Annotated in this window: 50 protein-coding genes and 4 tRNA genes (1 of these 54 running past the window's edge); 18 read left to right on the top strand and 36 right to left on the bottom strand. The window is 33.9% G+C overall.

Annotation, left to right across the window (positions count from 1 at the left end; all coding sequences use genetic code 11):
• From ABIN61_04890 to ABIN61_04900, 3 genes are all read left to right on the top strand, one after another.
• Window positions 1-657, top strand: a 657-nt coding sequence (locus tag ABIN61_04890; protein ID MEO0293544.1) for a hypothetical protein, incomplete at its 5' end; no start/stop codon positions are given.
• Between the two features lie 12 nt (window positions 658-669).
• A complete protein-coding gene (locus ABIN61_04895; protein ID MEO0293545.1) occupies window positions 670-1071 on the top strand; it encodes a transposase in 402 nt (133 codons plus the stop codon).
• Window positions 1072-1190: 119 nt separating this feature from the next.
• Window positions 1191-2327, top strand: coding sequence for a pyridoxal phosphate-dependent aminotransferase (locus tag ABIN61_04900; GenBank protein ID MEO0293546.1), 1137 nt, complete (start codon window positions 1191-1193; stop codon window positions 2325-2327).
• Here the strand turns inward: ABIN61_04900 and ABIN61_04905 are convergent.
• The 9 genes from ABIN61_04905 to ABIN61_04945 form a co-directional block, all read right to left on the bottom strand.
• Complete coding sequence (locus ABIN61_04905; protein ID MEO0293547.1) at window positions 2320-3366, bottom strand: alcohol dehydrogenase catalytic domain-containing protein; 1047 nt, start codon at window positions 3364-3366, stop codon at window positions 2320-2322. The genes ABIN61_04900 and ABIN61_04905 overlap by 8 nt on opposite strands.
• A 310-nt stretch (window positions 3367-3676) precedes the next feature.
• Window positions 3677-4777 carry a hypothetical protein gene (locus ABIN61_04910; GenBank protein MEO0293548.1) on the bottom strand — a complete coding sequence of 367 codons (1101 nt, stop codon included), beginning with the start codon at window positions 4775-4777 and terminating at the stop codon, window positions 3677-3679.
• A 4-nt stretch (window positions 4778-4781) separates the two neighbouring features.
• Entirely contained in the window at window positions 4782-4913 is a 132-nt protein-coding gene (locus ABIN61_04915; GenBank protein MEO0293549.1) for a hypothetical protein, read from the bottom strand.
• Window positions 4914-4973: 60 nt separating this feature from the next.
• The gene (locus ABIN61_04920) at window positions 4974-7211 is read right to left on the bottom strand and encodes a BNR-4 repeat-containing protein (protein ID MEO0293550.1); all 2238 of its coding nucleotides are present in this window, start codon (window positions 7209-7211) and stop codon (window positions 4974-4976) included.
• A 99-nt stretch (window positions 7212-7310) separates the two neighbouring features.
• Window positions 7311-7880, bottom strand: a complete 570-nt coding sequence (locus tag ABIN61_04925; protein MEO0293551.1) for a class I SAM-dependent methyltransferase — start codon at window positions 7878-7880, stop codon at window positions 7311-7313.
• Complete coding sequence (locus ABIN61_04930; protein ID MEO0293552.1) at window positions 7877-8665, bottom strand: metal ABC transporter permease; 789 nt, start codon at window positions 8663-8665, stop codon at window positions 7877-7879. Before ABIN61_04930 ends, ABIN61_04925 begins: the two co-directional genes overlap by 4 nt.
• Window positions 8655-9410, bottom strand: coding sequence for an ATP-binding cassette domain-containing protein (locus ABIN61_04935; protein MEO0293553.1), 756 nt, complete (start codon window positions 9408-9410; stop codon window positions 8655-8657). Before ABIN61_04935 ends, ABIN61_04930 begins: the two co-directional genes overlap by 11 nt.
• Window positions 9407-10156: a metal ABC transporter substrate-binding protein gene (locus ABIN61_04940; protein MEO0293554.1), complete on the bottom strand. Its 750-nt coding sequence runs from the start codon at window positions 10154-10156 to the stop codon at window positions 9407-9409. The genes ABIN61_04935 and ABIN61_04940 overlap by 4 nt, the downstream gene beginning before the upstream one ends.
• A complete protein-coding gene (locus tag ABIN61_04945) occupies window positions 10153-11937 on the bottom strand; it encodes a TonB-dependent receptor (protein MEO0293555.1) in 1785 nt (594 codons plus the stop codon). Before ABIN61_04945 ends, ABIN61_04940 begins: the two co-directional genes overlap by 4 nt.
• A gap of 233 nt (window positions 11938-12170) precedes the next feature.
• Between ABIN61_04945 and ABIN61_04950 the strand changes: the two genes are divergently transcribed.
• Together ABIN61_04950 and ABIN61_04955 are read left to right on the top strand one after the other, a co-directional pair.
• Window positions 12171-14426, top strand: coding sequence for a PAS domain S-box protein (locus tag ABIN61_04950; protein ID MEO0293556.1), 2256 nt, complete (start codon window positions 12171-12173; stop codon window positions 14424-14426).
• A 12-nt stretch (window positions 14427-14438) separates the two neighbouring features.
• On the top strand, window positions 14439-15086 hold the full coding sequence (locus ABIN61_04955; GenBank protein ID MEO0293557.1) for a response regulator transcription factor: 648 nt from the start codon (window positions 14439-14441) through the stop codon (window positions 15084-15086).
• A 38-nt stretch (window positions 15087-15124) separates the two neighbouring features.
• Here the strand turns inward: ABIN61_04955 and ABIN61_04960 are convergent.
• The 10 genes from ABIN61_04960 to ABIN61_05005 form a co-directional block, all read right to left on the bottom strand.
• A tRNA-Lys gene (locus tag ABIN61_04960) sits at window positions 15125-15197 on the bottom strand.
• Window positions 15198-15203: 6 nt separating this feature from the next.
• Window positions 15204-15280 (bottom strand) — tRNA-His (locus ABIN61_04965).
• Between the two features lie 10 nt (window positions 15281-15290).
• Window positions 15291-15364, bottom strand: a tRNA-Arg gene (locus ABIN61_04970).
• 13 nt (window positions 15365-15377) lie between these two features.
• A tRNA-Pro gene (locus ABIN61_04975) sits at window positions 15378-15453 on the bottom strand.
• A 3-nt stretch (window positions 15454-15456) separates the two neighbouring features.
• The gene (rdgB, locus tag ABIN61_04980; protein ID MEO0293558.1) at window positions 15457-16056 is read right to left on the bottom strand and encodes an RdgB/HAM1 family non-canonical purine NTP pyrophosphatase; all 600 of its coding nucleotides are present in this window, start codon (window positions 16054-16056) and stop codon (window positions 15457-15459) included.
• Complete coding sequence (locus ABIN61_04985) at window positions 16053-16535, bottom strand: SPOR domain-containing protein (protein ID MEO0293559.1); 483 nt, start codon at window positions 16533-16535, stop codon at window positions 16053-16055. Before ABIN61_04985 ends, rdgB begins: the two co-directional genes overlap by 4 nt.
• Window positions 16536-16550: 15 nt before the next feature.
• Entirely contained in the window at window positions 16551-17579 is a 1029-nt protein-coding gene (locus ABIN61_04990; protein MEO0293560.1) for a mannose-1-phosphate guanylyltransferase, read from the bottom strand.
• Window positions 17576-18262 (bottom strand): DUF3108 domain-containing protein, encoded by a 687-nt coding sequence (locus ABIN61_04995; protein ID MEO0293561.1) that lies wholly within the window; start codon window positions 18260-18262, stop codon window positions 17576-17578. Before ABIN61_04995 ends, ABIN61_04990 begins: the two co-directional genes overlap by 4 nt.
• A gap of 2 nt (window positions 18263-18264) precedes the next feature.
• On the bottom strand, window positions 18265-18927 hold the full coding sequence (locus tag ABIN61_05000; GenBank protein MEO0293562.1) for a PhoU domain-containing protein: 663 nt from the start codon (window positions 18925-18927) through the stop codon (window positions 18265-18267).
• 1 nt (window position 18928) lies between these two features.
• Window positions 18929-20026: a Na/Pi symporter gene (locus tag ABIN61_05005; GenBank protein ID MEO0293563.1), complete on the bottom strand. Its 1098-nt coding sequence runs from the start codon at window positions 20024-20026 to the stop codon at window positions 18929-18931.
• A gap of 167 nt (window positions 20027-20193) precedes the next feature.
• Between ABIN61_05005 and mgtE the strand changes: the two genes are divergently transcribed.
• Window positions 20194-21582: a magnesium transporter gene (gene mgtE / locus ABIN61_05010; protein MEO0293564.1), complete on the top strand. Its 1389-nt coding sequence runs from the start codon at window positions 20194-20196 to the stop codon at window positions 21580-21582.
• Here mgtE and ABIN61_05015 read toward each other — a convergent pair.
• Both ABIN61_05015 and ABIN61_05020 read right to left on the bottom strand, forming a co-directional pair.
• Entirely contained in the window at window positions 21574-22707 is a 1134-nt protein-coding gene (locus tag ABIN61_05015) for a glycosyltransferase (GenBank protein MEO0293565.1), read from the bottom strand. The two genes, mgtE and ABIN61_05015, sit on opposite strands and share 9 nt — an antisense overlap.
• Window positions 22704-23300 (bottom strand): glycerol-3-phosphate acyltransferase, encoded by a 597-nt coding sequence (locus ABIN61_05020; protein ID MEO0293566.1) that lies wholly within the window; start codon window positions 23298-23300, stop codon window positions 22704-22706. The genes ABIN61_05015 and ABIN61_05020 overlap by 4 nt, the downstream gene beginning before the upstream one ends.
• A gap of 131 nt (window positions 23301-23431) precedes the next feature.
• Here ABIN61_05020 and ABIN61_05025 point away from each other — a divergent pair, with 131 nt between their 5' ends.
• The 3 genes from ABIN61_05025 (at window position 23432) to ABIN61_05035 (ending at window position 26737) form a co-directional block, all read left to right on the top strand.
• On the top strand, window positions 23432-25360 hold the full coding sequence (locus ABIN61_05025) for a transketolase (GenBank protein ID MEO0293567.1): 1929 nt from the start codon (window positions 23432-23434) through the stop codon (window positions 25358-25360).
• A 58-nt stretch (window positions 25361-25418) separates the two neighbouring features.
• Complete coding sequence (locus ABIN61_05030) at window positions 25419-26003, top strand: hypothetical protein (protein MEO0293568.1); 585 nt, start codon at window positions 25419-25421, stop codon at window positions 26001-26003.
• 122 nt (window positions 26004-26125) lie between these two features.
• Complete coding sequence (locus ABIN61_05035) at window positions 26126-26737, top strand: transglycosylase SLT domain-containing protein (GenBank protein ID MEO0293569.1); 612 nt, start codon at window positions 26126-26128, stop codon at window positions 26735-26737.
• Here the strand turns inward: ABIN61_05035 and ABIN61_05040 are convergent.
• Window positions 26732-27316: a diacylglycerol/polyprenol kinase family protein gene (locus ABIN61_05040; protein MEO0293570.1), complete on the bottom strand. Its 585-nt coding sequence runs from the start codon at window positions 27314-27316 to the stop codon at window positions 26732-26734. The genes ABIN61_05035 and ABIN61_05040 overlap by 6 nt on opposite strands.
• 193 nt (window positions 27317-27509) lie before the next feature.
• Between ABIN61_05040 and ABIN61_05045 the strand changes: the two genes are divergently transcribed.
• Window positions 27510-29060 (top strand): T9SS type A sorting domain-containing protein, encoded by a 1551-nt coding sequence (locus ABIN61_05045; protein ID MEO0293571.1) that lies wholly within the window; start codon window positions 27510-27512, stop codon window positions 29058-29060.
• 312 nt (window positions 29061-29372) lie between these two features.
• On the opposite strand, the gene ABIN61_05050 is transcribed toward ABIN61_05045, so the two are convergent.
• The 3 genes from ABIN61_05050 to ABIN61_05060 form a co-directional block, all read right to left on the bottom strand.
• Window positions 29373-29561: a hypothetical protein gene (locus ABIN61_05050; protein MEO0293572.1), complete on the bottom strand. Its 189-nt coding sequence runs from the start codon at window positions 29559-29561 to the stop codon at window positions 29373-29375.
• Between the two features lie 225 nt (window positions 29562-29786).
• On the bottom strand, window positions 29787-29948 hold the full coding sequence (locus tag ABIN61_05055) for a hypothetical protein (GenBank protein ID MEO0293573.1): 162 nt from the start codon (window positions 29946-29948) through the stop codon (window positions 29787-29789).
• A 65-nt stretch (window positions 29949-30013) separates the two neighbouring features.
• The gene (locus ABIN61_05060) at window positions 30014-30145 is read right to left on the bottom strand and encodes a hypothetical protein (protein ID MEO0293574.1); all 132 of its coding nucleotides are present in this window, start codon (window positions 30143-30145) and stop codon (window positions 30014-30016) included.
• A gap of 91 nt (window positions 30146-30236) precedes the next feature.
• On the opposite strand from ABIN61_05060, the gene ABIN61_05065 reads away from it, so the two are divergent.
• Genes ABIN61_05065 through ABIN61_05085 form a run of 5 tightly spaced genes read left to right on the top strand, consistent with a single transcriptional unit; the run spans window position 30237 to window position 41066 of the window.
• Window positions 30237-34058 carry a hypothetical protein gene (locus ABIN61_05065; protein MEO0293575.1) on the top strand — a complete coding sequence of 1274 codons (3822 nt, stop codon included), beginning with the start codon at window positions 30237-30239 and terminating at the stop codon, window positions 34056-34058.
• A 10-nt stretch (window positions 34059-34068) separates the two neighbouring features.
• Entirely contained in the window at window positions 34069-37068 is a 3000-nt protein-coding gene (locus ABIN61_05070) for a FecR domain-containing protein (protein ID MEO0293576.1), read from the top strand.
• 11 nt (window positions 37069-37079) lie between these two features.
• The gene (locus ABIN61_05075) at window positions 37080-38663 is read left to right on the top strand and encodes a hypothetical protein (protein MEO0293577.1); all 1584 of its coding nucleotides are present in this window, start codon (window positions 37080-37082) and stop codon (window positions 38661-38663) included.
• A 5-nt stretch (window positions 38664-38668) separates the two neighbouring features.
• On the top strand, window positions 38669-40309 hold the full coding sequence (locus tag ABIN61_05080; GenBank protein ID MEO0293578.1) for a hypothetical protein: 1641 nt from the start codon (window positions 38669-38671) through the stop codon (window positions 40307-40309).
• The gene (locus tag ABIN61_05085; GenBank protein ID MEO0293579.1) at window positions 40290-41066 is read left to right on the top strand and encodes a response regulator; all 777 of its coding nucleotides are present in this window, start codon (window positions 40290-40292) and stop codon (window positions 41064-41066) included. The genes ABIN61_05080 and ABIN61_05085 overlap by 20 nt, the downstream gene beginning before the upstream one ends.
• On the opposite strand, the gene ABIN61_05090 is transcribed toward ABIN61_05085, so the two are convergent.
• From ABIN61_05090 to ABIN61_05120, 7 genes are read right to left on the bottom strand one after another with little or no spacing between them, the layout of a single operon-like run.
• On the bottom strand, window positions 41059-41862 hold the full coding sequence (locus ABIN61_05090) for a DUF72 domain-containing protein (GenBank protein MEO0293580.1): 804 nt from the start codon (window positions 41860-41862) through the stop codon (window positions 41059-41061). The two genes, ABIN61_05085 and ABIN61_05090, sit on opposite strands and share 8 nt — an antisense overlap.
• A complete protein-coding gene (locus tag ABIN61_05095) occupies window positions 41859-42395 on the bottom strand; it encodes a DUF4416 family protein (GenBank protein MEO0293581.1) in 537 nt (178 codons plus the stop codon). The genes ABIN61_05090 and ABIN61_05095 overlap by 4 nt, the downstream gene beginning before the upstream one ends.
• A complete protein-coding gene (locus ABIN61_05100) occupies window positions 42365-43123 on the bottom strand; it encodes a prepilin peptidase (protein ID MEO0293582.1) in 759 nt (252 codons plus the stop codon). The genes ABIN61_05095 and ABIN61_05100 overlap by 31 nt, the downstream gene beginning before the upstream one ends.
• Window positions 43120-44961 carry a tRNA uridine-5-carboxymethylaminomethyl(34) synthesis enzyme MnmG gene (gene mnmG / locus ABIN61_05105; protein MEO0293583.1) on the bottom strand — a complete coding sequence of 614 codons (1842 nt, stop codon included), beginning with the start codon at window positions 44959-44961 and terminating at the stop codon, window positions 43120-43122. The genes ABIN61_05100 and mnmG overlap by 4 nt, the downstream gene beginning before the upstream one ends.
• A 43-nt stretch (window positions 44962-45004) precedes the next feature.
• Entirely contained in the window at window positions 45005-46885 is a 1881-nt protein-coding gene (locus ABIN61_05110; GenBank protein MEO0293584.1) for a tetratricopeptide repeat protein, read from the bottom strand.
• Window positions 46886-46887: 2 nt separating this feature from the next.
• Window positions 46888-47709, bottom strand: a complete 822-nt coding sequence (locus ABIN61_05115) for an AAA family ATPase (GenBank protein ID MEO0293585.1) — start codon at window positions 47707-47709, stop codon at window positions 46888-46890.
• Between the two features lie 13 nt (window positions 47710-47722).
• Window positions 47723-48685: a hypothetical protein gene (locus ABIN61_05120; protein MEO0293586.1), complete on the bottom strand. Its 963-nt coding sequence runs from the start codon at window positions 48683-48685 to the stop codon at window positions 47723-47725.
• Window positions 48686-48801: 116 nt separating this feature from the next.
• Between ABIN61_05120 and ABIN61_05125 the strand changes: the two genes are divergently transcribed.
• From ABIN61_05125 to trpS, 3 genes are all read left to right on the top strand, one after another.
• Complete coding sequence (locus ABIN61_05125) at window positions 48802-49671, top strand: isoaspartyl peptidase/L-asparaginase (GenBank protein MEO0293587.1); 870 nt, start codon at window positions 48802-48804, stop codon at window positions 49669-49671.
• Window positions 49671-50897 (top strand): hypothetical protein, encoded by a 1227-nt coding sequence (locus tag ABIN61_05130; GenBank protein ID MEO0293588.1) that lies wholly within the window; start codon window positions 49671-49673, stop codon window positions 50895-50897. Before ABIN61_05125 ends, ABIN61_05130 begins: the two co-directional genes overlap by 1 nt.
• Window positions 50898-51019: 122 nt before the next feature.
• Complete coding sequence (trpS, locus tag ABIN61_05135) at window positions 51020-51997, top strand: tryptophan--tRNA ligase (protein ID MEO0293589.1); 978 nt, start codon at window positions 51020-51022, stop codon at window positions 51995-51997.
• Here trpS and fusA read toward each other — a convergent pair.
• The 4 genes in view from fusA to rpoC are tightly spaced (at most 29 nt apart) and all read right to left on the bottom strand, a layout consistent with a single transcriptional unit that may run on beyond the window.
• Window positions 51994-54066: an elongation factor G gene (gene fusA / locus ABIN61_05140; protein MEO0293590.1), complete on the bottom strand. Its 2073-nt coding sequence runs from the start codon at window positions 54064-54066 to the stop codon at window positions 51994-51996. The two genes, trpS and fusA, sit on opposite strands and share 4 nt — an antisense overlap.
• Window positions 54067-54095: 29 nt before the next feature.
• On the bottom strand, window positions 54096-54563 hold the full coding sequence (gene rpsG, locus ABIN61_05145; protein MEO0293591.1) for a 30S ribosomal protein S7: 468 nt from the start codon (window positions 54561-54563) through the stop codon (window positions 54096-54098).
• Window positions 54560-54970 (bottom strand): 30S ribosomal protein S12, encoded by a 411-nt coding sequence (rpsL, locus tag ABIN61_05150; GenBank protein ID MEO0293592.1) that lies wholly within the window; start codon window positions 54968-54970, stop codon window positions 54560-54562. Before rpsL ends, rpsG begins: the two co-directional genes overlap by 4 nt.
• 11 nt (window positions 54971-54981) lie before the next feature.
• Window positions 54982-57671, bottom strand: partial view of a DNA-directed RNA polymerase subunit beta' gene (rpoC, locus tag ABIN61_05155; GenBank protein ID MEO0293593.1) — the 3' portion only. It continues 1351 nt past the right edge of the window; only the last 2690 of its 4041 coding nucleotides appear in the window; its start codon lies beyond the right edge, outside the window; the stop codon is at window positions 54982-54984.

Here is a 57671-nt window from a genome sequence, read left to right on the forward strand (position 1 = left end):
TCCTATTTAGAAATAAACAGAAAGATTATAGAGGGTATGAGGTATATTGTAATTGATGATACTGATATTCAAAAGAAATACGCGAAGAAAATGGAAGGTCTTTGTCAAGTAAGAGATGGCGATAGAAAAGAAGAGAAAAGAAAAATTGGGAACGGATATCCTTTGTTAAATATTCTTGGGGTAGATAAAGACAGAGAAGATATGATAAGCATCTATAGTGAGTTATTCAGTTTTAAGAAATTCAATATGGAGAGTATCCATACCAAGGTATTTGAGGCATTAGAGAGAGTTTTCTCAGTTGTCAAGAATTCCACTCATATTCTTGTTTTTGACAGAGCCTTTGATGCGATTAGAGTAATTGAATGGTTGATAGGCAAGGGTTTTTACTTTGTCCTCCGTTTAAGGGAGCAGAGGCATTTATATATTGATGGAGAAAAAGTGGGATATGAAGGATGGCGGAGAATTCCTTTATTGAAGGAAGTTATCGTTGATAAAATCACGAGGGAAAATAGGATAAAGAAGGAACATTATTTAGCTGGAATAAAAGAAGTTTACCTTCCATATTCGGAACATCGAGAAGAGAAATTATGGTTGCTGGTAATGAAGAAAAAGCGAGTGGAAGGGGAAGAGAATGGATTCAGTTATTTTCTTGGTTGAGTTCCGGAAGAGATGACACCAGAAGAAGTATTCAGAGAAATGTTGAGAGCGTATGGAGCGAGATGGAAAATAGAGGAATTTCACCGTCAAATGAAGCAAGATTTCAGAATAGAAAATGTTCAAATGAAGAGATACGAAGCCTTAAGGAATATGATGACGATAGTATGGACAATAGCCAGTTATTTTGTTCTGCAAGGGTTTAAGAGACTAATGATAGAAATAATTAGGGAACGGATGAGCAACAAGAAACAAAGGCAATATCTCAAAAAGGAATGGAGGTATATTTATTATCGCATCTTTGAGGAGTTGAACTATTGGTTCACTCAAATCCAGTTCAGACGAGGAGTACGGTTGGAATCCAATGAGAAAACAAAATTTATAAGCCTCTTTCCCGAAATGGAGGTGTCTCTATGAAAAAATGGGGGGTTGTCAGTTACTATTTAACTCTGAAGTAGAGTTACATTAATTTTTATATTAAGTTAACAACAATTAAACAATTGACTTATTTTGTATTCTAATTATAATAATAAACTATGAATTCAATTTTAGAAAAAATAGAAGAATCTATAATAGCTAAGGTTGTTAAATCTATAGAAGAAAGTAAAGCCATTAACTTTGCCGAAAATTCCATGGAACTTTTCACTCCAGAGTCTATTATAGAAAGTGCTAAAGAAGCAGTAGAAGGAGGGTTCAACGGTTATATTACCGGTGAGGGAAGAAAACCCCTAAGAGAATTAATTTCCAAAATGATCTCCGAAGAAACTGGAGTGGTTTTTGATCCCGAAACCGAAATCACAATAACTTCAGGATCGAGCGAAGCTCTTATTTCCTCAATGCTGAGCCTTGTAGAGGGGGAAAACGGCGTTGTAATTCCTGAACCTTTCTATGAAAATTACTTACCTCTCACTCTCCTAAGTCGAGGTAAGCCAATTTTCATCTCACTTTTTGACCCTGATTATTCGTTTCATATTAGTGACTTTAAAAAATTACCCACTTTTAAGGTATTCATCTTAAATAATCCACACAATCCCACAGGCAAAGTTTTTAATGAAGAAGAGATAAAACTTATAGAAGACATTGTCCTTCAAAAGGAGGCATATTTAATTATAGATGAAACCTATAAGCACCTCCTTTATGATACTGAATACATTTCCCCTTTAAGAAATAAGGAACTTATTGATAGGACAATTCTAGTGGGCAGCATTTCTACATTTCTTTCCGTAAAAGGATGGAGAGTTGGCTATGTAGTTGCAAAAGCTCCTATTATGGAAGGAATTAGAAAAGTCCATCACTACATTTCCCTTTCAGCTCCCACTCCCTTTCAATGGGCGTGTGAAAATTTTGAAATAACACCAAATTTTATCCAAAATCTTAGAGAAAGATACAAAGAAAAAAGGGATTTTCTGTGTAAAGCTTTGGAAAAAACAGGATTTACTTTCTACAAACCCAAAGGAGGTTACTACATATTTACAAACTTTGAAAATGTATGGGATGGAAATGATTGGGGGTTTTATAAATATTTACTAAAAAGTAAGAATATAGGAGTTGTTCCTGGATCAGCCTTTTATTACAACAAAAATAAGGGAAAGAAAAAAGTTAGATTCACCTTTTCTCAATCCGAGGCTAATTTAAAAGAACTCAATTCTATCTTATCAGCAGGCATTACTTAAAGTCAAGAAGACTAATTATTGCTTTTATAACGCCGTTTTGGTATTTCTCTACAATCTCAAAGGCCATTGGAGCATCTTCAAACTTAAAATTATGAGTAACTATAAGGTCTATATTTATTCTTTTTCTAAGAAGAAAATTAATAGCTTTCTCCACACAATTATTCTGTCTCCTTACATTAAAAATGGTAAGCTCTTTTCTTCTTAGTTTATTAATATCAAAACTTATTATCTCTACCTCTGGAATACCTATAATTATTAACTTTCCTCCAGGTTTTAATAACTCTACACCTTCTTTAATAGCTTCTATCTCACCACAACATTCAAAAACTGCATCCAAGCCTCCACTTTCTATCTTCCCTACTTCCTCTATTATATCTATCTCATCAGGATTCCCAGTCCAATCCGCTCCTAAATTTCTTGCTACAAAAAGTCTTTCATCTATCTTATCAGTCATAAAAATTCTCTCAATACCAATTTCTTTCGCTCTCAATAAAACACACAAACCAATTGGCCCTGAACCAAGAATTCCAATTATCTTCTCTTTCTTAGGGTTTAAAAATTGAGTAGCATAAATACCAATTGATAAAGGCTCCACTAATACTCCCTCTATAAAATTTAAAGTAAAAGGAAGTTTATAACAGTTTTCCTCTGGGATAACAATAAATTCAGACAAACAACCTTCAAGCTCTCCAGGGCAACCAAGAAATTTCAAATTTCTACAAGTATTGTATCTCCCATCTCTGCATTGATCACATTTACCGCAAGATATAGCTGGATCAATAGCAACCCAATCCCCAGGACTAACCTTTGTTACAGATTTTCCCACTTTTTCTACAATCCCAGAACACTCATGACCAATAGTAAAGGGAAACTCTATAACTTGATCTCCTATCCGTCCTCTTGTATAATAATGAATATCAGAACCACAAATTCCAACTTTGGCCACTCTAACTAAGACATCTTTTTCTCCTTTTATCTCTGGAGGTGACTTTTCCAAAAATTCAAATTTTCTAATTCCAGCTAACACAAGAGACTTCACTTAAACTTCCTTCTTAAAGATAAAACAAACTTTCTAATTAAGCAAGCTCTAAAAAATAAAATTTAATTATAAGAATGGCTACCCTTTTGGGGCAGCCATTTCCCCTAACCAATAAATCCATATTCTTTATTAGTGATGAGACGCCTTTTATCTATAAAAAGAACAAATTTGTTCTTTTTATAATATCTCCTTACATATCCGATCTCACAGAAAAGAACAATTAGACGTTTTTGATATTAAATAAAAAACCTAAATAAAAAATCAATTTCTCTTTATCCTTAAATTTTAATAATCCAATGGATTATAATAATTAATTTCTTACAACTGTTCCTATGTAAAGAGAAAAAGAGGGATTAACTCTACCAAAAGCATCAACATTCTTAAAGTTATAAGAAAGAGAAACCTTGTTTCCTAAAATAAAAGAGGAAGTCGTTTTTGATATATATTCTATTCCAAACTCACTTACAATCTGAGGAGTAAAATAAACTTCCTTAGGAAACAACCTTTCAATCTTCCGATCTCCATACTCTCCTTTCCATGTATATCTAATAGCTGTAAACTCTTCTCTTGAAAGATGTACATATCCTAAACCGAGGTTAACAAATGGACGTACTCCAACTTCTTCTCTAAATAAGAATTTTAAATAAGATTTGATGATTCTTTCTGTGGTTTTAAAACTATAAAACCAAGGATTAAGATCTATAGATTCTCCAGAGTAAGTAGTATACCAAAAACTTAAATCAAAACCAAGAAGATATTTTTTGTATAAAGAAATAGCACCAAGAAATGAACATCCAAAATTACCCATTCTTAAACCAGGAGTAATCAATAAGATCTCACGCTCTAAGGGATATTTAAAACCCAAATTCCCACCCATATTGAAATTAAGAAAATATCCTGCTTTTTCTTTTCTTCTCCATAATAATTGATCCATTTCAAATTTTTCTTTGGTCTCTAATAATTTATTTCTAAATGAGTTAACTTTATCATTCAAAGACTTCAATTTTAAATTAGCACTCGGCATAACCTTTATACTGTCAAGGGTGTTGAGAGCCTCTATAATCTTCCCCTTTTCATAAAATTCCTTTGCTCTTTCAAATTTTGCTTCAGCTTGATATATTTGATCCTCTACATATTTCTCCTTAAAAAAAGAAGCTAAAATGTAAAATCTTATCGCCTCTATAAAATTAAAACTTTCTACGAGACTTGAAAACTTAGAATATGAAACATTTGCTTTTTCTCCTGCGCATTCTTTTCTAAAATTTTCTTCATCTTTCTTATATTTTTCTATTAACTCTTTTATATATCTGGAATCTTCAGCAACAGTCTCTAATTCTTCTATGTTTTTAAAAAAATTTAAATAATTTTCCCTAAGCTCATAAGGGAGAAAAACTTGCCTTGAATTTAACAAATCTTTAACTACCTGAAATTCTCCAAGAATTAAAAGTGAATCTATTTTCTTCTCTTTTTCGCGGAAATCTTCTATCAGGTTTTGAGCATTTAGTGAAAAAACTATTATTAAAAAGATAGAAAAAAAATTTCTTCATATTCTCCTCCTCTCTATTTTTTATTATATATCAAAAATTTTTTACAATACCGGTCATTAGCTATTTCAACAAAGTCATTTTCTTAACCTTAGAAACATTTCCAATTGTCATTTTATAGAAATAAATTCCTGAAGGTAAATTTTTAGAATCCCAACTAACTTTATAGGAACCAGCTTTTACATCCTCATTAATCAATGTCGCTATCTCTTCCCCAAGCAAATTAAAAACTTTCAAAATAACATAGCTATCACGATAAAGAGAGTAACTAATCGTTGTAATTTCGTTAAACGGATTTGGGTAATTCTGATCGAGTTTAAAGTCACAATTAACATCATCATTTTTTACAACATCAAGAATTCCACTAAGATCCTCTACAAAATAACTCACTCCATCATACCATGTTCTACATACATCCCCAACCCTCGGTCCAGTTGTTCCAGTTTGAATTGCCTCATCATCAACAAAAACTTCTATGGTATCTCCAGAAAGAAGTTCAATTTTTCCAAGATAAGCTTGATATAAAAAAGTATTTCCACTCCCCTCAAGCTGAATCTGGGTTGTATGTGCACCTTCATCTACTTTCTTAGATGCCATATGTCGGTAGATTTGCATATTCTGGTTACTAAGTCCTGCTTTAATTCTCCAATCTGCATTAGGATTTGCCCAAAAATTAACCCAAATATGATAAATTCCATCCATAGGAGCAATTATTTGTGTCTTTATAAGAGGAGCATCTTCTCCTCCTGCCTCAGCCGATGTCAAAACCATCTCACCATTTCCATAACCTGTCCTCCAATGCCAATTGTTGTCTACTGGTCCTTGATTGGCATCCGGACCAGTTGCCCCAAGAGTAGATCCATCAGCACGAAAAGTATTTCCTTCTGTGGCATCCACATAGTTCATTAATCCTATAGAATCTTCTCCTTCAATAATTCCAACAATAGCAGCGTCATAATTTTGAGCTGAGAGATAAGTCCCTCTAAACCATAATAAAGCTGTCTTACCATTCTTCCAGGAAGGAATTATTGGACGAAAGTTATCCATTGTAGAATTCTCAGTTATTGGAGTCCAAGTCCAACTCAAACCATTATCGGTGGTCACACCTTTAAAGATTTCACGACGATTTAAATTCTCATTATTTCGAGGATCTATATGGGTAGAAATGTATATTATATTTGGATCATTAGGATGAAGAGCTCCTAAACCTGTATAATCAGCCTCAGAAGAGTACATTTTCTTTCCGGCTTGTCCCAGGTAAGTATAAGACCAACTAACTCCATTAAATCTACAGTAAATAAATGCATGATCTGGATCAATACTTTCATCATTACCATTTACAGCGTTATTTATCCTACAGGTCAAAATTGCAGCAATTGTTCCATCTTTGTACCTAACCAAATCAGCGTCCCAAATTTTTCTCATATAATCATCTCCAATTTTTGTATTATCTGGGAAAACAACTGTAAAACTGTTTTCTATTACCGGAATATTAGAGCTATTATAGATGTCACTATCCACCTCATTTCCATAAGAGTCATAAGTTTTACCACCCTTGACATATCCATGATAAATGCTTGTATTGTAATTCCTTGGATGAGTTTCTGTGCATATAAAATCAATCCTATCAATTCCATTTCCCCAATATTTGAAATATCCTCTGCTATATCCACTAATATTACTTCTTGCTAACTGTCCCCCATAATCCCAGTTAGTTCCTCCGTCAGTAGAGTACATAAAATTTGGGCTACCATTGTCATGCCCACGAGCAAAATTGAACATCCTTCCTTCACTTGAAAGATAAAATAAATTAGAATAAGTAGTGTTATAGTTTACTCCACCAGGCCTCTCTGTATTCCAATTAAATACCTCTTGAGAGCCCCAATTTTCACCATCAAAAATTCTATAATATGACAATTTTTCTGAATTGTGTAATGCATAGAAAGTAATATACCTCCCATCTGGACAAATAAGAAATGCAGGAGCATTATGGTCATCACAATAGTTATCCATTAATGTGTATTTCTTCAAAGACATATTTTTAAGATCCATTATAACAGCTTCAATAAGCCCATCGCGGGGGCTTCCTCCAACTCCATTATCGCTTGCCACAGAACCTATTATTAATTTTCCTTCTACAGTGTCAATTATTGCTCGTTCATCTTGATACCAGCACCAAGCTCCATTCTCATTAAATTGAATTAAGTTTCCATGAACAATATCCTTAACCTGAGCTCTTAGAGTAAAGACAAAAAGGAAAGCAAATAAGACTATTCTACCTATCTTAATAAATTTATACATAAAACCTCCATTTTATGATTCAGATTTTGAGATTATCTTTAAATTAAAATAATCAAATTTGGATTTTTTGCAACCTTTATCTTAGTCCAAAAATTTAAATTACTTTTTTCCTATTACATAAAAATAATTAGAAACAAAATATTTTATTTCTTTAAAACCAGCTTTTTTTAGCATTTGAATAAAAATCTTTTTTTCTGGAAGAAAGTGGTTAGCAATCGCTCCTCCTATTTCTCTATGCATTTTATTTATTTCCTCTGGAGGCATTGAATGAGCTATAATTAATTTTCCTTTCCTTTTTAAAACCCTATAAGATTCAGATAAAACTTTCCCCTTATCATCAAAGTGAGGAAAAGAATTAAAAATTATTATAGCATCAAATTTTTCATTAATAAAAGGGATATTTTCTCCTTCACCTCTTATTGCAAACTCATTGGGATAAGCTTCTTTCAATCCCTTTATCATTTTAAAGGCTTTATCTATATAAAATACAGAAGCACGAGGGACATATTTCTTAAAACAGTTCCTCAGCACTCCTTTCCCACAACCTAAATCTAAAATAAACTTTGATTCTCTATCTATTAAATCTCTAACAATAATATCAGCTACAGCTTTTGTTTCATGAGAAACTTTCCAGGCTTCAGCTTGCTTTTCAAAAAACTCAATGCTCATTTTTTTCCTTTTAAACTTAGAAGAATAAGAAATATAAGTGAGGAGAAGATTATTATAGCACTTGAGGCAGGAACCCCTATTAAAAAAGATAAAAAAAGTCCACAAAGGCAAGAAAAAATACAAAATAAAATTGAAAGAAGATACATCTTAGAAAGGCTATGAGTGAGGATCCGCGCTGAGGAGGGAGGATTTATAAGAAGGCTAAAAATTAATATTCCTCCAATTGTATTTAAATTCAAACAAATTACAAAACCTGAAAGAAAAAGAAGACTAAAAAAAATAAATCTCTCAGGGATTCCACAAGAAAAAGCCACTTCTCTATTATAAAATACAGCTTTTATCTCTTTATTAAAAAGAAACAAAAACAAAATAATAAAAGCTGTAATTCCACTATTAATAATAAGATCTCTTTTAGTAAGAGTCAAAATACTACCCCATATGAGATTAAAAGCCTCTGTTTTCGGCCCTTTTATTAGTCCAAGAGAAAAAAAGGCAATCCCTAAAACAAGAGAAAATACAATTCCTATAATTATATTTGCCTCAAGGCCACTTCGCTCAACAAGAGGTCCAATTAAAATTGAAGCAAAAAGAGAAAAAACAATAGCCATTATTATAGGATCTACACCAATAAGCAGTCCAACAACAGAACCTGCAAAGGCAGCGTGAGAGATAGCAACACCTACAAAGGGAATTCTTAAAAGAATAACCCATACACCAACGATCCCAAGTCCCAAACCTGCAAGAATTGACCCAATTAAAGCATTTTGAAAATAACTATACTTCAAAAAATCCCACATATTTCCTTAAATTTTCTTCATCAATATCATAAAGATTAGCCAAATCTTTTGAACTCACCTTAGAAGTTAAAGAATCAAAAAAGATCTTCCCTTTTTTAAGTGCCATAAACCTATTAACCCCTTTTGGTAAATATCTAAGGAGATGAGTCACAAAAACAATTGTCAATTTATACCTTTTATATACCTCAAAAATAAGATTATTTATCTCCATTTGTGAAGCAGGATCTAAATTTGTAAGAAGCTCATCAAGAAGAAGAATCCTAACTTCTCTTGCTAATTCTCTTGCTATTGAAAGTTTCTTTTGTTCCCCACCCGAAAGAAAACCCGCTGGTCTTTTTCTTAAATCTATAATACCAACCTCCTCCATAACCTCCTCAATTTTCCTCAAATCCTCTTTACTAAGTTTTTTAAAAACACCTCTTATACCTATCCTTCCTATAGAAACAACATCCTCTACAGAAAGAGGCACATCTTTTGGAATGAATTCATTCTGAAAGACAAAACCAATATTTTTTTTGAGATAAATACCACTCTTCGCCGGATTAAGTCCAAAAACTTTTACCTCACCAATCTCAGGAGATAAAATCCCATTAATTATTTTAAGAAGTGTTGACTTCCCAGCTCCATTCGGTCCAATTATTGCAACAAATTCACCTTCCTCTACCTCAAAAGAAATATCAGATAAAACTTTCCTCTTACGAAAATACTTACTAACATTTTTTAACTGAATCACTTTAATCCTTCCAATATAATTTTTATATTATCAAGAACTGTTTCCTTATATCCTTTTCTATCTGGAAAATTAGACAGAATTACAAAAGGTTTGCTCAACTCAATAGCAATCATCCTTCCAATTTTCCCCCTAGTTTGTAAATTATCCACTACAATTTCTACATTTTTCTCTTTCCCAATATTTAAAATATTGGAAAGTTCCTTCAGGGTGAGTTTTTCCTCCTTTGGAAAAGTGGAAATAACTTCCATTCCAAGAAAAGAAAGAAACTCCCTTTGGTATTCATTACATATAACCTTTATTCCATTAAGAGAATCCCTTTTTAACATTATCTTTAAAGAAAGGGAGTCTATTTTACTTATTAGTCTTTTATAATTTTCCTCAATCAATTTGCGATTTGAGCTATCTTCCATCTCCATTTTTAGAACTTCACAAATCTCTAAAGCTCCCTTTAAATACACAGAAGGAACCATCCAGCTTTCATCTGTTTTAAGGTCTATCAACTTTACTTTTGAATTTATTTTTCTTATTTTCTTAATCCATGGTTCAAAACCATGATAAATTATCAAATCAGCCCTATTAAGAAAACCTGCTTCCCTTGGAGAAAGGTCAAAATGACCAGGACAACTTCCCTCTGGAACTAAATTTAAAACCTCAGTTTGAAAAGGAGCGATCTCTTTCACCACAGAATAGATGTCACTTGTTGAAGTTATGATACATAAATCCAAAACAAATAGTAGGAAAATCATTTTCTTAAAACAATTCCTATTTTAAAGCTCCTACCCGGCATTTCGTAGATCCCTGATCTAGCAGGTATTTCTACATATCGGAGATAGTCTCTATTAAAGATATTATCAATTCCAAGAGATAGATAAAGATAAGGCTTGGGTTTAATATTCAGGTGAAAATCAAAAACAGAATAAGAAGGAAGCTTCTCTTTATGATCATCTTGTGCATAATAATCCGTTATATACCTTCCGCTTAAACGCGCTTCCAAGAAGTTTTTTTCAAAAGTAAGATTACCACTCCATTTTTGTCCTGGAATACCTTGGGTTTTATTACCTCTATCTATATAAGAATAGAAAAGTTCAAGATATAACCAGTTCATTGGATAAAATCCTAAAGAAGTTTCCATTCCTTTCTCTCTAAGAGAGTCTATATTTTCAAATTTCTTACTTATGGAAGAGAACCTAATAAAATTATCTGTCTCTAAATAATAAAGAGAAAAATCAAAATCTATAATCTTTGATATTTTTTGCCTTAACCCAACTTCCCAACTCCATAGTTCTTCAGGTTTTAAGAAAGGATTTGAAGATGGATATAAATAAAGATCATTAAAAGCTGGAAGTCTAAAACCTTTCCCTAATCTTGTTCTTATTCTCATTTCTTTAATTTTCAAAACGAACCCACCGTCATAGGAAAAGATACCTCTTGATTGTTCAGAATAAGTATATCTAAGACCCCCTGAAATGTTAAAAAAAGAAGTTTTTTGTTGAGTATGAAAGAAGCACTCGTAAACATTTCTAACCCACTCATTATGAGCTACCCAAAATCCATCCTGTCTATAAAATTCAATTCCACCCTGGGTCCTATTTCCTTCTATTAATGGAAATAAAAACGAAGAAGAAATTCCATCTGTTTTATCCTCTGAATTCCAACCATCTGAAAATTTATGAAACCCAAAAGTCCTGTAAAGTTTTGTCTCACTTTCTATCATTTCATTAATCTTGCCAGAAATAGAAAAATCAAAAGAACCTCTTCTATACCATTGATAATCTTTAGAACTCACCGTATCACCAAAAGCTGGTGGGTTTTCTTGGTAAGTGTCTACATATCTAAGATAGGTATCTATTTTCCAATCTTTATTAAAATCATAAATTAAATCACCTTCATAACTATCAGTCCGAGAAGCAGAATTTGGTAGGTGCCCATCCGAAGAATTCTTTTGAGCTCCTCCCAGGAAACTTAATTTACCAAAAGATTCTCTAAAAGAAGTCGTTAAATTTCGCGTATTAAAACTTCCATAATCAACTTCAAACTCTACCTTATTTTCCTCCTCCGCAGAATTTGTCAAAATGTTTACAACCCCTCCCATAGCTCCAGAACCATAAAGAGAAGAAAGAGGACCCTTAAAAACCTCTATTTTTTTAACATTATGGAGAGGAAAAGTATGAGTGACAGCACAGCTAAATATAGACATTTTCTCTGGTCTTCCATTAATAAAAAAACCGAGCCTCCTTCCGTTATTCCCAATCCCTCTAATCACAACATCAGCTCTTCCAAAATTTCCAGTTTTCATAACTTCTACGCCCGTAACCCCAATAAGTAAATCCGGGGAAACATAAGAATTGGCAAATTTTATATCTCCTTCCCCAATAACTGAAATAGAAGCAGAAATATCGGATATATCTTCATTATATCTTGTTGCAGTAACCACAATACCTTCGGAAATATATCTTTTCATTCCTATAGTATCAGAAACCACACCAAGAGAATCTATAACAGAAATAACAAAAAATAAAAATTCCATAAAACCTCCTTTAGTGTTACTTTTTTGATAAAAATAACACCATTTTTATTTTTGTCAAGAGGATTTTTGTATATTTTATTCTAAACCTAAAGTCAAAAATCAATTATTCAAAATAACCACCATAAAAGCCCATCAAGGTTCTATTGAAATCCAAAGATTCAAAGCCAGTTCCTTTAAATGAGAATATACGCTATTGCAATTTTTTTGTTTTTTATTAAAATTTATTTATAAGGATGAGAAAAAAAATAAAAAATGAGGAAAAAGAATTTCATCTGATTTTTGAATGTTCCCCCTACCCTATTTTTTTGCTCAATAAAGAAGGATTTATTGAAGATTTAAATAAAGCGGGGGCTAAGTTATTAGGTTATAGAAAGAATAAAGTAAAAGGTAAACCTTTCACCAGCTTCTTAACAAAAGATCTTAGGGGTTCAGTTAGTGAAAAAATTTCTATTCTCTCAGAAAAAGGAACCACTTCTGAAGAGTTAACATTAATATTTAATAATAAAGTAAAATTTAATTATCCGGTCGTTTTATTTAAGAATAAAGAAATCTTTCCAGATAAAATTATTATATTTGGTAACAATAATCTACAGAAACCAATAGAAGATATAAAAACAGCAGTGTTTAAGAGTAATTTACTAACTTATCTTCTTGATCACATTCCAGATCACATTTACTTTAAGGACAGAGAAAGCCGTTTTGTCTTAGCAAGTAAATCGGTTGCAGAACAATTTGGGCTCAAAAGAATAGAAGATTTAATAGGCAAAACAGATTTTGATTATTTCACTAAAGAGCACGCAGAAGCAGCCTTTCAGGATGAACAAGAAATAATGAAAACAGGTAAACCAATAACGAATAAAATCGAAAAAGAGACCCATCCTGATGGAAGAATAACCTGGGTCTCTACTACAAAAATCCCAAGATATGATGAAAATGGAAATATCATTGGCATCTTAGGTATTTCAAGAGACATAACTGAAAAGAAAATTCTTGAAGAAAAATTAAAAGAAAGGCTTGAAGAATTAGGGGAAGAAGTCGTTTTTAAGAGCCGCCTACTTACCTCTTTATTAGATAACATACCAGATAGAATTTACTTCAAAGATGAAAAGAGTCGATTCATTGCTGTAAGTAATTCTCTTGTTAAATGGCTAAAAGCTCGAAGTGCAGAGGAAATGATAGGCAAGACAGATTTTGATTATTTTACTGAAGAGCATGCAGAAGCAGCCTTTCAGGATGAACAAGAAATAATGAAAACAGGTAAACCAATTGAAGGAAAAATCGAAAAAGAGACCCATCCTGATGGAAGAATAACCTGGGTCTCTACTACAAAAATCCCAAGATATGATGAAAATGGAAATGTAATCGGAACTCTTGGGATATCAAGAGATATAACGGATAAACTCTTAGCGGAAAGAAAACTTGAAGAAACTGTAAATAAATTACAGACAATTGTTAACGCTGTTAATCAAGGTCTTGCAATAGTCAGTGAAAATTATGTAATTCTTGAAACTAACAACTTCCTTTGCGAATTATTTGGCTTAAATAGGGAAGAAATCATTAATAAGAAATGTTTTGAGGTATTTCCTCCGTGGAAAGAATCTTGCAAAGAATGTCCTCTTGAAAAATTATTTAAGAAAGGACAGCGATCCCCCACTGTGGAAAAAACGAAAGTTCTTAAGAATGGAACAATAAGATACTTCAGTATTCAAGCCTATCCAATTCCAAATTACGACAATGAAAATAAAGAACTCAAAGGTGTAATTTCTATAATGGATATTACAGATAGAAAGAATATGGAAGAAAAAAGGATCCAAAATTATAAAAGGAAAATGAAAAGTCTTTCTCATAAATTAACCCTAGCTGAGGAACACGAAAGAAAAAGAATTGCAACTGAACTTCACGCTGAGATTGGACAAGTTTTAGCCTTTTTAAAATTCAAAATAGGAGAATTAAAAGAAAAGAAATCTATAATGAATTCAAACATTAAAGATTCTTTAGAAGAAATTTATAATCTTGTTCAAAATGCAATTATTGCTACTCGTTCTTTAATGAGTCAAATTAGTCCCACAATACTTTATGAGCTTGGCTTCGTTCCTGCAGTTGATTGGCTTGCAGAAAAAATTTTAAAGGAAAATAAAATCGAATATGAGTTTAATGATGATGGAAAAGAAAAACCTTTATCTGATGACTTAAGGATTTTACTATTCCAAGCTGTGCGAGAACTCTTAGTAAATGTAAAAAAACACGCAAAGGCAAAGAAAGTTTGGATCTCTATAAAGAGAATCGACGAGGAAATTGCAATAGAGGTAAAAGATAATGGTGTGGGCTTTGATATATCTCAATTAGATTCTTACTACGAAAAAGATGTAGGCTTTGGTCTATTAAACATTAGGAGCCGCATTGAGGTTGTTGGAGGCTCCTTTGAAATAGAATCACATAAAAATAAGGGAACAAAAATAACATTAAAAGCGCCTCTTAGTTTAAAATAAAAGGAGTTAAGAATGAGCATAAAAATAATGATAGTAGATGAACATAAAATCTTAAGAGAAGGTTTAGCAACATTAATCTCAAGACAACCAAATATGGAAATAGTAGGAGAAGCAACAAATGGGCGAGAAGCCATAGAATTAGTAGATAAAGTTTCTCCTGATCTCATATTGATGGATGTAGCTATGCCAAGCTTAAATGGGATTGAAGCAACCCGGAAAATTAAATCAAAGCATCCAAATATTGAAATAATAGGACTCTCCTTACATTCTGATAGAAGATATGTATTGGGTATGATAGAAGCCGGAGCTTCAGGATATCTTCTCAAAGAATGCGCTTTTGAAGAACTAGTTCGCGCAATAAATACAGTTATGTCAAAGAAGAAATATTTAAGCCCAGAAATTTCAGATATCTTAATTGATGAATATGCAAAAAAAACAGCAAAAGAAAAGCCCATTGTTTATTCAAAATTAACGCCCAGAGAAAGAGAAATTCTACAATTAATTGCTGAAGGTTACAACACAAAGGAAATTGCAAGTCAACTATTTCTTTCCATAAAGACTGTAGAAACACATAGAAGACATATAAAAAAGAAATTAAAAGTTGAAAGTGTGGCTGATCTAACAAAAATTGCAATAAAAGAAGGACTCACTACTTTATAATTTCTAATTCTTATAAAATCCTAAATTTTTTATATAAATGCGTCAGGGAGGCTTCGAACCCCCGACCCGCGGATTAAGAGTCCGCTGCTCTACCAACTGAGCTACTGACGCTTTATTTGGGGTGAGTGAGGGGACTTGAACCCCCAACCACTGGAGCCACAGTCCAGTGCTCTAACCAGTTGAGCTACACTCACCATATTTTTATACGCCTGGAGGGACTCGAACCCCCAACCGTCGGATTAGAAATCCGATGCTCTATCCTGTTGAGCTACAGGCGTATTTCTCAATTTTTCGGGGTGAGTGGATTTGAACCACCGACCCCCTGCTCCCAAAGCAGGTGCGCTAAACCAGACTGCGCTACACCCCGCTTTCATTTACAAAATTCTTCTATCTTTTCTCTATTAGTATAAATATAATTAATCAATTTTTCAAGTGCTATCCTTCTATGACTTATTTTGTTCTTCTCCTCCTCATTCATCTCACCAAAAGTCTTGGTATATCCAAGAGGCATAAAAACCGAATCATATCCAAAGCCCTTCTCTCCAATCTCCTTTTCCGTAATCCTTCCTTTTACCTCTCCCTCAAAAAATTCAATCCATTTCTCTGTTATTACAAAAGCAATTACAGTTTTAAAATAAGCTTCCCTGTTATTTTTTCCTTTTAATTCAGAAAGTAACCTCTTTCTATTACTCGCATCTCCACTTCCTCCATATCTTGCAGCATAAACTCCGGGAGCCCCTCCCAAAGCTTTCACAAAAAGTCCTGTATCCTCTCCGATTGTACAAATTTTTGTTTTTTGGAAGTATGTAAGCGCCTTCTTTAGGCTATTATCCTGTAATGTCAATCCGTCTTCCAATATATTAAGTTTTAGACCAATGTCAAGAGGCGTTAATATTTCTACTAAACCCTTAGTAATTTCCTTTATTTCCCGAATTTTACCTTCATTTTCTGTAGCAACCAGTAGCCTCATTCAACATTTATCTCAGACTCAACCACCCAAGCCCTTTCATAAGAGCCTTTTACGTATTGATTCATATACTGAGTAGCTTCATATTTATCAAGAAAATCTCCAACTCTTACTTTGTAAAAAGGTGGTATATATTGAACATACACTTTCTTCCCTAACTGTGCCCTTGCTCTTGCCGCTAAAATATTTGCTTCCCCTTCATCCCTAAAAGCTCCAATTTGGATTCTATAACCTTGTCTTTTTATAGGAGTAACTGAAGGTGCTTCTTTTTCTTTAGGAGTGGGTGAAGTAACTCCTGAGAAAGGAGTTTCAACCTGTGGAGCAGAAGGTGTAACTTCTTCAAAAACAATAGAAGATGTATCCTCTAAAGAAGGAACTTCCTCAAATATCACTTCAGTTGGAGTTTCCTCTTTCACTGTTTGCTCTTTTACGCAAGCTCCTAAAAGAAGAAAGATGCTAAAGGCTACATATAAATATTTCATAATATTACCTCCTTTTTATTTATAATTTTTTGGAAGCTCTTCCACAATCTCTTTCAATTCCTGGGCTTCCCCTTTTGGTATAATTAATGTGGCATCTTTTGTGCGAACAACAATCATTCTTGAAAGGTTCTTTGCCACAATTATTCCATCTTCTGAATAAAATATATTATCATTACAGTTTATCGCAATAACCTCCCCTTTTTTAATATTCCCATTCTCATCTGGAATTTGAGTTCTCTCAAGAGAAGCCCAACTTCCAACATCATCCCAACCAAAATGAGACTCCACCACCACTACTTTCTTACTTCTCTCAAGAACACCATAATCTATAGAAATTGGAACCCCCTTTTCATAAAGAATCTTTATATTTCTTTGAGTAGGATTTTTCTCAATTTCTTCTATATACTTAGAAATCTCTGGACGGTGCTCCTTTATTTCCTCAAGAATTGTCTTAGCTTGCCACAAAAAAATCCCACTATTCCAAAGAAATTTCTTACTTTTTACATAATCATTTGCCGTTTTTATCTTTGGCTTCTCTGTAAACCTTTCCGCTCTCATTACAGAACTCTCTAACTTTTGTCCTTTTTCTATATACCCATAACCTGTCTCCACCCTAGTAGGGACAATCCCATAAGTCACAAGGTAACCTAAATCAGCCCATTTTATTCCTTTTTTAATCGTATCTATGAACTTTTCGGAATCTGGAATCCAATGATCAGAGGGTAAAACGAGCATCAAGGCTCCTTTGTCTTCCTTTAGAAGTTTGGCTGCAGAATAAGCAATTGCGTAAAGAGTATTCATCCCTTTAGGTTCAACAAAAATGCTTTCCTTTTCAAAACCACATTCCATAATTTGCTTTTTTAGCTCTGGAGTTGTAATAACTTTGATCCTTTCTGGGGGGGTAAGAGATTTTACTCTTTCTTTTGTATGGACTATAAGAGGCCTATCTCCAACGATAGAAAGAAATTGCTTTGGTTTTTTTTCTGTTGAAACAGGCCAAAATCTTGTTCCTCTACCTCCGGCCATTATCACAGTATAAATCATTTCGTTTCCTCTAAACTCATACTTTCTAATTCAAATCTAATTCTTCCAAATTTAAGTTTACTCTCTATCTTAACAGGAATGTGTTCAGGATCTACAGTAACCCAGATTTTTATTGGTTCCTCTGAACCGAAGATTTTATCTTCCTTCACCTGTGGTGTTAGCAAGAGAGTTCTAAATTTACCCATTGGAACTACTGTCCATTGCAATTCTGAAACAGGAACAATCATCTCCTCATTTTTTCCAGATGAATGAAAAGGAACTTTTAAAGTATCTCCTGGGGAAAAAGTTAAGGTTCGGATCCAATAAAGAGCTGCGAAAATATCTTTTGCTCCCGGAATCTTTTCGAATCTTCTTCCATCAGTGTAAAAAACCGAATCTTCTCTAAATCTCAAGGTAAGATTATTTTTATATTTTCCTTCAGAAATATTTTTTGTATAAGAAATCGTTGAAAAAGTAGATGTATCTACAACTGACTTATAATAATCGTCTATTCGATAAATTATAGAAAAGGCAGGATCAGTTCTCTGAACGCTTTCAATCACATAAGAAGGAGTCCCTTCAAACTCCTCCTCTTTTATTTCCATAAAAGAATATCCAGCTCTAATAGGTCCAAAATAAGCTCCGTAATTTAGCCTTTCTCCAATAGAATAAGTTAAATAAATGGAAAAGAAATAAATAATCATTTTTAAACTTCTTCCTCTAAAGGTCGATAACCCAAACGATAAAAAGGATTCACAACACTGGAACAAACATTTCTTATATGGGAAGATACTCTCTTAAGATGTCTAACTAAAAGTGCATATATTATCCCTTCTTTTGCAGTTAAAGAAGAATCTTCTATCAACTCTTCCAAAAGAACCTGACACCCTTTTACAACTTCAGAAAGTTCCTCTGTTATTTTTCTCCCTTTAATTTCATCCTGCTCTTTATAAACTTTCATTGTTTCTTTAAAGTAAAGTTGAACCTTCTTCTCTAATTCTTTTATTCTATCTATGTATTTACCTTTTAAAGGTTCTGGATACATATGAGAAACTTCAACAAAATTCTTTGAATAATCTCCAATTCTCTCTATGTCAATCACTATAGTTACAAGAATTAAAGAAGGAGTAATGTCCTGGCTCGGGTTAATCGAAAGATGTTCAAGAATCTTTTTCCTAACATTTATTTCAAGCTCATTCAGTTTTTTATCAACTTCATATATATCCTTTTTCTCTTTCCCCTTCTCAATCACCATTCTCATTGAATAGTGAAACATATTATAAGCAATCTCCATCATCTCCTCTACCATTTCCTCGGCTTCTTCTATTAAACCTTTTCCCTTAAAGAATCTACTAATCCAATTTAACATCTTACCTCCCTAAAAGTATTCCAATCATAGGGATAATTATAAATATAACAATTATATAAACAAATGCAAGTAATCTTCTCCTACCTGATAATGCTCCTATCTTTTTTGCAATAGTTAACGGGACTCTCCTTAAAGGATACCAAACCAAAATCCCAAAGAAATTAAAAAGAGAATGAGAAAAAGCTATTGCAACCCCATTAGAATTACCTGTGGCAAGAGCTGCTAAAATTGCAGTTACTGTTGTCCCAAGATTTGCTCCAAGAGTATAGGGATAAGCTTTCTCTATCGTTATGATCTGTGTTCCTACAAGAGAAACCACCAAAGATGTTGTAATTGAACTCGATTGAATAAAAGCTGTAAGACAAAGTCCCAAAACCCATGCGGAAAAGTCATTCCTAAAAAGGTATTGGTCAATGAGAATTTCAAACCTCTCTGCAGAAGCTTTCCTTAAAATACTAACAAAAGACGTTATTGCAAGGATGATTACTCCTAAAGAGATAATAGCCAAAAAAATGCAATGAGTTCCAAATAAAATCATTATTCTTTCCACAATAGGAGCAACCACTAATTTTAACGGTGAAGTAAAACAAACTGTTTCTTTCCCTATAAAAAAATGAGTAAGCAATATTGAGACCCGCTCAACCGGATGGAAAAATAACTCTATTGGTAAAAAAATAATCACCGAGAGAATGTTGAAAATATCATGAACAATTGCTGCGGGGAAAGCTTTTGAAAACTCTCTTTCTATAGAAAAATGTCCAAAAGAAGCAATTGCACAAGTAATTGTCGTCCCTATATTCGCTCCCATTATAATTGGAATGGCGTTCCGAATCGTCAAAGTTCCCGCAGAGACAAAGCCAACTGTAATGGAAGTTGTAACAGAACTGGATTGAATTATTGCTGTTGAGAGAAGTCCGATAAAAAGACCTGTGAAAGGATTCGTTGTTGCCGTTATTAATTTCCTTGCAAAATCACTTCCAAAAGCTTTAAGAGAAGAGGTCAAAAGTTCCACTCCTAAAAAGAATAAATAAAGAAAAAAAATAGAAAAAATTAAATGAAAAAGAACCTTATATTTCGACTTGTAAACTTTGTGTAACAATTAGTAACTCCTCTCCTTAATTTTCCATTAAGCTTTCATTACAAAAATATAAAATTTACTCATTTTGTCAATTCAAAAATTACACTTGCGAAATTCATTATCTTTATTAAAATTGTCTGACTTCCTTCTTAGAGAAAAAATATATATAAATTTAGTAGGAGGAATTTATGCCAAAGAAAAAAAGGATTATAAGCCCAATTTCAATCCTACTTAAACCTGAAATAAAGGACTTGATCAAGGAAGAAGACTGGAATACCTTGAAAGAAGTTTTGCCAGAGTGGGAACCAGTAGATATAGCAGAGTTAATAAGAGAGCTTGAAGATAAAGAAAGATTAATTCTATTCCGGTTACTTCCTCCAAAATTACAATCTGAAGTTTTTGCTGAATTTGATTCTAAGATGCAAAAGTATATTCTAAAAAATTTAACAAATGAGTATATCAAATCAATTATCACAGGATTAGACCCTGATGATAGGACCCGCCTATTTGAAGAACTTCCACCAGAAGTTACAAGAAAACTCCTTAATTTACTATCTCCTGAAGACAGAAAGGAATCCCTACAACTTCTCGGTTATCCAGAAGACAGCGTTGGAAGATTGATGACGCCTGATTATATAGCAGTTAAGCCCAGTTGGAGCATTAAAGAAGCTATCCAACATATTAGAAATAAAGGAAAGGATGCAGAAACAATAAATATGATATATGTTGTGGACGACGAATGGCACCTCATCGATGATATTCCAATTCGCAGATTAATCCTATCAAAATCTAACCAGAGTATTGAGTCTATTATGGATTATCATTTCGTTTCCATAAATGCAATGGTTGACCAAGAAGAAGCAATAAAACTAATTCAAAAATACAATCTTTATTCTCTCCCTGTAACAGATTCAAAAGGACATCTCCTCGGAATTGTAACGCACGATGATATAATAGACGTCCTTAGAGAAGAGGAAACAGAGGACTTCACAAAACTCTCCGCAATTGAAGCAAAATCAATCGGAATGGAATTCATAACAAGAATAAAAGAAGTTCCTCTGGCAAAAATGTTTAAGGTAAGAATTGTATGGCTTCTTGCTCTTTTAATTATGGATCTTATTGTTGGAGGGATTATTAAAGGATTTGAAGGAATGATTGCAAAATACGTCGTTCTTGTAACCTTCCTTCCCGTTCTCATAGATACAGCAGGAAATGCAGGCTCTCAATCGGCAACTTTGGTTATAAGAGCGTTGGCTCTTGGAACTGTAAAGATAAAAGATTGGATATATTTACTTGGTAGAGAATTACTTATAGCTGGAGCCTTAGGTGTTGCTATGGGGTTTGGCATATCTATAATGGGTTTTTTAAGAGGGGGCGGAGGGACAATCGTTAAAGTTATTGTTTTAGCAATGATTACAAATGTCGTGGTTGGAAGTCTTATAGGGGTTTCTCTCCCATTTATTTTCACGAAATTTAGAAAAGACCCTGCGACAGCAAGCACTCCTCTTATCACCACTCTCGCAGACATATTTGGAACCGGGATCTATCTTGGAATTGCCCATTTAATATTAGGTTGATAAAATTCTATAAATTCTTCCCTTCCAAGTAACAGCTTTATTCAACAAAGTAAGTCTCATAGAATTAAGAGCTATTAGTAAGGCGAATATAAGAGCAAAAGGATGCAAAAAGATGAGCCAATAGTTTATTTTAAATCTTGCGGAAAGAAAATATCTATGTAAGAGAATCAAAAAGAATTGAATGGTTGAGAAAAAGCCCAATTTAAATCTTACTATTCCCAAAACGAAAGAAAAGATAGGAAATAAATAAAGAGACAAAATAAAAGAAATAAACAAAAGAAAAGCAATAATAGAATTATTAAAAGCCCCAAAAGAATTTTTAGAAAAACCATTCCATAAATCTTTAAAATTATCATAAAATCTTAAAGAAACTTTTTCTCTTCCATCCATAAAAACAACCTTTCCTCCATTCCTCTTTACTTCCTTAGCAAGTTCCAAATCATCCACAATCTTATCTTTAATTTTCTCATGCCCCCCGATTTTTCTATAAAATTTAGAATTAATCAGCATAAAAGGTCCAAGGGCTATAACAACATTCGGATTTTTTATAGAGTTCATAAGTCCTAAAGGAATAAAACTAAAAAATGCAAAATGAACAAGAGGTATAAATAATTTCTCAGATAATGTTCCCATCACCAAATCCGGCATTATTGACAAAAGATCAGCTTTTTCCTCTATAGCGGAATTCACAGCTAAAGAAATTGAATCTTGGGAATGGACCGTATCAGCATCTGTAAAGAGTAACCACTCTCCCTTAGCATACTTAGACAAAAAATGGCAGGCAAAATTCTTCCCAGTCCAACCAGGAGGTAAAAAATCATTTGTATAAATTTTCAATTGAGGATATTTTTCCTTTATTCTTTCCAATTTCATTAAAGTATCATCCAATGAATTATCATTAAAAACCATCACCTCAAAATTGGGATAATCTTGTTCTAAAATAGAAAGCACACATTTTTCAATATTTCCACTCTCATTCCTTGCCGGAATAAGGACAGAAACAAAAGGCATTTTTTTATTCCGCTTATTGCTTCCCTTAAAAGACTTCAGCAATCTAAGATTATTCAAAAGATTTATTAAAATAACTAATAGTAAGCCTGTTACAACAAAGTTGTAAACTCTCATCCTTTATCCCATCCCGATTTTTTCTTTACTTCCCTCATATGAGGTTCATCTATAAGTCTTTTTATCCCAAGAAAGGAAAGATAGCTTATTGTAAATATTATTTCTTTAAAAGAATTCTTAAAAAGAGGCATCCACAAAATTGGTAAACTCCCAATTCCAATACTCACAGCGAAATGAAAATATCTCCTAATAGAAAACATAATTAACATAAAAGTAAGAGAAACCACCATAGGAAGAGGAAACAAAATAAGCAAAAACCCAATTGCAGTAGCCAACCCTTTACCTCCCTTAAAGCCAAGGAATATTGGAAAATCGTGGCCTAAAACTACTCCAAAACCTCCAATCACAATTGTGGTAAATGATAAATTCAAAGACAAGCATAAAATTGCTACTATAACTCCTTTCAATGCATCTAAGATCCCAACAATTATCCCATAAGGCTTTCCCACAGTGTGTAAAACATTTCTCGCCCCCACATTTCCTTCCCCTGCATATCTAATATCAATTCCCTTTACAAGTTTTCCTGTTATAAAGGCAAAAGGAACACTCCCTATCAAATAGGAACTTAAAAAAACAAAAATATTTCCTATCATCTTTTGGTTAAATTAATAATAAATTTAATTTTGTCAACAAGTTTCTTGACAAAAATACAATAATTTATATATTTTCATACAAAAACGGAAGGGTATTTACTAAAGGGAACCAAAATAAAAAGGAGAAAAAAATGAGTAATAATTTAAAAAATTGGTTTAAAGAAAGAGAAGAATACAGATTCAAGAGCAAAAAGATTTCTAAAGAAGTGCTATCAAAATTAGAAGAAATAGCTCATTTATGCAGAGGCGACATCCTGAAAATGACCACAGTTGCAGGTTCAGGACATCCTGGAGGATCACTTTCTTCAATTGATATCTTTACAACAGTATATAGCCTTGCAGATCTAACAAAAGATGAAGTTGTAGTAAGTCACGGACACACCTCTCCCGGAGTATATGCAATTCTTGGGAGGCTTGGAATTCTTGATATAGAAGAGGTAATAACTTTCTTTAGACATATTTCAGGCCCTTACGAAGGACACGTAGAATCCCATCTTCCAGGAATAGTTTGGTCTACTGGTAACTTAGGACAAGGACTTTCTGCAGCCTGTGGATTTGCTCTTGCAAAAAAACTAAAAGGAGATTCTTCGAGGGTCTTTGCCCTTATGAGCGACGCAGAACAAGCAAAAGGACAAGTAGCTGAAGCAAGAAGATTCGCCTCCAAGTTTAAATGTAACAATATAACTGTCGTTATTGATTATAACAATAGACAAATCTCAGGTAAAGTAGAAGATATAATGCCTATCAATATAAAAGAGGACTACCTCGCAGATGGATGGAAAGTTCTCGAAGTATGTGGCCATGATATTAGAGAATTATATGAAGCAATCCATAATGCAATAAACGATGAGTCTAAGCCTTATGCAATAATTGCAAATACTATAATGTGTAAAGGGGTTCCTTTCATAGAGGGAGATGAAAGCTATCATGGAAAAGCTCTTTCTAAAGAAGAATTGGATAAGGCCCTTAAAGTTTTAGGGATAGAAAACGATATAGAAAAATATATTCAGAAAAGGAATTCTACAACTGCAAAACCCATAAAAAAGAACAATAATGTCTATCCCCTCCCAAAGTTGAACTTAGGAAAGCCTATAGAATATAAAGTTGGAGAAAAAGTCGCAAATAGAGATGCTTATGGTAATGCTTTAGCAGACCTTGCAAAAATAAATGAGCCGGGGACAATTGTAGTAACAGATTGCGATTTGGCAAGCTCTGTTAAAACAGATAAATTTGCAAAGATTCATCCTGATTATTTCATTCAGAATGGAGTTAGTGAACATAACACTGCTACAATTTCTGGGGTCCTCTCTATAAGAGGGTTCCAAACCTTTTATTCTGATTTTGGAGTTTTCTCTTTTGATGAAACCTATAATCAACATAGATTAAATGCAATAAACAATACAAAACTCAGGATTGTGTCCACTCATAATGGTCTTAATGTTGGAGAGGATGGAAAAACTCATCAATGCATAGATTATATTGGGTTAATAAAAAATATTCCCGGATTCTCAATCATTATTCCCGCAGATGCGAACCAGACTGACAGGGTAATTCGGTATATAACAAAAATGGAAACTAATGTTGCAGTTGTTGTAGGAAGAGAAAAAAGCCCTATAATAGAAGATGAAAATGGAAAAGCTTTTTTTGGGGGGGACTATCAATTTGAATATGGTAAAATTGATAGAGTAAGAGAAGGAAAAGACGGAATAATTCTTTCTTATGGATACACATTATTTCTTGCTCTACAAGCGAGAAAAATACTTCAAGAAAAAGGCTTTGAACTCGCAATCTGGAACGTTTCTTGTCCACTTGCAATTAGAAAAGAAGATGTTAAAAAAATTACTGAGTACAAAAATGTTTTCACTTATGAAGAACACTTAATAAATAGTGGGTTAGGTTGTATTTTGGGAAACCTTATGGCAAAAAGTGGAACTTCTGTTAACTTCCATAGCTATGGAGTTTTAGACTTCTCTCCTTCTGGAAGTGCAGAAGACCTATTCAAAGCCTTAGAATTATCTCCAGAAGCAATTGCAGAGAAAATCGAAAAAGCGTTAAAATGAATTATTCCCCCTCTTGACTTTTTATCTTTTCCTTTTATACTTTCCTAAGGAGGCATAAATGAGAAATTTATTAATAACACTTTTAATTATCTCGATATTAGGCTGTGCTTCTAAGGGAGAAACGAAATTAGGAGAAATAGAAATTCCAAGTTGGTATCTAACTACAGAAAGTGATCCAAATTATATATTAGGAAAGGCTACAGCTACTTCAGAAGATTTGCAACTCGCAATAGATAAAGCAAAACATGATGCAAGACTTGATATAGCAGAAAACCTTGAATCTCACATTATGGGTTTGATTAAGAAATTTGACGAAGAAGTTGGAAAAACGGAAGATGCAGAATTATTATCTCAGTTCACTAAAGTTTCGAAAAATGTCGTTGATCAGACCCTTATAGGGACAAAAGAACGCAAAGTAAAAATTGCGAAAGAAGGAACCGGTTATAGAGCCTTCGTCTTAATGGAACTTCCAATAGGAAAAGCGAAAGAGGAACTTCTGAAGCAACTATATTCAAGCGAAAATACCAATTTATATACTCGTTTTAGAGCTTCTCAGTCATTCCAAGAACTAAAAGAAGAAATTGAAAAACTCAGAGAATATAAAAAAGAAGAGGAAGAAGGCTTAAAGGAGCTAAATAAATAACCAAAATATTTTTTTACCTCCTTAAATTTACAAACCCTACAGTGTTAAATAACACTGTAGGGTTTTATTAAAAAATTGATTAACCCCTTGCAAAATTTGATTTTTAGAATAAATTTATATAAATGATATTTGACATAAAAAAGGCAAAAAACTATCATTTATTTAGAATAACACTCTTTATGACCTTCTTAATCCCTGTTCAATTTCTACTCTCTATGAAAGAAACAAGATGGCGTAAAGAATATGAAGAGTTACGGCAAGAAGCTCTTTTATATGCTCGTTCTTGTGGTGTAGAAGGAGACAGCAAAATAATAAAAAGAGCGTATGATTACTCTGTACGTTTCTGGATGAGATGGCCAGTGGTCCTTAGATGGATTCAAACCGAGAGTGATTTTATCCCAACTGCTAAGAGCAAAGCCAACGCTAAAGGGCTTACCCAAGTCTTAGAAGAAACAGCGAGTTATATTGGAGAAGTGCTTCTTTTCTCGGGTTCAGTTGGTTTAACCTTAGAAGAAGAAAAAAGGTTAAACGAAAGAAAGTATAACCTATACGAAATAGAGGACAATCTTCTTTTAGGATTTTCTTATCTAAAGTTCCTTTCAATATTTTCAAGTAATCCAGAAGAAGCTCTGGCAAGATACCTTGCGGGTAAAAAATGGGTTGATTTCTTAGATTCAAGGTATGTCCAGAGAATCTCGGATGGGAAACCAATAATTAGAGATACAACCTTATAAAATCTTCAAAATAATCTCCATAGCTACACCTGTAATTAAAGGAAGAGCAAAGTTATCATCTATTCCAAAAGGAAAAAACTCTACAAGAGAAGCAACAATTGAGCCTAAAAAGAGAACCAACTTATTCGGATGAGGTAAAAAGATAGAAACAAATAAACAAACAACAAAACATGCAACACTACCTTCTACTGTCTTTTCAGAGTCAAGGCGTATCTTCCCCCATTTTACCCCAATAATATGAGCTAAAGTATCTCCAAAAGATAAAAAAAGTAAAACAGCAATGGCAATCCATTTATCGAAAAAATAAATAGATAAAAATGCACCTGCAACATAATGAGTTCCAGCCGTTAAAGTCTTTTTCTCTTTTTCCCACAACAATTTTCCAAAATAACGATTAAAAATTTTATTTAACTTCTTAACCTCTAATCTTAAGAAATCTACCAAAAGCGTTATAAAACTCACAATGGCAAGTGCAACAATCATCTTAAACCGAGGAACAAAAATATAACATATTGGAAATAAAGCTGTTCCTATATGTAATAACTTCCTTAAAATAACAAATTTTGTCAATGTTTTCATAAAAAAAAGTTATAGAAATAACCTTTTAAGTCAAGATAGAACCTTTCATTCGATGGAGGTAAAAAATGTAAATTTATCCCCCAACAAGTTAAGAAAACATTTTTACCTTTAGTATAAATATATTCTTTGAAATTGACAAAGATAGGATTTCATATAATATATTTATATATAAATAAAGAGGAGGCGAAATAAAATGAAGACGAAATGTATTCTATTAATCTTATTTACTTTTTTTAACTTATTAGGTAAAAAAATGCCACTTGTTTATGATATTGAAAATACAGGGATGGATTGCCCTTTACCGGATTTTCTTTCTTTTAGTGAATTACCAACAATAAAAACTTTACCCGACCCATTTATATGGGCTGATAGTAACAAAGGTCGAATTAAAAGCTGTGACGATTGGCGATGTCGCCGTGCAGAAATTAGTGCTTTAATTCAACACTATGAACTTGGAACCAAACCAGAGCCTCCAACTAACTTAAAAGCAAGTTTCTCTGATACAATTGTAAAATTGCCTCCTATATTTGAAGGTGGAGATTCTATAACTTTGTCAGGTAAAATCCTCGCAATAACCATTGTCGAAAACGAAGATACATTCAGGTTGTATGCTCCTATAAGTCTCCCTGAAGGAGAAGGCCCTTTTCCTGCTGTAATTGGTGTAGGGTGGTCTCCCACTGGAAGCCTTCCATCAGATCTCTTTATAACTCGTGGGATTGCAACAATCCATTATATGGATTGGCAAGTAGCTAATGCTTGGTCTAACAAGCGTGGTGATGGAGCATTCTTTAAGCTTTATCCGGATCCTAAAAGAGGTAAATTTATCGCCTTTGCCTGGGGTGTAAGTAGAATTATAGATGGCTTAGAAATGTGCCCTCAGGCCAAAATCGACCTCTCCCATTTAGCTGTAACAGGGTGTTCCTACGCAGGAAAGATTGCGCTTTTTTCTGGGGCATTTGATGAGCGAATCGCTCTCACAATTGCACAAGAACCTGGAGGAGGAGGAGATGCAGCATGGCGAGTAACAGAAACATTACCAGGTAATAGAGAAACTCTAAAAAACGCTCAAGGTTTTGCCTGGTATAGCCAAGATCTTTCTCAATTCAACTATGCAGTTACAAAATTACCTTTTGATCATCATGAAGTAATGGCACTGGTAGCACCACGTGCACTTTTAATAATTGGCAACCCGGATATGGAGTGGCTTGCAGAAGAATCTGGACATGTGGCGTGTAAGGCTGCTCATGAAGTCTGGAAAGCTCTTGGAGTGCCTGACAGGTTTGGATTTTCTAAAGTCGGTCACAGTGACCACTGCGTCCTTCCAGACATTCAGAGGCCAGAAGTAATAGCCTTCATAGAAAAATTTCTCCTTGGTGATACTACAATAAACACCAATGTGGAGATTAGCCCATACAATCCTGATCTTTCTAAATGGATTACCTGGGAGACACCAAAGTTAAAAGAACCACTTTCTTTTACAGGAGATTTCTATTTAGATCAAAACCACCCTAATCCATTCAATTCCATTACCACCATAGAATATTATTTAAAAGAAGAAGCTAATGTTGAAATTTCTATCTATGATATTATGGGCAAGAAAATCACAACTGTATTAAATAAAAGACAATGCGCAGGCAAACAAACTCTCATTTTTAATGGCTCTGATTTACCAAGTGGTATTTATATTTATACACTTAAAGTTGGCAAAACACTTAAGAGTAAAAAAATGGTGTTATTACGATAGCTGAAAATAAAAAACGAAAGAGTATTTAACGGATTCTTAATTGTAAAAATTAAAATTTTTCTCAAATTCTTTATCTTTATAATTAGCAACCTATTTGTTATTTGTATTTTAGTAGAATGGAGGGAATTAGACATAGTTCTTTTCTATTATCTTACAATAAAAATAGACCTTCCAAGGCAGGTGGTGGACACTTTGAGATATTTTAACATTCACAAGGTCTAATTCCAGATCAAGAGTCACATCCATTTTCTTCTCCAGAAATTTATCAAGATCCGCCGCAAACAAGTGGACAAGTTCAGGAGATTTGTTTTCTCAATAAGTATCTCTAAAGAGTTTATCATTCTTGTTTGAGTTCTTTCTCATCGTATTAAAGAAAAATAGATAATTATTGACTTTATGAAAGAAATGCTCTTTTCCTTCAAAGACTTCTATATCAAAGAATTCTCTTTTTCTTCTTACTCTGCAACCTTTTTTCTTTAGGTAATTCGTCTCCTCTCGCATGTAAAATCCTTCTGGCGGTTTCATGGGAAACAGGAACTTAAAAATCTCTAACCAATACCTTTGTTGACATTTTACCCGTCTCTTTGCGTTTTTCTATGTGTTTGGGTGTCTTATTATGGACTCCCTGATGTGCTCTGGAAGGGTTATATAAGCCTTCTATGCCACATTTATCAAATCTTTTAAGCCATTTGTAAACGATAGGTCTTCCTGTATTAAAATTACGGGCTACATCTCTATAGACTCTTCTTTCGCATTTTTTACCATCTCAAAACGAAATTTTACCTTATTAAAGGGTTGCATATTTTTATAACCTCGTCCTATTGATAATAGAACGTGTTTCCTCCTTTTTTTGTTTGTCTTTAAAAGGAGGATATTTATTTTAACCATAATTGCAACTCCTTAATTCTTCTAACCAACAATTTAGAACAATTTCGCTCATCTCTCTATAAATCTCATCCTTTTTTTGAAAAATACCTTATATTTTTTAGGTTTATATTTAAATCTACCCTCTTTATCTCCAAAACCTCCACAAAGTGTCCACCTGCTTTGGATTTAACACTTACAATAAAAATTTCTATTGACAACAAACAAAAAATAAATAAAATAAATATTAAAAATCTCATCTTGCTTTTCAAAAAATTTTTTAAATTAAGAAATAAAACCAAGGAGGAATTAATGAAATTTTATAAAATCACAATTCTATTTATATTTTCTTTGTTCTTAAAAGCTCAGTTCACCTTAAGAATTCATCAACCTCCTCCAAATCAGTTGAAAATTGAAGATCTCTGGTGGATTGATATAACCAATAGTTCTAATACTTCTCGGAATGTCTATCTACGTGGAGAAGTAAGAGAACTAAGAAAAGGTCTTTTATTTAGGGGTAGCACAAATGAATTTACAATTCCTTTAGGAAAGACAAGAATAAAAGCAACTGATATAAAAGAGTTAAGAGATAAATGGTATAGAGAAGAAGATAAAGACTTTATTGTAAGAACAGGCTCTGTTCCTCCAGGGGATTACACTGCCTGTGTGTATCTAATAGATGCTTCTACAAATCAAGAACTCACTCACCAATGCATAAATATCTTGGTTCAACCATCTGGACCGCCAAGATTAATTTCCCCTAAAACAGGAGAACCTTTAAAAAATAAAAGACCTATATTCACTTGGACAAGACCTACACCTTTACCCCCAGGAGAAAAAGTTTTTTATAAAATTAAAATCGTTGAAATATACGAAGGGCAAACAAAAGAAGAAGCAATAAGATCTAATCCAAGTTGGTATGAAGAAGAGAGAATTAGTAAAACCACTTTCCAATATCCTATTAAAGGTAGAGAATTGGATCCCCAAAAAAGATATGCCTGGCAAGTTCAAGCCTTTTATAAAGAAGGATTCCCTCTAGGTGAAAACAGAGGGTTAAGCGAAGTATGGGAAATTGGTCCTATTATAAAGGTAAAACCAATACCTTTACTACCTTCTTATTTAATAATAGGAGAATTTTTAATAAAAAATATCACTTATACTTCCTTCTCTCTTGACTCTCTCTCTGGAGTAGGAGAATCTTTTTTCTTAGAAAAGAACCTCCCTACCCATTTTGGAGGTCCTATTTTTACTTTAACTCCTGTAAAATTCCAGGTAAATTTTCAAAAATTGAAAGTGAATTGGGAAAAAGGAGATACTGGTAAGGTTATCTCAGGAGAAATAATTGAAAGTTTTCCTAATCCAATTGAGGTGAAAGTTGAAGGTTATCCTGTTTTTGTCCACAATGTTCATCTTATGCCAGACTCAGCAATTGGAATTATAGGAGTAAGTATTCCCTGCCTATATGATACAGCTGGTTGTAAAACTATTGAAATAGAATCTTTTAAAACAAAAATTTCGCCTATTTTAGACATATATAAAGAGCTTGAGTCTGGAGAAAGAGGCCCTTATAGATTGGGAGAAACAGGGATTCTAATTAAATCTAAGGAGAAAATAATAATTGATTTAAGCCATAAAATTACTCCCGGGAAAATAGAAATTCAGTTAAAAAAAGGAGAAACAGTGGAACAAACTCAACTTGATACTTGCAACACCGGTTATCTTTACGCACATTATATTTTCAACAACGCCGTTTCTACTCCAGCTGGATTCAACGCAACATTTCAGCTCGCCGCTCCTTGGACATTCCATTCTTTAATCCCAATGGGATTTGAGGTTCACATAAATGAAGGGTATCTAAAAATAGATAGTTGTAAGATAAAAGAAGGTAAATTTAAAAACGGTTATATTGTCCTTCCCTCAGACAGTAATGGAGTAACTGATGAGATGGGAAACCCAATTCAAGCTACTTATGATTCTCTCCTTGTCAACTCTTCCTTAGATATTGGAGGGAAGCTCAAAATAGATAAAGAGATGAGATGGGGTGGATTTGGACTTAAAGTCGTTCATAATTCTAAAATTAAACTTCCAGCAACTTCTTATCAATACTACTCAATTGTAGAAAAAGACACTTTTGTCACAATAAATCCAGACACCTTAATAGGTCTTGTAATTTCAAGAATAGACCAGAGATACGACTTATTAACTGTTTATTCCAAAGACTCTAAAGCCCCTATAAGGTTTGAAAGATTAGGAGCCCCAGAAAACAAAACTGGAGGCGGATGGTTTAACCTTGAAATGCAAGGAATGAGAGGTTATTTATCCTCAGATAGTAGAACTCCTCCTTTAAATGTAAAACTCGGAATTCCAGGAAAAACAGGTTATTTATCAGACAGCTCTTTTAACACAACCTTCACTCATAATGAAATAGACTCAACTTTTATGAAATTCTGGTTTTTGGGAAATTCCTCTTTTAATACCGATCTTAGAGGAAAATTCCAAATTCCTTATCCTTCTAATATAAAACCTCCTTTCAGAGAATTGGGGATCACTTCAACAGGAAGTTTTGCTGGGGGAAATGCATTTTTCCCAAGCCTAGCTCTTACTTTAGATTACTGGGGAGTTGGGATTTCTTCTAAAAGAGGAGTAATTAGTGTTAAAAAAGGAGAAATTGTTTACACAAATGCAGAAATCTATGAACCTGTCCATTTCTCTAAAGGATTTAATATAATCTGGGGAGAAATGCTTTCTGATGGAGACTTGGGAGAATTTTACTTTAACCACAATGCAGCGCACCAGAAATTTGATGGATTTCCAATAACACTTGATTCAGCTGCTCTATCAGAATTTGATCCATCAAGATCTGGAGAACTTGTCGTAAAATGTGGAATTCATTTTAATTTCTTTGGTGAACCTGATACACTCATCACAATCCATGATGCAAAATATTCAGCAACAACATCACCCTATTTTGGACGAATCGTTTCCATAGAACCAAGCAAATTTTCTATTTATAGAAACTGGGGGTCTGGTCTTGCAAAAATGGACTTCAAAGAAGTTGGTTATGATGCTATAGATCAGAACGGATTCATTGGCTTGGGAAAGGTTGATTTTAACTTTTTTACATCCTCACCTATAAATGCAGAAATTGAGCTTGATAGTATTTATATAAAAATATGTATTTTAGAAACAAAGCAACATAATCTAAGACTCTCTTATGTTGAACTCACAAGTCTTGGAGAAATTTGGGGGTGCGCTGTGATTGAAGGAGACGAGCTAAATACAATAGCTTTGGGAGGAAGATTAGAAACTTCTACAGGAGGAGGCTTTGAACTCCTATCACCAAAAGCTGGAACTGGCGTTGAAGTGAAAATGGCAATTACCCCAAACATCATAAATTTTGATGCAAACGGAATAATGTATCTATATGTCTTTGGTGTCGATCTTGAAATTAATGGAAGTCTGTTTCTTAAAACCGATCTATCAAGAGGAAGTGTAGAAGGAGAAATAAAAGGAGCTTTTGATTTAAGTGCTTTAGGTTTAGATATTGAAGCAGATGGTCAAGCTAACTGGTGTTTTGCACCTCTTTCAAATTATATCCAAGGAAGATTGGCTGTTAATATATGCGAAGTCGGTTTCGGTAGTGGTCTTTCTGGAGGCCTATTTATAGGAATTAACGCCCCAAAGGATAAACTTTGGGTTCTTCGTGAAGGTAGTAGTCTTAATAGAAAGTTTGGAATTAACCTAAATTATATCCCGAATAATGTAACAGGTGTTTACGTCTTTGGAGATACAGAATTTTCCATTAGCCTTGCCGGAGTTATTGAAGGAGGGATTGAAATGTATGCAGGGGTTGGGGCTTTCTTGAATTTAACCCCAACAGAAGATGGTAGTATAATTTACAGCACTCTACTACCACTACCCTATGCTGTTGGAATAGTTGGAGTTTACATATATGGAGAAATCTTATGGGGAGTCCTCTCGGCTTCAGCTTGGGGAAAACTTGCAATGTATTTGGGAGATCCAATGGGATTTGAAGGAACTTTCGGTCTTCGTGCGTGTGCACTTTGGGTCTTTTGCGGAGAAGTAGAAGTAACCGCAGGAATGAATTCAAAGGACGGCTTCTATTTAGAATAGGAGGTAATAGATGTTTTTAATATTTCTTTTGGGAACCACATTAAATCTTTACACAAATGATGTTACAATTAAAAGGAAAGATACTACTCTCATTCCTACAATTGGGATGGAATTAAAAGAAATTGATACTATAATTGTTAAAGATAGCTCACGAGCCGAAATTCTTTATCCTGATAGTTCTATTATATATTTGGACGAAAACACGAAAATTACCACAAGCGGTAAAGAAAAACGTTCTATTTTTATGTCTTTTGGAAGAATCTGGGCTAAGGTTAAAAAGTTAATAAAAGGAGAATCTTTTGAAGTTAAAACTCCTCTCTCAATTTCTGGAATTATAGGAACAGAATTTGAAGCTTATTATATAGAAGATAAAATGGAAGTAAAAGTCATTTCAGGAAATTTAAATTTAAGAAATATAGAAACAGGGAAAGAGACTATTCTAAAAGAAGGGAGAATGGCTTTAATTGAAAAAGGGATGGAAACAAAAATCCAGAAATTTAGAAAAGACCAGCTAAAACATTGGTATGAATGGAAAAAAGAAGATATTGATTTCCTTTTAAGGAAACTATCCGAAGCTAAAAAATTAGGTGATGTAACAAAAGAAGAAGCTTTAACTTCCCAAATAAGAGCCCTTGCGGAAAGATTAAACATGCTTGAAGAATACAAGAGAAAAATTGATGAAACTAAAGGTTTAGTTCCACTTTTAAAAGGGGAAATTAAGCCAACCGAAAAGGACTTCCTTTATGCTATAAGTGGTGATGTTTCAAGAGGAAAAACATTTATTCTACTTAAATGGCCTAAAAAGGAAGGAATTGAAGCCTATGATATTTACAGAATAGAACTTCCCTCCACTTTAATTCCAGAAAAGCCAATCAATTCTGAACCCATCTCTATTATGAAAGATTGCGAAAAAATAAAGAAAATTATTCTTCCAGGTTCAGAAGAATACGAAGTTATTGTGAAGGTTTTATCTTCTTTGAAAACAAAAAGTGCAAAGGAAATTCTTCCTAAAACTCCTCTTGATGATGCTCTTTTAATAAAGCCTATTACACCATGTGCTATCTCCCTAATTTCAGAAACCAGCGAAGCTTACAAAAGCCTTCTTGCTTTAAGTAACAAATATTGGAAAATAGCTTTACTCCTTGGTCAAGCCTATCTTGATAGCAATGTGGTTGTTGGAAAAAAATATTTGTATTTAATAACTCCATCAAAGAAAACAGAAAGAGAAATTATCCCCATTGACACTGCAATAGTTAAAGCTGGAAGCTTCACTCCTCTACCAGCTCCAACAGAAGTTACAGCTCAAGCTGGGGATAACAAGGTTCTTATTCGCTGGAATGATGTAAAAAATTCTCTTGGTTATGAGATTTACAGAAGATCTCCCACTGAACCAGCGATCAAGATAAACGAAGCAGAAATAATGCAAAAATGCACTCTTGACCTTTATGGGAATAAAATCTCAGCAAAAAATTGCTTTATAGATTTCATGCGATGGGATGAAGGAGGGAATCCCAAAAAACACTTGGTTGGAACAGATTCTATTTATGGCCCCTATAATGGAGTTAATTATTCTTATAAAATAAGAGGTTTAGATCTCCTCGGAAGACCAGGGGCTTTTAGCTCTCCGGTTTCTGCAAAACCTCAAGACAAAACACCCCCTGCAATTCCTTATGGAATAACTGTAGAAGCTTATCCTGATGGACTTTTAGCAAAATGGCATAGAGTCACCCACGATGAACTGGGACATCTTGAACTTGGAGGGATAAAAGGATATAGAGTTTACCGTTTTAACTCTGCCGATTCTCTTAAAGATAGTGTGCTTATAAAAGCTCTACTTCCAGACACTTTTGGAGCTTTCCCATTCTTCAAAGACACAGATCCTTCTTTATTTTCTGCCTATGGAGAAAAGACTTTCTGGTATAGGGTAAAAAGTGTAGACAATTCAGGAAATGTAAGTGGATTCTCCCCATCAGCTGGAAATCATCTTCCAGACACAACACCACCATCTCCTCCACAAGATCTAAAAGCAGAAAGCCACTCTAATCATATTGCTCTTTCCTGGAAAAAACCAAATCCAGTTCCATCTGATCTTGCTGGATACAACATATATAGGGGAGTTTGCGGAGGAGATTCTGTTTGCGCTGATAGTGAGAGAATTGGCGAGAGAAAAGAATGGGTGTGTATAAAAACAGAATATAGAATCTATCCATTATATCTTGTGGGTAACAAAGATCACCCTGATAGTCTCTCTTTCAATGACTATACTGTTCCAGAAGGCTCTCCAATTTGTTATAGGTATTCCATCAAAGCTTATGATAGAAGTCAAAATTTAAGCGACACTTCTAAGACTGTTTGTCAAAAACTAAGAGAAGAAACACCCCCACCACCACCTATTATCGTCGGTTTAAAAGCAAGAGACCGCGCAATAAAAATTGAATGGGTTGCCCCACCGGTTCAAGACTTATTTGGCTTTATTGTAGAAAGAGCGGAAAAAGAGGAAGGACCTTATAAGAGAGTAAGCGATACACTTATTTTTCCTGTAGCAATAGGTTGTGAAGACATTCCCCCTATAAACCGTTGGGCAGCTGACTCAGTTTTTTCCTTTCTTGATACGACAGTTATTGAAAAGAAGGTCTATTGGTACAGAATAAAAGCGGCAGATTACCAAGGCAATATTGGTAAACCTTCCATTCCAATAGAAACATACACTTATAGTTTAAGAACTCCTCCTACTCCTTATAACTTATCAGTTACTCAAGTTCCTGGAGAGTGCGCTCTACAGGTAACCTGGAGACCAACCTATGACCCAAAATACGCCGGGTTTGTTGTATTCAGAAGTATAGAACCAACAAAAGGGTATCGTCAAATAAGTCCTATAATAAGAGGAAATAAGTTTATAGACAAAAAGATAATTCCGAATAAAGAATATTGGTATAAAGTTCAGTATTTTGCTAAAAATGGAAACCGGTCTCCTACTGGAGGAGCAGAAAAGGGGAAAGCAACTCCTTGAAAGGAGGATAAATGAAGAAGATAAATTTAATCTTTGCCATTTTTATTTTTCTAGCAACAGCTTCTTTACAAAGCGGAGATGAGTTTACAAAACTCCACACCTGGAGATTCGAAAATGTAACTTACTTTACTGATGCAAGTGGAAAAACAGTCTTACCTTGGGAAATATACACGCGGGCTTTTATAGGAATTTGCAAAGACTCAAATACTGCAAAGGTCCTTTGTCCTTTAGATTATGCTTTTTATAAAGCTTATAATGCAGCCTTTGCCATTGCATCTGGAAATTGTTTTGGAATGAGTTTACTCGCAAACATTATATACAAAGAAGAAGGACATCTTGGTTTTTGTAAACCTATTTATACTTATTCTGGTGATTATAATGGCCCTGCTTCAGCCAAATTATGCACCACAATTACAGTGATGCAATGTCATGAATGGAGTCATGCTGGAATTTTGTGGATAGCAGAAAATATAACTGGAACTCATCCAAAGGATCCAAATTACGCTTATAAACAAATTGAATATTATCTATCTATGGGAGACTTACCTCTTATTACCCTTGTAAAAAATGATAGTATGGTAGGACATACATTGATCCCATATAGATTAAAGGAAACTGCTTCGAAACGCTACATTTATTTATATGACCCAAATAAATGGTATCCTCCCGATTCGGATTTCTACGATAACAATAAAAATTACATAGAGATTGACCGCGGAAGTGGTAACTGGTCTTATGAATTTAAACCTGGAGAAATTTGGGGGTCTCCTGACGGTTACATTTTTGCAACACCAATGTCTATTGTAAAACCACCCTCTCGCAATCCTCTACAGCTTGGAGGAATAACTGATGCGTTAAATCATATTTTCTTAACAGGAGCAAATATAGCTCAAATCACAGATGGAGAAGGTCATAAGTTTTATAAAACAAGCGGATCTTCACACACCCGACTCTCAGATATAGAAGATAACCCTAGACTCAGAATAAAAAACTTATTTAGAATGCCAGTTAATTCCGCAAAAAGAGGCTCAAATATAAAGGAAATTCCTGAGATTTATTTTGCAATTAATTCTTTAGGAAAAGATCTTAATTTTGAGATTGCTTCAAGAGGTGAAAAATACAATTTTGAAATAGCAGGTAAGGATAATATTATAAAATTGACTTCTCAAGGAGGTCTTAATGGAAGAGACCTTTTAAACATAAAGAAACTTTCCACTCTTAACGAAGAAATAGAATTAACAACCAAAAGAAGCAATCCTAATTTTGAAATAGAAATCTATAAAAAACTCCCAGAAAAAGAGATGGCAAGAAGGTTTAAGATTTCTAATTTAAGTCTTCCAGGTTCTATACCTATTAAAATAAGATTATCTAAAGATAGAGAAAGTCTTCTTGTTAAAGGAGAAAAAGAATCAATTACTTGTAATCTTGAGATTACCCAAGTTATAGGTAACAAAATAACAAAGATGCCAGTTAAAGTAATAAATGTTCCTGGTAAAGATTGGCATGAGGTCTCTCCAAGTGATTGGGATAAATTAAATGATGCTACAATAAAAATAAACAAATTACCAATTACCCCTCAGCTCCCTAAAAAATAAAAGATATGAAAAATAGAATATTAATCCTCATTTTTTTCTCCTTTCCTTTTTATGCTGAATTAATTAAATTCTCAGGTTATACCACTTTATATGGAGAATATAATGATATAAATGGAGACACTCTAATTGAACCCACTACACAAATGAGATTCTTTCTCAATCCAACAATATCAATCGCAGAAATGCCCATTTCTTTCGAACTATGTTTAAGCTCTTTAGAATCAAAAGCTCGTCAAGCTTTAAATAAATATAGAATAAGTATCCAACCCGAAAAACTATTAAAAGAAAAGGCCAACCTTCCAAGTTTTATATTTTCTATCTCTAACATTGAATTTGGAACCTGTTATCCATATTTTTCTTCTCTTACTCTCTCTGGGATTCCTCTAACTGGAGGTGTGTTTGAACTAAATCCAGGAATTTTCCATCTTGAAGGTGCAAAGGGAACTATACAAAGAGGTGTAACTGGGTCTGATTCAACCTTTACAGAATACGCTTATGAAAGAAGTATGTTTGCCTTTACGCTTGGATTAGGTAGGAAAGAAAACTCCCATTTACATTTTATTTTTCTTCATGGAATTGATGATACAAATTCTGTTTCTCCTTATTTTATTCCTTTAGGAAGTGATACGGATAGTGTAGAGGTTTTAAAACCAATGGAGAATTACCTCCTTGGAGCTCTTCTAAAACTTTCTTTCTTCAATAATAAGTTCAATATAGAATCAGAATTTGTAGGCAGTGAACTTGTAAGGGACATAAGGACTCCAGAGCTCCCTTCTTCTGAAATCCCCTCTTTTATTAAGAATCTCTTGCATCCGAAAATCAGTAGCTCTTTTGACTTAGCTTTTCTAATAAATTCCTCTCTAACCATTTACAATACAGAAATTAGTGGTTCACTCACTCTTGTAGGACCAGGTTTCTTTTCTTTTGGAAATCCATATCAAAGAAATGACCTTTTGTCCTACAAAGGAGGCTTAAAACAAAATCTATTTAACAACACCCTATTTTTATTCGCCTCTCTTTCAAAAGAAAAAGACAATCTAATTGGAATAAAAGGTTCAACAACTGCTTTCCAAACGCACGAATTAGGAATTGGTTTCAATTTTTCTGATTTTCCTTCTATCCAGTTTAGTTATAGCCCTTATAGTGAAAAAAATGATTCTATTAATTTAGATAGAAAGTGTGATATGTTTTCCATAAATACAGGATACAATTATAATTTTATGAATTTAAACAACAACACCACTCTCTTCCTCTCTTATCAAAATTACGAAGACACTAATGATTCTTCAAATTATTCAGGCAAAGCTATTTCTCTTTATCATGACATCAGTTTTATAAAACCCTTAACAATTTCTTTTGAGATTGACTTCTCAGAAACAAATTATCCTGATACAGTAGAAAAAACTTTATCTCTTGACTTTGGAACCTATTACACTTTCCTTGAAAAATTAACAAATGGAATTGGAGTTAATATCTCTAAGGAAAAAGAAACTTCTAAAAAGGGTTTATATTTAAACTCCTCTCTATCTACCAAATTTCTTGGAAATTTAACCTTGGAGGTAGAAAGAAATTTTTATTCCGGAAAGCTTGAAAAAGAAAATTATGATGAATGGCGAATAATTGGAAGTGCCTCAAGAAAATGGTAAAATAATGAGAAGGAAGAAAATCCTAATAATAGAAGACGATTACGACCTTTCTGCCTTAATGATAAGACACCTTCGTTCAGCCAATTATGATGTTTTTAATGTGAGTGATGTAATTCAAGGCGTTCAGATTGCAAGAAAAGAAAAACCTGACTTAATCGTTCTTGATTTAATGATTCCGGGAGGTGGAGGAATCACTGTGTTAGAAAGATTAAGTAGACTCCCCGAAACGCAAAATATACCAGTTATAGTGCTTACAGGGGTAGAAGATCCTGAAATAAAAGAAAGAGCTCTTAAAGCTGGAGCAAAGGAATACATAGAAAAGCCATATAATGCTCAAAAGCTTCTTAAAAGTATAGAAGAAAATATTAAAGAAGAAGAAAAAATAATTGAGGGTAGTTCAGGCCATATATTAATAGTGGATGATGATAAAGATTTCACAAAAAAACTATCCATAGATTTACAGAAAGCCAATTACAAAACTACCATTGCTTATGATGTTGATCAAGGTCTAAAGATCGCAAGAGAGGAAAAACCAGACTTAATAATTCTTGATATATTAATCCCTGGTGGAGGTGGATTTACCTTTTTAAAAACCTTAAGAAGTATCATTTATACTCAAAACATCCCTGTTATTGTGCTCACTGCTGTAAAAGACGAAGAATATAAAAAGAAAATGATAGAGGCGGGTGTAAAATATTACATTGAAAAGCCTTACGACTTAAATATTTTACTAAATGCAATTGAAGTTGCTATTTAAGTTTTAATAATTCTATTAAAGCTTTTGCATTCTCATACATTTGGTAATTATTAAACATACAATAAATTCTTTCTTTTTTATTTAAAAGAGTTTCAAGTTTCTCAGCTAAAATCTCTATTTCTTCTTTTTTATAATTATAATTGTAGTTATACTTATTCTTATTTAACCCATGAAGTCTTATATATCCAATTGGATGATTAGAAAGAGGTTCCTCTCTCATAATATCTACTATATGAATAATGTTAAGAGAATCACAGATATACTTTATCTTTTCAGGAAATTTTTCCCAAGATCCTCTTGGTTCCCAAGCTATCTCAAAATTTCCTCTTGTTATTCCATCAAAAAATTCCATTATATTTTTTTCATTCTCCTCAGAATAACCAAAGCTTATAGGTGTTTGGATCACACAAACTTTAATCTTTAATGCTTCTCCAACTTCTTTTATCTTTTCCCAAGCCTTAAATATCTCTTGATTCGGTCTTAGATATCCAAAACTTTCCCTTTCTTTATCAGTTAAATTCCCCTTAAAACTTCTCCAGGTAGGGCTACTAAGGGGATGAGTTATTGCTTGCCAAGACTTCATAGTAAACTCAAAATCTTTCGGGACTTCTTCCCTCCATTTAATTGCTGTCTCTACCTTAGGGAGTTTATAAAAAGTTTCATTTAATTCTAAAGAAGGGAAAATATAAGAATAAGCCCTTAATTTACTACCATATTTTTCCTTCCAGTTTTCCTCGGGTTTATACCTTGTATAACCACAGGTTCCAATTATAATTCTTCTTAAAAGACTCCTCATTTTACTCTAAAATTATTTTTCATCTCCAAAAACTTTTTCTTACACTTCATAGCAAATTCTAGAAAAATTTCACTCTGATAATCAGGATATGTCCAAGCTTGGGGCTGAAAACCAGTCCCTTTATAAATTAGTGTAACCTCAGCAAAAACTCCTTCTCCAAGATAAATCCTATGAGAAAAATTTTTTGTCGTCACAAGAACAACCCTATTATCACAGATTCCCCCCGGATCACAATTTACAGTTCTCTTATCCCCTACACAAAGACTTTTTTCCCAAAAAAGAGTTTTATGTTTTATCTTTACCAACTCATTTTCTGGTATCACCTTCTCAATAGAAACCCATTTCCTCCTTAAAGAATCTCCCATTTCATCTTTATAGTAATCTGTAAAATTAAAAGGAATTTCAGGGCTCTGAATATCTATTTTCCCTATTTTACTTATTTCGTTTAAAACAAAAGAAAGCCCTTCTTGCTCTTTATATATAATTCCAAAAAATATTTTTGTTAGGGGAGGAAAAACCGGATTATTATCCATTCTCCATAGAAAAAGATAATAACACCACCGATCGCCAAAAAAGGACCATAAGGAATCTGAGACTTTATTGAAAGTTTCCTTCTCCTTATTTGAATTAATCCATAAATAGAACCTAACAAAGCACTCACCATAACTACAAGAAGTAGTCCAGCCCATCCAAGAAAAGCTCCTATTAAAGCAGCAAGCTTCAAATCTCCAAAACCCATAACATCCTGTTTGTATACAAGCTTACCAAAAGTTATTATTATCAAAATAATTATAGCTCCTAAAATAGCCCCTAAAAAAGAAATAAAAGCTATTCCCCGAAAAATAGAAAGAATTAGCCCAATCACAATCCCGGAAATAGAAAGGGAATCAGGGATAAGAGTTGTTTTAAGGTCAATAAAAGAGATTGGAATAAGCAAAGATATAAAAACAAGAAAAGTAAATAGTTCAAGGGATATTCCAAGACGAAAATAGCTATAAAGAAAAAAGAAAGCACTCAATATCTCTACCAAAAGATACGTAATAGGGATATCAAATTTACAATTTCTACACTTTCCATTAAGAATAACATAACTTAAAATAGGAAGATTATCTCGCCACCGTATCTTTTCTCCGCAGTTAGGACAATGAGAAGGAGGATTTATTAAAGAAATCCCTTTTGGTAACCTATATATAATTACATTAAAAAAACTCCCAAAAGCCGCACCAAGAGAAAAAAAGAATATCCCTAAAAGAATTTTCATTTCACTATTTTTGCTTCTTCCTTTTTACTCTTTTTCCTTCTTTGAATATAAAACATTAAAGCCTGCATATCTGTGGGTTTAACTCCGGAAATCCTAAAAGCCTGCCCAAGGGTCTCAGGTCTAATTAAAGAAAGCTTCTCAACACTTTCAGTGCAAATTCCATGAATTTCAGCATAATTAATATCTAAAGGAATTCTGACATTTTCCATTTTTTTAAATTCTTCTATTTTCCTTTCCAACCTTTGTATATATCCATCGTATCTTATGTTTACCTTAACAGTTTCCCTAATATTTTCATCAATTTTTATATTCAAAACTTTTTCTAACTCTTCAAGTTCTGTTCTCTTTAAGAGACAGAAAGCTGTCGTTGGTTTCCTTATAGCTGGAAATTCCTTTGGAGTAACAACTCTTTTTTTAAGGAATTTTTCTGTTTCCTCTATTTTCCTTTTTCTTTCTATAACCTCTTCATATCTTTCTTTACTCAAAAGTCCAAGTTCATATCCATATTTGCTAAGCCTAAGATCGGCATTATCTTGTCTAAGAATCAAACGATATTCCGCTCTTGAGGTAAACATTCTATAAGGCTCTTCAGTGCCCTTAGTTACAAGATCATCTATAAGAACCCCTATATAAGCTTCGTCTCTCCTAAGAACTAAAGGGGGTCTACCTTCTATTCTACAAGTAGCATTTATCCCTGCAATTATTCCTTGAGCAGCAGCTTCTTCATATCCTGAAGTCCCGTTTATTTGTCCTGCAAGAAATAATCCATCTATTATTTTTGTCTCAAGAGAAGCCTTAAGTTGGGTTGGATAAACAAAATCATATTCAATTGCATAACCTGGTTTTAAGATTTCAACATTTTCGAGCCCTGGAATTGTTCTTAAAAATTTCTCTTGAATCTCAAGAGGCAAAGAGGAGGAAACTCCATTTAAATAAACCTCATAAGTATCTAAACCATCTGGTTCTACAAAAACATGGTGATGTTCTTTCTCTGGAAATTTCAAAACCTTTGTTTCAATAGAAGGACAATATCTTGGTTCTTTCCCCACAATTCTTCCTTGAACAAGAGGAGAATATTTTAAATTTTCTCTAACAATTTTATGAGTATTTTCATTTGTCCAAGTAAGATAGCAGGGAACATTTGGAGGATTAAAATTTTTGGTTCTATAAGAGAAATGAAGAGGAGCTTCATCCCCAGGCTCGGGGGTCATCTTAGAAATATCAATACTCCTCATATCCACTCTTGCTGAGGTTCCGGTTTTCAAGCGACCTAGTTGAAAACCTGCTTTCCTTAAAGAATCTGACAGCCCCAAAGAAGGAGGTTCTCCAAGCCTTCCGGAAGGGAAAGATTCCAACCCTATATGAATAAGACCAGATAGAAATGTCCCTGTTGTAAGAATCACTGTTTTTCCAAGAAATTCTTTCCCATTAGATGTTCTTACCCCTCTAATCTTTTTTCCTTCTAAAATTAAATCTGTAACCTCACCTTCAACCACTTCTAACTCTTCCATTACTCTCCTTTTTATTGTCTCTCTATACAATTTACGGTCGCTCTGGGCTCTTAAAGCCCAAATAGCAGGGCCTTTTTTTGCGTTCAATAATTTAAACTGTATTCCAGTTAAATCAGTATTGTAACCCATTTCCCCTCCCAAAGAATCAACCTCAAACACAAGTTGAGATTTAGCTCCTCCCCCCACAGATGGATTACAAGACATCTGTCCAATAAACTCTTTATTTATTGTAATAAGTAGACAACCAAAACCCCTTCTTGAAGCAACAAGCCCTGCTTCTATTCCAGCGTGTCCTCCTCCTACTACTATAACGTCAAACTCTTCCAACTTATCTCCTTTTGAAACTAAAAATAACCACAGTCAAAGCAAACTAAATATAAGAAATTTTACCGCCCTTTTTCTTCTCAATGGATTCGCTTTTCTTCCCAACTTCTTCCACCTCGCCAGATAAAACCGAATCCCATAAATTAGCCCCTTCTTCTGAAAGCTCCTCCCCCAAAGAAAAAGCTAATTCTTCTTCCACTTCCTCCCCATTCATTTTCCTACTAATAAGTTCAATTTTCTTTTTAGCATTTACAAATTCAGGATCTATCTCAACAGACTTTTTATAATTAATAAGAGCCTCTTCATATTTATCTTCTTTAGCGTATAAATTCCCAAGATGATAATAAAACGCCGCTTTTTCATCCTCCCTAAAATTATCAGTATTTACAACAATCTTATAAACATTCTTAGCCTTTTCATTCTCTCCTAATAGCTCATGACAAAGACCCAACATCTCAAGAGACTTTAATCTCCAAGTTCTTTCTTTCATCGCTTTCTTAAATTCTTCCATTGCTTCTTCTATAAGACCCATTTCTTTATAAGTAATTCCAAGGTTAAAATGAGCAGCATAATCAGTAATATCCAATTCCTCTTTTGCTTTCTTCTTAAATTCCTCTAACAAAACCTCAAAAGGAACTCCCTTTTCTTCCCCTTCTTCCTCTAAAAAGATTTCTTCTTTTACCTCTTCTTTAAACAAATTATCAAAATCAATCTTTCCTTTTACTTCTTGTGATACTTCTTCTCGAATCCCTCTAAGGGCATTTGGATCTATCTTCTCTATTTTATCTAAGATTTTCTCAGCTTCAAGATGAGCTTCCTTTTTCTTCAAACATTCATAAAGAGCAAAATATCCTTCGATCGTTTTTTCCTTATCGTTTAACTTTAAAGCACTTTGAACCATCTTTTGTCTAAAGATTATGCTCAAAGGTTCTAACTCTGCTATCTTTTTGTATATATTATAAGCTTCCTCATAAACCCCTTTATTAAAACTAAACTCTGCAGCTTTATTATAATACTCCAAAGCTTCCTCTTTAGCTCCCACAGATTCATAAAGCTCTGCAAGACTAATCCAGTCTTCCCAACCAGAAACAGTTACCTCTATCTCCTCCTTTGGAGAAATAGAAGTAACACTTTCTATTTCCTCCTTCATGTCTAATAAATCTGCAGCACTTTCAATAAAAGGTTCCACACTTTCATCTAAAACCAACTCTTCCTCAGGTTCCACAACAAGACCAATCCCCTCTTGTTCAAACTCTACTTTTACTTCCTCTGGTATAACTGTCTTTTTATCTTCTAATATCTTAGTTTCCTTTACAGAACCCATCTTTGAGGACAGAGCCTTTATCTTAGATTCTATTCTCTCAACATCCTCTACTCTTCCTTGTTCTTCATATATGTTTTTTACTTCCTCTAATTCTGAAAGAGCCTTATCATATTTATTCTTACTTTCATAAATTTCTACAAGTTTAAGCCTAATCCCTATCTTTTTAGGCATTATATTTACAATATGTTCAAGGCTTTCAAGAACCCCTTCAAAATCCCCTTCTTTTTTATACAACTCAGCTAACTCTTCATACGCTAGGACTGCATCTCCTATAAGACCTTGTTTTTCATAAAGAAAAGCAAGCTCTTGTTTAACTAATAATTCGTCTTCTCCAAATCTTGAAAGCATTTGAGCTAAAGCAGTTGCATTCTCATAATATTCCAATTCCTTATACCTTTCTAAGGCTTTCCAAAAATAGTCCTTTGCCTTCTTTTTATTTCCTAATCTACTATAAAGAGTGCCCAATTCCTTAGCATTATTGGCATCATTTGGATCTAATTCATAAACGTTCTCCAGATATTCTACTGCTTTTTGATAATCACCTTTAAGTTTTGCCTTATTTGCTTCGTTTTTTAAAGCCGCTATTTTAGTATCTTTTAGCATAGTTACCTATTAAGCATAAGTTCTTCGCCAACTCTTTTTATTATTGATTCCTCTATTATCTTTCTTCTTAGTAAAGCCCCTTCTAAAAGCGCATTATCACAAATTACATTAATTGACCTTGGAATACCCAAAGTAAAATCATATATCAATTTATAAGCTTCCTCACTAAATATCTTACTTGTCGCTCCTGCTTGTTCCAATCTATAATTTATATAATCTATGGTTGAATTAAGAGTTAAAGGAGGTAGGCTAACAATCGCTCCGAGCCTTTGTCTAAAAGAAATATTGTCTTTTATTCTCTCATATATTTCTTTCATCCCACTCAAAATAATCGTGAGCAACCTAAACCCCTCCAATTCCAAATTTGAAAGACCCCTTATTTCTTCAATCACCTCTGGATTTGTAATATTATTAGCCTCATCAATAAGAATTACTGTTTTTTTATTGGTTTTCCTAAGCCTTCTTTCAAGTTCCCTAACCAATTTTGTTTTCATCTCCGTTCTATCTTCAGAACCAAATTCAAGACCAAGAATCTCTCCCAATTTTTTATCAAACCACTCAACAGAAAAATTCGGCTGAGTAATTGTCAAAATACTAACAAAAAACTCGGTATTCCCATCCAAATCTGCAAAAATTTTTCTTATAATAGTCGTCTTCCCACAACCCACATCCCCTGTTAATAAACCCAAAGCTCTATTTTTTCTTATAATATGAAGCAATTTAACAAGAGCTCTTGAATGCTCAGGTCCATTATAGAAAAAACTTGGATCCGGAATATCACGAAAAGGTTCTTTATTTAACCCATAAAAAGATTCATAATTCACTCTTTAAATCCCCTTATAGAAAAACAATTTTTTTCTCTTTAAATTCCCCCTCTTCAGGTTTAATGTCCCTTTCCACTTTTTCTCTTACAGTTACTCTTAAAGGAACCTTCTCTTCTCCTTTTTCCTCTTTCCTTACTTCTTTTGGAATACCCAAAAGTTCTCTTACATTCTTAAAATCCGGATCAATTTCATATATCTCTCTCAAAACAGATCTTGCCTCTTCTAACTTCCCAAAATTTCTAAAAGATTGAGATATAGAATACAATTCTTCTAATTTCTCTATTCCTTCTAACTCTCTTGCAAGAAAAAGAGAACTCTCTAACGAGCCTCTCTCACGTAAAAGAGCCACAAGCAACCTCTTAGAGTTATGAGAACTATCTAACTCTAAAATCCTTCTATAATTAGATTCCGCCTCTTGAAGTAAATTCTCTTTATGAAAAGCCCTTGCAAGGGCGTATCTTAAATCTATTTCATAATCAGGTTGTGGCGGAATAAAACTCTTAAGTCTAGAAAGGATTTCTTCTTTTACATCTCTAAATACAAGTTTTTTTACACCTTCATCTTCTGGGTAATTTTCTCTAAGAATTTTTAAAACCTGCTCGGCAGACTCTCTATTACCCAAAAGAACGTAAAACTCAAAAGCCTTCAAATAATTCTCTTTCGCCTCGTCCGGAGAACCAATTTCCCAGAGGAGAGTGCCCATTTCAAGAAAAGAATCCGCATCAAACTCTCCTTCTAAGATAAGTTGACTTGGCCAAATAACATTTTTTAATTCCATTGGAAGATCTTTTAAAATAGCCACAAGATCCTTTACACTTCCTCCTTTTTCAAGAAATTCTTCAATATATCGCTTGGCTTCTTCAAAAAAACCCAAACTTCCATATCCTTTAACGATTTTAAGAATATCTTCAAGATTTCCTCTTTTTTTATACTCCTTCAATGTCTTTACTATTAAATCAATATTTTCTTCCTTCAATAAAAACTCCTTTTTATTTTAAAATAAACAAAAACTAAAGAAAAGTCAAGAGTTTATGTCATTTAGTCTTAGAAACTCCTGTTGACAAATAGAACAGATTTAATAGAATTAATCTTATGATAGAAGAAATACTTTTATTAGTTCATGGAGGAGCAAGTAAGAAATTAAGAGACTCCTCTTTAAGAGAAAAAGTGCTTGGGGAAGCTCTAGAGGCAGGTTTCGTGGTCCTAAAAGAAGGAGGAGAAGCAGCTCTTGCAGTTGTCAAAGCAATTATGGTAATTGAAGATTCCTCTGCTTTCAATGCAGGAAGTGGCTCTGTCCCAAATCTTTATGGAGAAGCAGAAATGGATGCCTCAGTTGCAACTTCAGAAGGAAAATTTGGCGCTGTAATCTCAATAAAAAATGTAAAAAATCCTGTAAGAGTAGCTTACGAAGTAATGGATAAAACGGAACATTTAATTCTTGCCGGAGAAGGAGCACTTCAATTTGCAAGAAGCAGAGGTTTCAAAGAATATAATCCATTAAGCGATGAAATGAAAAAGCTATTTAAAGAAAAAAACCAATGTGATGAAAAAGAAATAGAAAAATTGAAAAGTTTATATTCTAACGAAACAGTTGGAGCAATCGCAAAGGATAGCTTTGGTAATATAGCCGCAGCCCTTTCCACAGGTGGTCCTATTTTTCATCTTCCAGGTAGAGTTAGTGACGTGCCTATCTTAGGTGGAGGAATTTATGCCTCTCCAAGAGGAGCAACCACAATTACTGGACCTGGGGAGGTTATAATAAAAGAAATGATTGCCAAAAAAGTGGATGATTATCTTGCTGAGCATAGTGCCGAAGAAGCTGCCATGGATTTAATCCAAGAATTTGACATAGACTTTGGCATTGCCATAGTAGATCAAGATGGTAAAGTTGGAATAGCTTATAACACGGAATCAATGAGTTGGGGGATCAAAACCTCTACTTACAAAGAAGTGCAAGTATAATGACGGTTATTCTATTATTTTCTTTTATTGAATATAATGTGGAAATTGAAACATTTAAAAGAGGTTCAATATATTCAAATAATTTAAATTTATCTTTAGCAAATAGAGGAAAATGGCTATTTTCTCAAATCGAAGGAGGAATTGGTTTTGATTATACATCCACTAAAAATGATTTTGGGCTTTCAGATATATTAATAAAAAGTGGAGCAAACAGGAGTATAAGAGAATTTCACTTAAGCCTCTTTCCTATCTTTCATTTTCCTGGCAGAACCAAAGAGGGTCTTTTAAGAAACTTCTCTATTAAAGAAAAGGGAAAAGGTATAGGGATAGACCTTTTGACAAAACTTTTAATGTTTCGTATTGAGAACGAGTTTGAATTTATAACTTATTCAACAGAACCTGTTCTAAGACACTATTTATTTAATTCAAAAATTCAATTTAACCCTGATACTTTAATCTTTAGTATTAGCTACAAATTAGAGAGATTTTTAATGTTAAGTCAAACTCCTTTTATGTCTGTTTATATAACACCAAATATAATTCTATCAAAATGGAATAACTTTGAGCTTTCCTTAGGGATCTCGTTCCTTTTATTTGGGGAAAGAAAAGAAGAAATAACTCCATCAAATATCCTTTTAAGGGAAGCCGGGGTAAATACAGGATATTACGGAATTCCTTCTTGGAGCTTCTCTTTTGGGATTTCCTCAAAAAATTATGAAAAAAAAATAAAAGAGCTTTTATCATTAAGAATATTTCTTGTTGATGAAGAAGGGAATCCAATCTCAGGATTTGTCTCCGTTGCGGATTTAGGTAGTTTTCAGATAAGAGAAGGAGAAATGAAATTTGAATTACCAAAAGGAATTTATCCAATTTCTGCTTACGCAGATAATTTCATTTCTACTGATACTGTTGTTTTACTTAAAGAAAAAACAGATATATTTTTAAAATTAAGAGAAAGAAAACAAATTTCTCTTCTCAAAGGAAAAATTAAAGATGTAGAAACTGAAGAGCCAATCAGCGCTAAAATTATTATTGAAAATTCTGATACAATAAAAACACAAAATGAAACAGAAACAGGAGAATATAACATTTACCTTTCCCCTGGAAATTACATTTTAAAGATTATCTCCGAAGGTTACTATCCTTACACATCTCTAATTGAAGTGAAACAAGAAGAAGTTATTGAATATGACTTCAAGATGCTACCAATTAAAAGGAAAAAATAATGACTTTTAAAAAGCGTTTTCAAAAATATACATATAAGCCAAAGTCCTATGGTTATCTAATAATTTTGCTTTTATTGATAATGAGCCTTATAATATTTCTGAAGGTTTTCAAAGGAGGTTAAATGCAAAGAATACTTAGTGGAATAAGACCAACAGGTAAAATCCATATTGGGAATTATTTTGGTGCCTTAAAAAACTGGGTAGTGCTTCAAAGTGAATATGAAACATTTTATATGGTAGCTGACTGGCACACTCTAACCACCAATTACGAAGAATCTCAAGAGTTAAGGAACAGAATAATCGAAACTGTTGTTGATTGGTTAGCAGTAGGGATTGATCCAAAGAAATCGGTTCTCTTTGTTCAGTCCCAGATAAAAGAACATGCAGAACTTCATCTTCTCTTCTCTATGTTAATAACTGTTCCAAGGCTTGAAAGGAATCCAACCCTTAAAGAAATGATAAAAGATAGTGGACTTAAAGGGCAGGTAAGCTATGGACTGCTTGGATACCCGGTTCTTCAAGCTTCTGATATATTAATTTATAGAGCAAATAAAGTCCCAATTGGAGAAGATCAACTTCCTCATCTCGAAATCACTCGTGAATTTGCAAGAAAATTTAATAGTGTATATAAAACCATATTCCCAGAGGTAGAACCAATCTTAACAAAAACACCAAGAATTCCTGGTTTAGATGGCAGAAAAATGTCAAAATCCTTGGGCAATGCTATATACATTTCGGATAGTTACTCAGAAATTAAAAAAAAGTTACTCTCAGCTTTCACAGATCCTAAAAAAATTAGAAAAAATGATCCTGGGCATCCAAAAGGTTGTGTGATTTTCGCATATCTTTCTGCCATTGAGATTCCTAATCTTAAGGAAGTAGAGAAAGAATGCAAAAAGGGACAACGAGGCTGTGTTGAATGTAAAGAGAAAGCAGCCTCTTCACTTAACGAATTTCTTACTCCTATAAGAGAAAAAAGAGAAATTATATTAAAGGAAGTTGATGTAGCTGATATCCTCTATGAAGGAGCAAAAAAAGCCTCTATTAAAGCTAAAGAAACAATGGATATGGTAAGAGAGGCAATGGGTTTGTGGGTTTAAGCTTCAACTTCTTTCTCCATAACTTTCTCTGGAACTTTTTCATATTTATGAAACTCCATAAAATACACCCCTCTCCCTCCTGTTAAAGAACGAAGATCTGTAGCGTAACCAAAAAGATTTGCAAGTGGAATAAGAGCCTCAATCATTGTTACTTCTCCCTTATGTTCTACATGTTTTATTTCTCCTCTTCGCGAATTAACATCATCCAAAATAACCCCAAAAAATTCATTTGGAACGGTTATTTCTACTTTCATAATAGGTTCTAAAAGAACAGGATTGGCTTTCTTATATGCACTTTTGAATGCCTTAGAAGCAGCTATCTTATATGCAATATCTGTTGAATCCACCTCATGATAAGAGCCACCCACCAAAACAACTTTACATCCTAAAATTTCAAAACCTCCCAAGCTCCCAGAAGACATTGCCTCCTTAATTCCCTCTTCAATTGCTCCCAAGAATTCCTTAGGAATTTCAGTAGCTTTAGCTTCGTTTACAAACTGAAATTCCTCTGCTGGTTCTAACCTTAAAATAACATCCCCATATTGTCCTTTTCCACCTGTTTGTTTTATAAACCTTCCTTCAGCTGTAGCTTTTTGTGTAATAGTTTCTTTATAAGCAACTCTTGGCTTTCTCACTCGTGCTTCAACTTTTGATTCCCTTCTTAGTCTTTCCATTATAACCTCAAGGTGTAATTCTCCCATTCCATAGATTAAAGTTTCCCCTGTGTCTTTATCATTTTTAACCAAGAAAGTAGGATCTTCTTCTTGAATTTTGTTTAAAGCAGCCATTAGTCTCTCCTGATCTGAAGCAGTCTTTGGAGAAACACTTGTAAAAATAACTGGCTCAGGAACTCTTGGGGGCTCAAAAAGAATTGGCCTAAGAGGATCTGTTAATGTATGTCCTGTAGCAATCTCTGATGGGCCAACAAAAGCTCCAATCTCTCCCGCTTCTATAGAATCAATTTCTTGTCGTCTATTAGCGTGGACAAGAAAAATTTTAGAAATCCTCTCTATTTTACCCGTATTAACATTTAAAACTTTTTCTCCTCTTTGGATCTTCCCTGAATAAATTCTTACAAAAGCAAGCTTACCATGAGGTTCTGCCGCTATTTTAAAAACAAGAGCACTAAAAGGTTCTGAAGGATCGTTCTTTCTCTCTTCTATTTCATCTGTTCCTGGCACCTTCCCTTTGGGAGGAACAACTTCTAAGGGCGAGGGGAGATAATCAACAATTGCATCCATAACTTTCTGAACGCCAACATTCTTAAGAGCAGATCCTCCAAGAACAGGGAAAAAATCACCCTTAATTGTTCCTTTTCTAATGGCTCTTTTCAAAAGGGAGGGTTCTATCTCTTCCTCTTTAAGGAACTTCTCAACCACCTCATCATCATAAAGACTAACCTTATCAAGAAGTTCATCCCTATATTTTTTTGCTAAATCAAGATATTCTTGAGGAATTGGAAGTGATTCAAAATTAAGACCCATCTCATCCTTCCAAATCCAAGCTTTCATTTCAACAATATCAACCAATCCTCTTACCATATCATTATGAAATAGAGGAATGCCTAAAACAAGAGGTGTTACTTTCAACTTCCTTTTCATCTCCTCTACGGTTTCAAAAAAATCCGCCCCTTTTCTATCTAACTTATTCACAAAAGTAATTCTGGGAACATTATATCTATTTGCTTGTCTCCAGACCGTTTCAGACTGAGCCTCAACGCCCTCCACCCCACTAAAAACAACCACTCCTCCATCAAGAATTCTAAGACTCCTTTCAACCTCAACAGTAAAATCAACATGTCCAGGTGTATCTATCAAATTTATCCTCTTCCCTTTCCAATAGATAGTTGTAGCAGCAGAAGTAATAGTAATTCCTCTTTCTCTCTCTTGATCCATATAGTCCATAACAGTCGTCCCCTCATCTACTTCTCCCATTCGATGGACCTTCCCGCTGTAAAAAAGAATCCTCTCTGTAAGAGTGGTCTTTCCTGCATCAATATGTGCTATTATTCCTATATTCCGGACGTTTGGAATTTCAACCCTTTTATCAGAGTAATTTTCCTCGGACATTGAAGATTTTTATTTTATTGAAAAATAACCTACCAGCCGAAAAATGCAAAAGCCTTATTAGCTTCTGCCATCTTATGGGTTTCTTCTTTTTTCTTATAAGCTGCCCCTTCTTTTCTGGAAGCAGCAATAATTTCATTACAAAGTCTCTCTTCCATTCTGTATTCTTCCCTATTCCTCGCAGCTTCTATTATCCACTTAATAGCGAGAGAATTTTTCCTACTAGGTCTTACCTCAATCGGTATTTGATAGGTTTGCCCGCCAATTCTTCTCGGGCGAACTTCAACCATTGGTTTAACATTATTAATTGCTTGATTAAGAACATCAATGCCTTCTCTTCCTGTTCTTTCTGTAATAAGATCTATTGCTCTATAGAAGATTTTCTCCGCTATAGTTTTTTTCCCTTTTTTCATCAACTTATTTATAAACTTTGTCACCAATTCAGAATGGTACTTATAATCTGGAGGAACTTTCCTTTCTACAGCTCTTCTTCTTCTCATTTCTCCTCTCCTTTATCACCAGAACTAACTACACCACTTTTAGGCATTTTCGTTCCATAACAAGAGCGACTTCTTTTTCTATCCTCCACACCTGCTGCGTCATAAACCCCTCTTATTATATGATATCTCACTCCTGGTAAATCTTTAACTCTCCCCCCTCTAACCAAAACAATTGAATGTTCCTGAAGATTGTGTCCCTCTCCAGGTATATAAGCTGTAACAACCTTTCCATTAGACAACTTAACCCTAGCCACTTTACGCAATGCAGAATTAGGTTTCTTAGGAGTTGTTGTATAAACTCTCAAACAAACTCCCCTTTTCTGTGGACAGCCTCCAAGAGCTGGGGTTTTCGTTTTTTTCTTTATTTTTTTTCTTCCCAATCTTACTAATTGATTTATTGTAGGCATAAAAAAACCTCCTATGCTGTTTTTGCTTCTTCTGCTAATTCTTCTTTCTTATATTTAACTTCTATCTTCCTAAACTCTCTAAATCCTGTTCCAGCAGGAATCATTCCACCTATTATCACGTTTTCTTTCAAACCCTTAAGATAATCACTTTTACCTTCCAAAGCAGCATTCAAAAGCACTTTTGTAGTGTGTTGGAAAGAAGCTGCTGCTATAACAGAATCGTGAGAAAGTGAAGAATGGGTAATTCCAAGAAGAACGGGCTCAAAAATTGCGGGTTGTCCGCCTTCAGCAACAATCTTTTTGTTCACCTCTCTTACTTCCTTAGCATCCACCACCTGTCCCTCAAGGAAAGTAGTATCTCCACTTTCTACTATCCTAACTTTTCTAAACATCTGGCGAACAATTATCCCTATATGTTTATCGTCAATATTAACTCCTTGCATCCTATAAACTTCCTGAATTTCATTAAGTAAATACTGTTGAGCTGCAATTACACCTTTTACTCTAAGAATGTCATGAGGATCGACAAATCCCTCACACAATTTATCTCCAGCTTCCACTCTTTGTCCTTCATGAACCATAAAATACTTACCATAAGGAATGGTATATTTTCTTCTTTCTTTATCTGATTCAACAAATATAATCCTCTTACCCCTTGTTACTTTGCCGAAATGAACAATTCCATCAATTTCTGAGATAATAGCCTTATCCTTTGGGGACCTTGCTTCAACAAGAGCTTCTACTCTTGGAAGACCTCCTGTTATATCCTGGGTTCTGGCAATCTCTCTTGGCTTTTTAGCCAAAAGAGAACCAACATCAACCTTAGCACCATCCTCAACAAATAAATAAGAACCAGTTGGAATAGAATATTCAGCAACTTTCTTATTACCAGATATAATCTCAATTGTAGGTAGATACTTACTCTTTGAACCATAAACTAAAACTCTCTGACTCTTACCGGTTTCATCAACCATTTCCTTCAGAGTCACATCTTCTATAATATCTACAAATCTAACCACTCCAGCTTTCTCTGAAATTATCAAATTAGAATAAGGCTCATACTCAAATAAAATAGTCCCTTTTGTAACCTCTTGTCCATCTTTAACCTTAAGAATAGACCCATAAGGAATTCTATATCTTATCCTTCCTTCAGGATAGGTAAGATAAAGAGAAGAATTCCTGGAAAGAACAACAATAGGTTTCCCAGGTGCCTTATTATAAATTATATCTTTACCATACTCTACCTTTCCATCTCTTGGAGCCTTTTGATAATATTCAGCAGCCTCTCCTCCTGCAATTCCTCCAACGTGGAATGTCCTCAAAGTCAATTGAGTCCCAGGCTCTCCAATAGATTGAGCTGCGATTATTCCAACCGCTGTTCCAAGTTGAACCAATTCTCCTGTAGATAGATCTTTACCATAACACTTCTGACAAATCCCTGTTTCAGACTCACAAGTAAGAACAGAACGAATTTTAACTGATTCCACTCCTGCTTCTTCAATTTGTCTACCAATCTCCTCATCAATCCACTCTCCCGCAGGAACAATAATTTCTCCTGTTAAAGGATGGATTACATCATCAGCAGTATAAGAACCTTCTATTCTATCAAACAAAGACTCCACAACTTTTCCCCCTTCAACAAGAGCAGAAACATCTACTCCCATAACAGTTCCACAGTCTTCTTCTGTAATAACAACTCCTTGAGCCACATCAACAAGCCTTCTAGTTAAATATCCAGCTTCAGCGGTCTTTAACGCAGTATCCGTTAGTCCCTTCCTTGCTCCATGAGAAGAGATAAAGTATTCCATTTCATTCAATCCTTCTTTAAACGAATGTAAAATAGGAGTTTCTATTATTGCCTGGGTAGAAAGCTTTTTCTGTGGCTTCGCCATTAGACCCCTAAGACCACAGATTTGTCTTATTTGATCCATATTACCTCTTGCTCCAGAGGTGCTCATCATATAAATAGGATTAAATCCATCTTTATCTTGAGCAAGAGCTCTTTCCAATTCTCTTTCTATAACCTCTGTAGCCCAAGCCCAAGTATCAATAACTTTATTATATCTTTCCCCTTCAGTAATAATTCCCTGAACCTTATGCTGTCTCTCTGCTTCTTGAACTTTCTTTTGAGCTTCTTCAATTATTTTCTCCCTTCCCTCTGGAATAATCATATCTGTTACACCAAAAGTTAACCCAGACTTAGTGGCAAAATCAAATCCAAGTTTCTTAATCTCGTCAAGAAACTCAGCCGCTTTCTCCATACCAAGTTTTTTAACGCATTGTAAGACCAAATTTTTTAGCCCTTTACTTTCTAAGGTTTCATTAATCCACCTTAAAGGTTCGGGAACAATCTCATTAAAAATAACTCTACCTACTGTCGTCTCTATCCATTCTTCTTTATACCTCAATTTTATCCAATCATGAAGTCCAATTATTTTTTCCTCATAAGCACAGATCACCTCATCCATACTATCAAAATAGCCTTTTATTTTCTTTTCTCCCAAGCGAGTCTTTGTTAGATAATAAATACCTATAACAATGTCCTGAGTAGGAACCATCAAGGGAGTACCATTAGCTGGAGAAAGAATATTTCTGGAAGACAAAAGAAGGAAATAACTCTCCAACTGTGCATAAGGGGATAGAGGCACGTGAACAGCCATCTGATCTCCATCAAAATCTGCATTAAAAGGAGGACAAACCA

Source organism: candidate division WOR-3 bacterium, assembly GCA_039804165.1.
Lineage (GTDB): Bacteria > Hydrothermota > UBA3072 > UBA3072 > UBA3072 > JAFGHJ01.

Bases quoted from the DNA above. Each gene is read 5' to 3' on its own strand.
- ABIN61_04915 (MEO0293549.1), bottom strand. From the start codon at position 4,913: ATGAAGAAATTTTTTTTCTATCTTTTTAATAATAGTTTTTTCACTAAA.
- ABIN61_05125 (MEO0293587.1), top strand. From the start codon at position 48,802: ATGATAGAAGAAATACTTTTATTAGTTCATGGAGGAGCAAGTAAGAAA.
- trpS (MEO0293589.1), top strand. From the start codon at position 51,020: ATGCAAAGAATACTTAGTGGAATAAGACCAACAGGTAAAATCCATATT.
- ABIN61_04900 (MEO0293546.1), top strand. From the start codon at position 1,191: ATGAATTCAATTTTAGAAAAAATAGAAGAATCTATAATAGCTAAGGTT.
- ABIN61_04950 (MEO0293556.1), top strand. From the start codon at position 12,171: ATGAGAAAAAAAATAAAAAATGAGGAAAAAGAATTTCATCTGATTTTT.
- ABIN61_04945 (MEO0293555.1), bottom strand. From the start codon at position 11,937: ATGGAATTTTTATTTTTTGTTATTTCTGTTATAGATTCTCTTGGTGTG.
- ABIN61_05035 (MEO0293569.1), top strand. From the start codon at position 26,126: ATGATATTTGACATAAAAAAGGCAAAAAACTATCATTTATTTAGAATA.
- ABIN61_05080 (MEO0293578.1), top strand. From the start codon at position 38,669: ATGAAAAATAGAATATTAATCCTCATTTTTTTCTCCTTTCCTTTTTAT.
- ABIN61_05055 (MEO0293573.1), bottom strand. From the start codon at position 29,948: ATGGTTAAAATAAATATCCTCCTTTTAAAGACAAACAAAAAAAGGAGG.
- ABIN61_04955 (MEO0293557.1), top strand. From the start codon at position 14,439: ATGAGCATAAAAATAATGATAGTAGATGAACATAAAATCTTAAGAGAA.
- ABIN61_05090 (MEO0293580.1), bottom strand. From the start codon at position 41,862: ATGAGGAGTCTTTTAAGAAGAATTATAATTGGAACCTGTGGTTATACA.
- ABIN61_05065 (MEO0293575.1), top strand. From the start codon at position 30,237: ATGAAATTTTATAAAATCACAATTCTATTTATATTTTCTTTGTTCTTA.
- ABIN61_04920 (MEO0293550.1), bottom strand. From the start codon at position 7,211: ATGTATAAATTTATTAAGATAGGTAGAATAGTCTTATTTGCTTTCCTT.
- ABIN61_05025 (MEO0293567.1), top strand. From the start codon at position 23,432: ATGAGTAATAATTTAAAAAATTGGTTTAAAGAAAGAGAAGAATACAGA.
- ABIN61_05075 (MEO0293577.1), top strand. From the start codon at position 37,080: ATGAAGAAGATAAATTTAATCTTTGCCATTTTTATTTTTCTAGCAACA.
- ABIN61_05100 (MEO0293582.1), bottom strand. From the start codon at position 43,123: ATGAAAATTCTTTTAGGGATATTCTTTTTTTCTCTTGGTGCGGCTTTT.
- ABIN61_05110 (MEO0293584.1), bottom strand. From the start codon at position 46,885: ATGCTAAAAGATACTAAAATAGCGGCTTTAAAAAACGAAGCAAATAAG.
- fusA (MEO0293590.1), bottom strand. From the start codon at position 54,066: ATGTCCGAGGAAAATTACTCTGATAAAAGGGTTGAAATTCCAAACGTC.
- ABIN61_05045 (MEO0293571.1), top strand. From the start codon at position 27,510: ATGAAGACGAAATGTATTCTATTAATCTTATTTACTTTTTTTAACTTA.
- ABIN61_05040 (MEO0293570.1), bottom strand. From the start codon at position 27,316: ATGAAAACATTGACAAAATTTGTTATTTTAAGGAAGTTATTACATATA.
- rdgB (MEO0293558.1), bottom strand. From the start codon at position 16,056: ATGAGGCTACTGGTTGCTACAGAAAATGAAGGTAAAATTCGGGAAATA.
- ABIN61_05020 (MEO0293566.1), bottom strand. From the start codon at position 23,300: ATGATAGGAAATATTTTTGTTTTTTTAAGTTCCTATTTGATAGGGAGT.
- ABIN61_05030 (MEO0293568.1), top strand. From the start codon at position 25,419: ATGAGAAATTTATTAATAACACTTTTAATTATCTCGATATTAGGCTGT.
- ABIN61_04940 (MEO0293554.1), bottom strand. From the start codon at position 10,156: ATGATTTTCCTACTATTTGTTTTGGATTTATGTATCATAACTTCAACA.
- ABIN61_04895 (MEO0293545.1), top strand. From the start codon at position 670: ATGACACCAGAAGAAGTATTCAGAGAAATGTTGAGAGCGTATGGAGCG.
- ABIN61_04990 (MEO0293560.1), bottom strand. From the start codon at position 17,579: ATGATTTATACTGTGATAATGGCCGGAGGTAGAGGAACAAGATTTTGG.
- ABIN61_04925 (MEO0293551.1), bottom strand. From the start codon at position 7,880: ATGAGCATTGAGTTTTTTGAAAAGCAAGCTGAAGCCTGGAAAGTTTCT.
- rpsG (MEO0293591.1), bottom strand. From the start codon at position 54,563: ATGAGAAGAAGAAGAGCTGTAGAAAGGAAAGTTCCTCCAGATTATAAG.
- ABIN61_04985 (MEO0293559.1), bottom strand. From the start codon at position 16,535: ATGAAATATTTATATGTAGCCTTTAGCATCTTTCTTCTTTTAGGAGCT.
- ABIN61_05015 (MEO0293565.1), bottom strand. From the start codon at position 22,707: ATGAGAGTTTACAACTTTGTTGTAACAGGCTTACTATTAGTTATTTTA.
- mgtE (MEO0293564.1), top strand. From the start codon at position 20,194: ATGCCAAAGAAAAAAAGGATTATAAGCCCAATTTCAATCCTACTTAAA.
- ABIN61_04995 (MEO0293561.1), bottom strand. From the start codon at position 18,262: ATGATTATTTATTTCTTTTCCATTTATTTAACTTATTCTATTGGAGAA.
- ABIN61_05000 (MEO0293562.1), bottom strand. From the start codon at position 18,927: ATGTTAAATTGGATTAGTAGATTCTTTAAGGGAAAAGGTTTAATAGAA.
- rpsL (MEO0293592.1), bottom strand. From the start codon at position 54,970: ATGCCTACAATAAATCAATTAGTAAGATTGGGAAGAAAAAAAATAAAG.
- ABIN61_05095 (MEO0293581.1), bottom strand. From the start codon at position 42,395: ATGGATAATAATCCGGTTTTTCCTCCCCTAACAAAAATATTTTTTGGA.
- ABIN61_05050 (MEO0293572.1), bottom strand. From the start codon at position 29,561: ATGCGAGAGGAGACGAATTACCTAAAGAAAAAAGGTTGCAGAGTAAGA.
- ABIN61_05070 (MEO0293576.1), top strand. From the start codon at position 34,069: ATGTTTTTAATATTTCTTTTGGGAACCACATTAAATCTTTACACAAAT.
- ABIN61_05130 (MEO0293588.1), top strand. From the start codon at position 49,671: ATGACGGTTATTCTATTATTTTCTTTTATTGAATATAATGTGGAAATT.